49 protein-coding genes are annotated in these 45,767 nt (G+C 70.4%); 22 read left to right on the top strand and 27 right to left on the bottom strand.

Annotation, left to right across the window (positions count from 1 at the left end; translation table 11 throughout):
• From ABZ135_RS33545 to ABZ135_RS33480, 14 genes are all read left to right on the top strand, one after another.
• Window positions 1-186, top strand: a 186-nt coding sequence (locus tag ABZ135_RS33545) for an SH3 domain-containing protein (protein ID WP_356701264.1), incomplete at its 5' end; no start/stop codon positions are given.
• 103 nt (window positions 187-289) lie between these two features.
• Window positions 290-772 carry a hypothetical protein gene (locus tag ABZ135_RS33540; RefSeq protein ID WP_356701262.1) on the top strand — a complete coding sequence of 161 codons (483 nt, stop codon included), beginning with the start codon at window positions 290-292 and terminating at the stop codon, window positions 770-772.
• Window positions 769-1,218, top strand: coding sequence for a hypothetical protein (locus ABZ135_RS33535; protein ID WP_356701260.1), 450 nt, complete (start codon window positions 769-771; stop codon window positions 1,216-1,218). Before ABZ135_RS33540 ends, ABZ135_RS33535 begins: the two co-directional genes overlap by 4 nt.
• 10 nt (window positions 1,219-1,228) lie before the next feature.
• A complete protein-coding gene (locus tag ABZ135_RS33530) occupies window positions 1,229-1,642 on the top strand; it encodes a hypothetical protein (RefSeq protein ID WP_356701258.1) in 414 nt (137 codons plus the stop codon).
• Between the two features lie 41 nt (window positions 1,643-1,683).
• Window positions 1,684-2,481: a helix-turn-helix domain-containing protein gene (locus tag ABZ135_RS33525; RefSeq protein WP_356701256.1), complete on the top strand. Its 798-nt coding sequence runs from the start codon at window positions 1,684-1,686 to the stop codon at window positions 2,479-2,481.
• The gene (locus tag ABZ135_RS33520; RefSeq protein WP_356701254.1) at window positions 2,478-2,999 is read left to right on the top strand and encodes a regulator; all 522 of its coding nucleotides are present in this window, start codon (window positions 2,478-2,480) and stop codon (window positions 2,997-2,999) included. The genes ABZ135_RS33525 and ABZ135_RS33520 overlap by 4 nt, the downstream gene beginning before the upstream one ends.
• The gene (locus ABZ135_RS33515; protein WP_356701252.1) at window positions 2,996-4,231 is read left to right on the top strand and encodes an MFS transporter; all 1,236 of its coding nucleotides are present in this window, start codon (window positions 2,996-2,998) and stop codon (window positions 4,229-4,231) included. The genes ABZ135_RS33520 and ABZ135_RS33515 overlap by 4 nt, the downstream gene beginning before the upstream one ends.
• Window positions 4,232-4,266: 35 nt before the next feature.
• On the top strand, window positions 4,267-4,569 hold the full coding sequence (locus ABZ135_RS33510; protein ID WP_071265904.1) for a hypothetical protein: 303 nt from the start codon (window positions 4,267-4,269) through the stop codon (window positions 4,567-4,569).
• A 39-nt stretch (window positions 4,570-4,608) separates the two neighbouring features.
• Complete coding sequence (locus ABZ135_RS33505; RefSeq protein ID WP_356701250.1) at window positions 4,609-5,838, top strand: ATP-grasp domain-containing protein; 1,230 nt, start codon at window positions 4,609-4,611, stop codon at window positions 5,836-5,838.
• Complete coding sequence (locus tag ABZ135_RS33500) at window positions 5,835-6,704, top strand: DUF317 domain-containing protein (RefSeq protein ID WP_356701248.1); 870 nt, start codon at window positions 5,835-5,837, stop codon at window positions 6,702-6,704. The genes ABZ135_RS33505 and ABZ135_RS33500 overlap by 4 nt, the downstream gene beginning before the upstream one ends.
• A 90-nt stretch (window positions 6,705-6,794) precedes the next feature.
• Window positions 6,795-7,220, top strand: coding sequence for a hypothetical protein (locus tag ABZ135_RS33495; protein WP_356701246.1), 426 nt, complete (start codon window positions 6,795-6,797; stop codon window positions 7,218-7,220).
• A 54-nt stretch (window positions 7,221-7,274) separates the two neighbouring features.
• Window positions 7,275-8,066 (top strand): DUF317 domain-containing protein, encoded by a 792-nt coding sequence (locus ABZ135_RS33490; RefSeq protein ID WP_356701244.1) that lies wholly within the window; start codon window positions 7,275-7,277, stop codon window positions 8,064-8,066.
• 35 nt (window positions 8,067-8,101) lie between these two features.
• Complete coding sequence (locus tag ABZ135_RS33485) at window positions 8,102-9,826, top strand: SpaA isopeptide-forming pilin-related protein (protein ID WP_356701242.1); 1,725 nt, start codon at window positions 8,102-8,104, stop codon at window positions 9,824-9,826.
• Window positions 9,827-9,875: 49 nt separating this feature from the next.
• Window positions 9,876-10,949, top strand: coding sequence for a SpaA isopeptide-forming pilin-related protein (locus ABZ135_RS33480; protein WP_356701240.1), 1,074 nt, complete (start codon window positions 9,876-9,878; stop codon window positions 10,947-10,949).
• A 125-nt stretch (window positions 10,950-11,074) separates the two neighbouring features.
• On the opposite strand, the gene ABZ135_RS33475 is transcribed toward ABZ135_RS33480, so the two are convergent.
• The 3 genes from ABZ135_RS33475 to ABZ135_RS33465 form a co-directional block, all read right to left on the bottom strand.
• Window positions 11,075-12,136 carry a hypothetical protein gene (locus ABZ135_RS33475; protein WP_356701238.1) on the bottom strand — a complete coding sequence of 354 codons (1,062 nt, stop codon included), beginning with the start codon at window positions 12,134-12,136 and terminating at the stop codon, window positions 11,075-11,077.
• A 358-nt stretch (window positions 12,137-12,494) separates the two neighbouring features.
• Entirely contained in the window at window positions 12,495-14,030 is a 1,536-nt protein-coding gene (locus tag ABZ135_RS33470) for a gamma-glutamyltransferase (protein ID WP_356701236.1), read from the bottom strand.
• A 125-nt stretch (window positions 14,031-14,155) separates the two neighbouring features.
• A complete protein-coding gene (locus ABZ135_RS33465) occupies window positions 14,156-15,493 on the bottom strand; it encodes a hypothetical protein (RefSeq protein ID WP_356701235.1) in 1,338 nt (445 codons plus the stop codon).
• A 226-nt stretch (window positions 15,494-15,719) separates the two neighbouring features.
• Between ABZ135_RS33465 and ABZ135_RS33460 the strand changes: the two genes are divergently transcribed.
• From ABZ135_RS33460 to ABZ135_RS33450, 3 genes are all read left to right on the top strand, one after another.
• A complete protein-coding gene (locus ABZ135_RS33460) occupies window positions 15,720-16,073 on the top strand; it encodes a DUF317 domain-containing protein (RefSeq protein ID WP_356701234.1) in 354 nt (117 codons plus the stop codon).
• Between the two features lie 95 nt (window positions 16,074-16,168).
• Window positions 16,169-16,459: a hypothetical protein gene (locus tag ABZ135_RS33455; RefSeq protein ID WP_356701232.1), complete on the top strand. Its 291-nt coding sequence runs from the start codon at window positions 16,169-16,171 to the stop codon at window positions 16,457-16,459.
• Window positions 16,460-16,474: 15 nt separating this feature from the next.
• Window positions 16,475-17,296 carry a DUF317 domain-containing protein gene (locus ABZ135_RS33450; protein WP_356701230.1) on the top strand — a complete coding sequence of 274 codons (822 nt, stop codon included), beginning with the start codon at window positions 16,475-16,477 and terminating at the stop codon, window positions 17,294-17,296.
• 226 nt (window positions 17,297-17,522) lie between these two features.
• Here the strand turns inward: ABZ135_RS33450 and ABZ135_RS33445 are convergent, their stop codons facing one another.
• Both ABZ135_RS33445 and ABZ135_RS33440 read right to left on the bottom strand, forming a co-directional pair.
• A complete protein-coding gene (locus ABZ135_RS33445; RefSeq protein WP_356701229.1) occupies window positions 17,523-18,218 on the bottom strand; it encodes a hypothetical protein in 696 nt (231 codons plus the stop codon).
• A gap of 79 nt (window positions 18,219-18,297) precedes the next feature.
• Window positions 18,298-18,741, bottom strand: coding sequence for a hypothetical protein (locus ABZ135_RS33440; protein ID WP_356701227.1), 444 nt, complete (start codon window positions 18,739-18,741; stop codon window positions 18,298-18,300).
• A gap of 403 nt (window positions 18,742-19,144) precedes the next feature.
• Here ABZ135_RS33440 and ABZ135_RS33435 point away from each other — a divergent pair, with 403 nt between their 5' ends.
• Window positions 19,145-19,714: a hypothetical protein gene (locus ABZ135_RS33435; RefSeq protein WP_356701225.1), complete on the top strand. Its 570-nt coding sequence runs from the start codon at window positions 19,145-19,147 to the stop codon at window positions 19,712-19,714.
• Between the two features lie 18 nt (window positions 19,715-19,732).
• Here ABZ135_RS33435 and ABZ135_RS33430 read toward each other — a convergent pair whose 3' ends face one another.
• The 8 genes from ABZ135_RS33430 to ABZ135_RS33395 all read right to left on the bottom strand — a co-directional run bounded on the left by ABZ135_RS33430 (window position 19,733) and on the right by ABZ135_RS33395 (window position 26,634).
• The gene (locus tag ABZ135_RS33430) at window positions 19,733-21,475 is read right to left on the bottom strand and encodes a relaxase/mobilization nuclease domain-containing protein (protein WP_356701223.1); all 1,743 of its coding nucleotides are present in this window, start codon (window positions 21,473-21,475) and stop codon (window positions 19,733-19,735) included.
• Entirely contained in the window at window positions 21,472-22,098 is a 627-nt protein-coding gene (locus ABZ135_RS33425) for a hypothetical protein (RefSeq protein WP_356701222.1), read from the bottom strand. Before ABZ135_RS33425 ends, ABZ135_RS33430 begins: the two co-directional genes overlap by 4 nt.
• Complete coding sequence (locus tag ABZ135_RS33420) at window positions 22,095-22,328, bottom strand: hypothetical protein (RefSeq protein ID WP_356701266.1); 234 nt, start codon at window positions 22,326-22,328, stop codon at window positions 22,095-22,097. Before ABZ135_RS33420 ends, ABZ135_RS33425 begins: the two co-directional genes overlap by 4 nt.
• 88 nt (window positions 22,329-22,416) lie before the next feature.
• A complete protein-coding gene (locus ABZ135_RS33415) occupies window positions 22,417-22,608 on the bottom strand; it encodes a hypothetical protein (RefSeq protein ID WP_356701220.1) in 192 nt (63 codons plus the stop codon).
• Window positions 22,605-24,257, bottom strand: a complete 1,653-nt coding sequence (locus ABZ135_RS33410; RefSeq protein WP_356701218.1) for a hypothetical protein — start codon at window positions 24,255-24,257, stop codon at window positions 22,605-22,607. Before ABZ135_RS33410 ends, ABZ135_RS33415 begins: the two co-directional genes overlap by 4 nt.
• The gene (locus ABZ135_RS33405) at window positions 24,254-24,895 is read right to left on the bottom strand and encodes a WhiB family transcriptional regulator (protein WP_356701216.1); all 642 of its coding nucleotides are present in this window, start codon (window positions 24,893-24,895) and stop codon (window positions 24,254-24,256) included. The genes ABZ135_RS33410 and ABZ135_RS33405 overlap by 4 nt, the downstream gene beginning before the upstream one ends.
• Window positions 24,896-25,048: 153 nt before the next feature.
• The gene (locus ABZ135_RS33400) at window positions 25,049-25,747 is read right to left on the bottom strand and encodes a hypothetical protein (protein WP_356701215.1); all 699 of its coding nucleotides are present in this window, start codon (window positions 25,745-25,747) and stop codon (window positions 25,049-25,051) included.
• 2 nt (window positions 25,748-25,749) lie between these two features.
• Window positions 25,750-26,634 (bottom strand): helix-turn-helix domain-containing protein, encoded by an 885-nt coding sequence (locus ABZ135_RS33395; RefSeq protein ID WP_356701213.1) that lies wholly within the window; start codon window positions 26,632-26,634, stop codon window positions 25,750-25,752.
• A 934-nt stretch (window positions 26,635-27,568) separates the two neighbouring features.
• On the opposite strand from ABZ135_RS33395, the gene ABZ135_RS33390 reads away from it, so the two are divergent.
• Window positions 27,569-28,441, top strand: coding sequence for a helix-turn-helix domain-containing protein (locus tag ABZ135_RS33390; RefSeq protein WP_356701211.1), 873 nt, complete (start codon window positions 27,569-27,571; stop codon window positions 28,439-28,441).
• A gap of 311 nt (window positions 28,442-28,752) precedes the next feature.
• Here ABZ135_RS33390 and ABZ135_RS33385 read toward each other — a convergent pair whose 3' ends face one another.
• Window positions 28,753-29,187, bottom strand: a complete 435-nt coding sequence (locus ABZ135_RS33385; RefSeq protein WP_356701209.1) for a hypothetical protein — start codon at window positions 29,185-29,187, stop codon at window positions 28,753-28,755.
• Window positions 29,188-29,406: 219 nt separating this feature from the next.
• Here ABZ135_RS33385 and ABZ135_RS33380 point away from each other — a divergent pair, with 219 nt between their 5' ends.
• Window positions 29,407-29,733 carry a DUF6087 family protein gene (locus ABZ135_RS33380; protein ID WP_356701208.1) on the top strand — a complete coding sequence of 109 codons (327 nt, stop codon included), beginning with the start codon at window positions 29,407-29,409 and terminating at the stop codon, window positions 29,731-29,733.
• A gap of 123 nt (window positions 29,734-29,856) precedes the next feature.
• Here ABZ135_RS33380 and ABZ135_RS33375 read toward each other — a convergent pair whose 3' ends face one another.
• The 10 genes from ABZ135_RS33375 to ABZ135_RS33330 form a co-directional block, all read right to left on the bottom strand.
• Window positions 29,857-30,486, bottom strand: a complete 630-nt coding sequence (locus ABZ135_RS33375) for an HAD-IA family hydrolase (protein WP_356701206.1) — start codon at window positions 30,484-30,486, stop codon at window positions 29,857-29,859.
• A gap of 280 nt (window positions 30,487-30,766) precedes the next feature.
• Window positions 30,767-32,002 (bottom strand): MAB_1171c family putative transporter, encoded by a 1,236-nt coding sequence (locus ABZ135_RS33370; protein ID WP_356701204.1) that lies wholly within the window; start codon window positions 32,000-32,002, stop codon window positions 30,767-30,769.
• Between the two features lie 149 nt (window positions 32,003-32,151).
• Window positions 32,152-32,670: a hypothetical protein gene (locus tag ABZ135_RS33365; RefSeq protein WP_356701202.1), complete on the bottom strand. Its 519-nt coding sequence runs from the start codon at window positions 32,668-32,670 to the stop codon at window positions 32,152-32,154.
• A gap of 911 nt (window positions 32,671-33,581) precedes the next feature.
• Entirely contained in the window at window positions 33,582-34,016 is a 435-nt protein-coding gene (locus ABZ135_RS33360) for an NUDIX domain-containing protein (protein ID WP_356701200.1), read from the bottom strand.
• 274 nt (window positions 34,017-34,290) lie between these two features.
• Complete coding sequence (locus ABZ135_RS33355; RefSeq protein ID WP_356701198.1) at window positions 34,291-34,656, bottom strand: MazG-like family protein; 366 nt, start codon at window positions 34,654-34,656, stop codon at window positions 34,291-34,293.
• A gap of 16 nt (window positions 34,657-34,672) precedes the next feature.
• Window positions 34,673-35,449 carry a PIG-L deacetylase family protein gene (locus ABZ135_RS33350; RefSeq protein WP_356701196.1) on the bottom strand — a complete coding sequence of 259 codons (777 nt, stop codon included), beginning with the start codon at window positions 35,447-35,449 and terminating at the stop codon, window positions 34,673-34,675.
• A gap of 170 nt (window positions 35,450-35,619) precedes the next feature.
• On the bottom strand, window positions 35,620-37,272 hold the full coding sequence (locus tag ABZ135_RS33345; protein WP_356701194.1) for a methyltransferase domain-containing protein: 1,653 nt from the start codon (window positions 37,270-37,272) through the stop codon (window positions 35,620-35,622).
• On the bottom strand, window positions 37,269-38,567 hold the full coding sequence (locus tag ABZ135_RS33340; protein WP_356701193.1) for an MFS transporter: 1,299 nt from the start codon (window positions 38,565-38,567) through the stop codon (window positions 37,269-37,271). The genes ABZ135_RS33345 and ABZ135_RS33340 overlap by 4 nt, the downstream gene beginning before the upstream one ends.
• Window positions 38,564-39,076, bottom strand: a complete 513-nt coding sequence (locus tag ABZ135_RS33335) for an NUDIX domain-containing protein (protein WP_356701191.1) — start codon at window positions 39,074-39,076, stop codon at window positions 38,564-38,566. The genes ABZ135_RS33340 and ABZ135_RS33335 overlap by 4 nt, the downstream gene beginning before the upstream one ends.
• Window positions 39,077-39,169: 93 nt before the next feature.
• Window positions 39,170-41,113 carry an ABC transporter ATP-binding protein gene (locus ABZ135_RS33330; RefSeq protein ID WP_356701189.1) on the bottom strand — a complete coding sequence of 648 codons (1,944 nt, stop codon included), beginning with the start codon at window positions 41,111-41,113 and terminating at the stop codon, window positions 39,170-39,172.
• 346 nt (window positions 41,114-41,459) lie between these two features.
• Between ABZ135_RS33330 and ABZ135_RS33325 the strand changes: the two genes are divergently transcribed.
• Complete coding sequence (locus ABZ135_RS33325; protein WP_356701187.1) at window positions 41,460-42,011, top strand: NUDIX domain-containing protein; 552 nt, start codon at window positions 41,460-41,462, stop codon at window positions 42,009-42,011.
• Window positions 42,012-42,080: 69 nt separating this feature from the next.
• Here the strand turns inward: ABZ135_RS33325 and ABZ135_RS33320 are convergent, their stop codons facing one another.
• The 3 genes from ABZ135_RS33320 to ABZ135_RS33310 all read right to left on the bottom strand — a co-directional run bounded on the left by ABZ135_RS33320 (window position 42,081) and on the right by ABZ135_RS33310 (window position 45,051).
• Window positions 42,081-43,208 (bottom strand): hypothetical protein, encoded by a 1,128-nt coding sequence (locus ABZ135_RS33320; RefSeq protein ID WP_356701186.1) that lies wholly within the window; start codon window positions 43,206-43,208, stop codon window positions 42,081-42,083.
• A gap of 80 nt (window positions 43,209-43,288) precedes the next feature.
• Window positions 43,289-44,131, bottom strand: coding sequence for a TauD/TfdA family dioxygenase (locus tag ABZ135_RS33315; protein ID WP_356701184.1), 843 nt, complete (start codon window positions 44,129-44,131; stop codon window positions 43,289-43,291).
• A 26-nt stretch (window positions 44,132-44,157) separates the two neighbouring features.
• The gene (locus ABZ135_RS33310; RefSeq protein WP_356701182.1) at window positions 44,158-45,051 is read right to left on the bottom strand and encodes an amino acid--tRNA ligase-related protein; all 894 of its coding nucleotides are present in this window, start codon (window positions 45,049-45,051) and stop codon (window positions 44,158-44,160) included.
• Between the two features lie 436 nt (window positions 45,052-45,487).
• On the opposite strand from ABZ135_RS33310, the gene ABZ135_RS33305 reads away from it, so the two are divergent.
• Window positions 45,488-45,622: a hypothetical protein gene (locus ABZ135_RS33305; RefSeq protein WP_356701180.1), complete on the top strand. Its 135-nt coding sequence runs from the start codon at window positions 45,488-45,490 to the stop codon at window positions 45,620-45,622.
• The last annotated feature ends 145 nt before the right edge of the window (window positions 45,623-45,767 follow it).

Genomic DNA, 45,767 nt, shown 5'->3' with positions numbered 1-45,767 from the left:
GCCGTCACCATCCGGTCCAAGGCCACTACGAAGTCCACGGCCCTCGGCGTTCTCTACAAGAGCCACAAGTTCACCGTGCACAAGAAGAGCGGCAATTGGCTCTACATCACGAACAAGACGACGGGCGTCAAGGGCTGGGTCTCCGGCACGTACGTCTACCGAGACGTCCGCATGTGCCTCAGCTGACAGGCACGCAGCAGTAACCCGTCCACTCCCTAGCCGGGTTGCCTGACTCCTCGTCAATTCCCTGTCCCAATTTCCAGGTGTCGCCTTCCGGGAGGAGTTCCCCTTGTTCGATGACATATCCGATGGCATTGCGGATGTCGTGGGTGTGCTTACCGAACGGATCGAAGCCCACTTCGGAATGGGCATGGATCAGTTGAGGGCCGCAGTCACGGTCGCGCCGACCGCGAACCCTGATGCCACCGAGGTCGTCAAGTGGCATGGTCACCTCGTCGACGCCCAGGCTGTGCTCGACCGAGCGGAGGACGACCTGCTCGCCGCGTTGGAGACGCAGCCCAGTGAGATCGACGACCCCGCGATGGGCCTCGCCCAGCGCGTCAACGCGGCCGTCACGGCACGCGACGGCCGGGCCCAGGTCGTGCGGTGGCTTCTCGATCCCGACGCTCCGGGGAGGAAGGGCCTAGCTGCCGAACGCCTCGCCCGTCTCGATCGCGGCGCCCGCAAGGGCCCGGCGGTCCAGACCAGCGCTCCGCTCCGCCCCGCGGTTGCGCCGGCGTCGGTGCCGCGAGCGGGAAGGGGCGTGCTGTGAGCGTCCGACTCAAGTCCAGCACCGCAGACGGCCGCCTGCAGGAGGTCTTCGGCGCCCCGGTCGCCGAGCTGTACGCGACGGCTACCGGGCCCGATACCCCTCCCGCGCTGGCCCGTGCCCTGGAGCTGCGCTCCTTCCTCGCCCTCGCCGAGGAGCAGGTCGCCCGCGTCCGCGACCGCGTGCACGAGGCGATGGCACCCGACCGGGACATGGGCGAGCTGTCAGCCGGTGACCTCCGCTTCGACGCGCAGTGGCTGGAGGCGGCGCTTGATGCCCGCAACGGCTACCCCGCCGCCATCGGCCAGCTGCTGCGCACCATGCCACCACCCGATCAGCAGTCCCGCCCCGTCCGTACGGCGCGGCCAGTGGGCGACGCCGCCCTTCCTTCGTCCCTTGCCGCCCCGGTACCCGTGCGTGCCGGGGCGGCAAGGGCCCGCCGACCGTGAAAGCCCCCGCTTGCCCCACTCGACGTCCACCGAGATAGCCGGACGGATCGAGGACCTGTACGGCGCACCGCTCGCCGACCTCGAAGCTCATGCCCGAGACCAGCCGCCCGGCATGCTGGCCGCCCTGCTCGGCATGCACGCCGACCTCGCCCTCGCCGAGCGCAGCATCGAGTACCACCGCGATCAGCTCGCCCGGCTCCTCCACCCGGAACGGCAGATCACCCGGCCCGAGGTCTCCCACCTCCTCGACGGAGCCCGTCGGCTCGCCGAAGCCGTCGCCGCCCGCGACGCCCAGACCAAGTCGGTCTCCGCCGTTCTGCAGAGCCTGACCCGTATTTCGGCCCCGGCACCCTCCCCGCCGGCATCCGCGCCGCCCGTACCGGCTCCGCCCCGACCGGCCCAGAGCACGACGCGAAGCCGCTGACTCGCAGGCGATTTCCCTCTTCCCACCCAGGAGTTCCTACCTTGGCCATCACCGCTCTGCCTCCCGACACCGACGCCGACATCGCCCGGGTCACCGAGGCCCTCGCCATGATCACTCCGCGCTGGAACGTCAGGATCATGCTGGCGCTCTCCGGGCCGCCGCTGCGCTACAGCGAGCTGGCGGCCCGGGTGCCCTGGCTGCAGAGCGGCCAGCTCCACCCCAAGCTCAAGTCGCTGTGCGACGCCGGGCTCGTCGAGCGCACCGAACACACCGCGCGGCACGTCACCTACGGCCACACCGACCGTGGTGCCGCCCTGCTGCCGGTGCTGCCGGTGATCGTCACCTGGGCCGAGGAGCACCTGGAGAAGCCGGATCGCCCGCTGCCCGTGATCGAGCAAGTCGAGGACAGCCTCACCCTGCTCACCCGGCGTCACGCCGCCGCCCTGCTGTGGGTGCTCAAGCAGCGCGGAGAAGTGAGCGGCCGGGCCCTGGCCAGGATCGTCATGCCGAGCAGTGACTGGACCAACGTCTACCCGCCGCTACGGCAGTTGGTAGCCGACGGCTTGGTCGACACCGACGGGATCGGCCGCCCCTACCGGCTGTCCGCAGCGGGCGACGGCCTGGGGCCCGTTCTCGGAGCCGTGTCCGCGTGGTCCGCCGGTCAGCCCCTCAGCAAGGCCGGACAGCACCCGGTCTGGGGGCACCCCCAGACGACGCCCGCTCCGAAGCGATGGGTCAGCAACCAGACCCGGCCGACGTGGCACAACCGCGACCTCTTCTCCCACGCAATGCCCGCCCGCCCGACGGCGGCCCTCCCGGCGGGAGGCCCGCGCCGATGATGACCACCCTCTTCACCGCCGCCGAACTGCACAAGGCCACCGCGCTGCTGGCCTCGCCACCGCTGGTCCGGCTCATCACCGAGATCGACGACAACGGAGCAATACCGCCGCGACGACTGGCCAGCATCATCCCCGACCTCTCCACGCACCACCTGCGCCTTGCTGCCGAGACGGCCCGCGCCCATGGCCTCGTCCGGTCCGTGCCCGGCGTCGGCCTGGAACTCACCGAGACCGGTTCGGCTCTGGCCGACGTCTACGACGCGACCGCCCGATGGGCCCGCCGCCACGCTTACCCGGATCCGGTCTGCGACTTCGGCAGCCGCGTCCGGTACACCTTCGACCTCCTGGCGTCCGCGCTCGGAACCGGGCAGGCCGATGGCTTCCCCTCTCCGGCGACCGAGCCGGTGGTCGGCTCCGAGCCCGACACGGACCTTGATCGTCTTCGCACCCTGCTGCTCCAGTGGCTGACCACCAATCCGCAGGTCACCGCGCTGCCCGAGCCCGAGCCGATCGCGTGAGCACAGCGGTCGCACCCCGGCACGCGCGCCACACCGCCGGGCTGATGCGCGGCATCTACCTGCCGCGCACGGCGGACGCCCTGGCGTTCGCCATGTCCACCTACGGCATCCCCCTCCTTGTCTTGGCCACCACACGCTCCGCCACCCTGACGGGCGCCGCCTTCGCCCTGGAGTGGATCCCGAGGCTGGCGGCGTTCGGGTGGGCCGGCTCGGTCGTCGACCGGCGCGGAGCATCCGTCGTCTTCCACCTCGCCTCCCTGGGTCGAGCGCTGGCCCTCACCACCGGCGCCGTTCTTCTCTACCTGTACCCGTCCGGCATCGTGGCGAGCGTGACCGTGATGGCGCTCGCGGCGACCACCGGCGTGCTCACGGAGTTCAGTTACATCGCGGCCGAGACCGCGGGTGCCGCTGCCGGCCGCCGAGCCGGTGCACGCGCCCACCGCGTCCAGGCCGTTCTGCTCGGGATCGACCAGACCGCGACCTTGGCCGGACCCGCGCTCGCCGGACTGCTCCTGCTCACCGGCCCGCCGCAGATGCTCGCGGTGATCACCGCGCTCTCGCTGCTCGCCGCGCTGCTCGCCCTGCGCACACCCCCTTCGCCTGTCGCCCCGGCCCGACTGCCCAAGGGGCAGACGAACGCCGGCCTGCTCACCGGATGGCGCACCATCCGCTCGCTGCCCGCGCTCGGCTGGCTCGTGACCGGGCTGACCCTGTCCAACCTGGCCACCGGTCTCTTCCAAGCGGCTGGACCCGTGATCGTCGTCCAGCACTACGGGCAGTCGACCACCGCCGTCGGCCTGGTCTGGTCCGCCGCTGCCGGAGCGACGCTCCTGGCCGTCACCATCTGCCGGTTCGCGATCGACCGCCTGGGCCTGTGGCCGGTCGGTGCCGCCTGCGCCTCCCTCGCCTCGCTCGCCTGTCTCGCCGCCGCCCAGGCCCCCGACTACCTCTCCTACCTGATCCTGGTCGCCCTCCTCATGGCGGGCGAAGGCGGCATGACGGTGGTCCTGCGCACCCTGCGCTCCCGCCTCATTCCACCGGAGAAGTTCGGCAGCACCCTGTCGGCGACCATCCTCATCCTCCTGCTGCCCTTCCCCGTCGCCGGCGTGCTGACCGCACTCACCCCACCCGAGGCACTGGGCCACGTCATCACCGCCTGCGCCGCCCTGCAGGCCCTCGGGCTGTTCCTCGCCTTCGCCCGCCTGCGCACCGACCCCGCCCTGCACTCCTGACCCCGCCACGCTTTCCCCAGCCTGTGGAGAACCCCATGCCCGCTGTCGCTCTCGGCCCGAACCCTGCGCGCGGTCGCACCATCACCGAGCAGTTCCACGCCTTCGACGCACACAACCCGCACGTCTACCGAGCCCTGGAACGCCTGGCCGCCCGCCGCCTTGCCGCCGGCGCCACCCGCGTCGGCGTGAAGGACCTCTTCGAAGACCTGCGCCGCCAGCTCCCCCACGGCGTCGCCGGGCTGAACAACAACTACACCGCCCTCTACGCCCGCCGCCTGGTCGACGACCACCCCCGCTGGGCCGGCGCGTTCGAGCTGCGCCGCCGCCGCGCCGCCTGAAACGCGCGCCCTGCCCTCCACCGATACGGAGAACCCTTCTTGCCCGCTCGTCCCCTCGTACTCGTCGTCTCTCCGGGCGATGAGATCTACCGCGGCTACTGCCTCGAGCAGGTGGCCGCCGCGTACGACGTCGTCCTGCTGACCGGTACCGAGCCGTCGTGGGAGAAGCCGTACATCGTCGACCACGCCGTCGTCGCCCTGAACGACTCCGCAGCGCTGCTCGCCGCCGGCCGCGCCCTGGCCGAACGCCACGACCTCGGCGGCGTCGTCACGTGGGACGAGTGGAACCTCGTCCCCACCGCCCGTCTCGCCCGCGCGCTCGGCCTGCCGTCGAACTCCGTCGAGGTGACACGAGGCTGCCGCAACAAGGCCACCGCCCGCACGCTGTTCGCCCGCCACGGGGTGCCGTCGGCATCCTCCATGACGGCGCGCAGTCTGGTGGAGGCAGGACTGGCGACCATGACGCTGGGCTACCCCGCCGTCATCAAGCCGACCGCGTTCGCCGGCAGCATCGGCGTGATTCGCGTCAACCGGCCCGAAGAACTCCCCGCCGCGTTCGAGTTCGCCTCGGCCGGCGCGAGCCGCAGCCGCGAGGACACGGCCGTCCTGGTCGAGGAGTACCTCGACGGCCCCGAGGTCTCCGTCGAGTGCGTCACCCACCGCGGCGAGACCACCGCCGTCGCCGTGACCCGCAAGCAGCTGGGCCCCGCCCCGTACTTCGAGGAGATCGGCCACACCGTCGATGCGGCCGACCCGCTCCTCGCGCAGGTCGCCCCCGTCGCGGCGGCGGCCGTCAAGGCCCTGGGGCTCACCCACGGCGTACAGCACGTCGAGATGCGTCTCGTGGACGGCCGGCCTCGGCTGATCGAGGTGAACGCGCGCATCGGCGGCGACATGATCGGACACCTCGTCCGCCTCGCCACCGGCATCGACCTGCCGAGGGCCGCCGCCGACCTCGCCTGCGGCCGAGAACCAGACCTCACCCAGACCCACCGCGGAGCCGCAGGCATCCGCATGCTCCACCCCGCCGCCTCCGGCACGCTCACCGAACGGCACATCAACCAGCCGTTCGCCGCCCACACCCCGTGGCTGCGGCAGGTGCAGTGGATCCGCGAGATCGGTGACCGGTTCCTCCTGCCGCCCGACGGCGACCTGTTCACCGCCCGGGCCGGGTTCTACATCGTCACCGGCCGCAACACCGCCGAGGTCAACGAGCGTCTCGACACGGCGGGCGACGAGATCACCGTGACCACCCAGGCGGACCGATGAATCCACGGCCCGACCCGTCCTCCGACATCGATGGGGACGTCTACGTCTCCCCCCGCCATCTCGCCGGCTCCATCGGGATCGGTGACCCCGCGCTCGCCCCGCTGCTCAACCTCGGCTGGGACCTGGAGCACGACGACCGCGGCAACGTCTACGTCAACGCACCGGACCGCAAGGTCCGCCTCGGCTTCCTCCCCGAAGGAGAGGACGACGGCCTGTGGCGGATCAACGCCTACAAGGACCCGTTCGGTCCGCCGACCTGGGGCACGTGCTTCAACGACTCCTGCCCCACCGAGTTCGTGACGGCCTTCACCAACGCTCTCGCCGAGGCGTACGAGAACGGCCCGGACGCCTACCTCGCCGCGCCCGACCCGAGGAGCATGGACCGTGACCCGTTCGTCGCGGTCGTCCCGCTCATCCAACGCGGCTGGCAGATCGACCACCCCCGTTGGGGAGTCTTCGCGATCCACTCCGACGACGGGCTCGCCGGACTGGAGTTCACCACCGGGCGCCTCGACCCGCAAGCCGAGCTCACCACGCGCGACGCCCGCTGGAGCCTGTGGGCCGGCACCTCCATCGACCGCCCCGCCTGGTACGCGACCGCCAGCACGGACACCCCTGTCGCCCTGCTCAAGGCCGTCACCGAGTGCGTCTCCGACCCGGCCCCGCTGCCCCGCTGGCGTCAGGACACTCACAGCTACGTCGAGGGCATGGCCCAGCTCACCCCCGTCCTCCCGCCAAGCCCGCCGGCCCCGACCCCGCTCGACGTGCAGCGGGCCGTCTCCCGACGACCGGCCACGCTCCCAGCCTCCAGCGTCCCGCGCTGGAGCACCACCAGCCGCCCGGCCCTGCCCAGCCAGCGCCGCTGACACCGGCTCGATCCCGACCGGAGATCACGTCTTGTCCCTGCCCCCGAGTTCTTCGCCGAACTGTGCCTCCCCTTCCCCGACAGCACCGTCGTGGGCAACACCCACTACGCCACCCCCGCCGCGGGCGCACCGCTGCGGCTGCGGATCAGCTTCACCCGAGCCCTCTACGCGGACACGTACGGCGGCCTGCGTCTGGCAGTCGTCCACGCAGGCCGGGGCGATATCGATGCGGTGGAACTCAGCTTCGTGGACCACGGCACCTTTCACCGTCGCGATGAGGCCCGCAACACCTTGGTGGACAGCAACCAGTACGGCACGTTCAACACGTACCGCCGGGCCGGCAAGCCGCCTTGGGAGGGCGCCGAAACCACGGGCCTGCGTGACGCCATCGAGCAGTACACCGCCGTCTGGTTCCCCGGTGCGTGGGCCACGCCGGCGCCGCGCCGCATCACGGGCCTCACCGCTCACAAGGCTCCCGCCCAGCTGGCCACCCGCAGCGGTGGCCGCGGCCGGTGAGCCGAGCTCCTTCGTCCCTGTGCCGTTTCACTCAGCCTTACCCGGAGCCACTGCGTGTCCACCGACCCGTTCAAGAATCTTGACCCCGCCCAGACCGTGAAGGTCCTTCCCCGCCACCTGGCAGGACCCGGCCCCATCAGCCCCAGCACCGTCTGGCCCTTCCCCTTCGACCACGACTGGTCACTGCACCAGCCCGAGGAAGGAACGGCCTTCGCCACCAGTCCCTGCCTGCGGCTGTGGACCAGCTTCGAGCCCAAGCCTGAAGAGCCTCGCAACGGGACATGGACCATCGCCGCGAACCGTGTCCCGTTCGGCCCAACGGCCTGGCAGATCACCATCGACGCCTCCACGCCGGTCGAGCTCCTGCATGACCTCCACACCGAACTGCTCGACCTCTACCTGGAAGACCGGTACAGCGACCGCGACTGGCTGTACGAGGACGAGACCGCGCCGCACGAGGCGTACGCACCGCTGTTCGCGCGGGGGTGGAGCCACAGCGTCAAGACGGACGGCACCCAGACCTTCCTGGCACCGGACGGGCTCGGGGGCGTACGGCACCGCTACGCCACCACCGGATCCGACGGTCCGACCTGGAGGGCCTGGGGCGGATTCCCGATCGAGCCCCACTGGCAGGCGCGCTTCTCCTTCGGTACGCCCCCCACGCTCGTCGCGGCCTTCACCGCCTCGCTGATCTCCACCGAGCCGGTCCACCGCACCGCCCAGGACGTCCCCTTCCACACTCGCCATCACCTCTACGTTGCCGCACCCGTGTCAGCCAAGCAGATGTCGGGCTCGCTGCCCGTCGTCCCGCCTCACAAGGGCGTCGGCCCCGGCCGATCTCTCTGACTTCCCTTCCTCACTCGAACCAAGGAGTCTTTCTCGTGCACGCCCGTACCGTTCGCGGCGCTCTCCGAACTCTGGCCGTGGCCACCGCCGCCGGCGTGGCCGGGACCCTGGCCTGGTCTCCCGCCCAGGCGGCCCCCGCTCCCGTCTCCCTGGGACCCGGCTACACGATCCCCGACTCCGAAGGCAACGCCGACGCCTCACACATCGGCGCGTATGGCCCGCCCGGCCCGGCCGTCCATGGCGACGCCGAAACCTACTGTGCCGACCCCGAGCGCAAGGGCCCCGCCGACGCCGACGGCTACAGCGCCCCGCTGCCGGTCACCTCTTGGACGTCCTCGGTGACCGGCAAGGCCGTGCCCAAGGAGCGCCTCGCCCAGGCCGCGTACGTGATCGGCAAGTACGGGCAGACCCGCGACAACGCGCAGGCGGCGGCGGTCGACGCCGTCGTGTACGAGTACCTGGCCGGCGGCACGTACGCCCTCCTCGGTGCCCGAGGCAAGCAGCGCCTGGCCTACCCGGTGGTCTCTCCGACCGCCCGCACCCTCGCCCAGGGCTATCTCGCCGAGGCCAAGCGCCTCGCCGGCCCCTACACCCTCAAGATCACCCCCTCGGTGAAGACCACCACCGCCGGAACCAAGGTCACCGTTGACGTGAAGGTCGCCACCAGCGCCGGCGCACCGGTGCCGAAGGTGAGCGTCGCGTTGGCCGAGTCCGGCTCCGGCACTACCTCCGGCCAGGTCGTCACGGACAGCGCCGGCACCGCGAGCTGGTCGTTCACCGCGAAGTCGGCGGGTACCGCGAGCATCAGTGCGACCGCCGACGGTCTGCCGGCCACCAGCCTGCAGGTCCTCACCCCGAAGAACCCCGCGGCCCAGCGCATCCTCCTCGCGGGCGGCACCACGAGCGTCAAGGATGCGGCGAGCGTCACCGTGGACGAGGCGCTCGGTGGCGTCACCATCCGCAAGAAGGACCCCGAGGGCACCCGCATGGTCGGCGCCGCCTTCCAGCTCCTGGACAAGGACGGCAAGCAGGCCGCCGAGGGCAAGACCGACGAGCAGGGCGTCCTCGTCCTCGACGGGCTGCGGGCCGGCACCTACCGGCTGCGCGAGACCTCCTCCGGCAGCCCGCTGCACGACCCGGTCCCAGAGCAGTCCATCACCATCACCGCCGGACACACTGCCCAGGCCAACCCCCTTGATCTGGTCGACCCGTTCAAGAAGGCCGGTCTGCTGGTGAAGAAGATCGACAAGAACACCGGCGAGGCCCTCGCGGGCGCGGTCATCATCATTCGGGCGGACGAGACGGACAAGACTGGCAAGCACACCCCGGGCAAGGTCCTCACCAGCCTGACCACCGGTACGAACGGCACCGCCCACACGGAGCTGGACGTCGTCCTCCGGGCAGGCACCCGCTACTGGGCCGCCGAGACCAAGGCCCCCGACGGATATCAGCTCGACACCAGCCCGGTCGCCTTCACCGCGCAGCCGGGCGCCGATGCCACCGTCACCCTCGCCGACCGTCCCATTCCGCCCCTGCCGCCCACCACCCCGCCGCCGAGCCCGAGCACCCCGCCCACCGCGCCCCCGGCCCCGCCGAGCACGCCTCCGGCCCCGCCGAGCGCCCCGCCGTCCGGCTCCCTCGCCCACACCGGGGCCGACACCACGCCGTGGCTGATCGGCGGCGCGACAGCTCTGCTCGCCGGCGGATCCGGCCTCTACCTGATCAGCCGCCGCCGACGCCCGACCGACACCGCCAGCTGACCGACGAGCGCGCCGTCCTCCTACCTGCCTCCCGCTCGGAGTAATAGTCATGAAGCACCACCACGTCCTGCCCACGCTCGTCCTGACCACCACGGCAGTGCTCGCCGCGGCCTCAGCCGCCTTCGCCGCCCCGCCCTCCGAACCCACTCCCTCGGCCCCCACGGCCCACGCCGGAATACCGCCCTCGGACGCGGGCAGCGTCGAGATCACCAAGAAGGACCCGGCCGGCGACGTGCTCTCCGGTGCCACATTCCTGCTGCTCGACTCCGCCGGCCAGGAGACCGGAGGCGGGAAGACCGACAACCAGGGGAAGCTGACCTTCCCCGACCTCGCGCCGGGCATCTACCGGCTCAAGGAGACGGCCTCCGGCAGTCCGCTCCACGACGTCGTGGCCGATCAGGACGTGATCGTCACACCAGGCGCGACCACCCGGCTGACGATCACCGACCCGTTCAAGGCCGCCCAGGTCGTCCTGCAGTCCAAGGACGACAAGACCGGCAAGCTGCTGCCCGGCGCGACCGTGAACATCGGCACCGGCGACTCGACGCTCCTCACCCTCACCACCGGGACCGGGGGTACGGCTTCCGGGGAGCTGCCGGTGTCGAGCCGGAAGACGGAGTTCTGGGTCAAGCAGATCAAGGCCCCTGACGGCTACGACCTCTACAAGCCGTCGAAGACTTTCACCGCCGGCCCCGGCGCCCCGGTGACCGTGACCGTCACCAACGCCAAGACCGCCGCCACGCCTAAGCCCACGCCCTCGGACAAGCCGACGCCCAAGCCCACCAGCACCCCGTCGGACAAGCCGAGTAGCAGCCCGACCGGCGCTCCGAAGCCCACGCAGACTGACACCAGCACGCCGGGCACCGGCTCCTCGTCCACCGCGGCCGAGAGGGCGCTCGACGCCTCATCGTCCACCGCATCCCCATCAGCCCTCGCAGCCTCGACCGGCGGCTCCGCGCCGGTCACCCCGGCAGGTTCCCTCGCCCACACCGGCGCCGACACCACCCCGTGGATCGCCGGAGGTGCCGGCCTCCTCGTTGTCGTCGGCGCCGTCACACTGGTCGTCACCCGCCGTCGTGGGGGGATCGAGCCGGAGCCGGACGACATCAGCGAGACCGTCTAGCCGAAGATCACCCCCAACAGCAGGCCCCTGGGACGTCGTTCCAGGGGCCCGCTCTCGTCTACCGCCGTGTCAGGCTGGCTCCACTGCGCGCCGCCATATACAGCACGATCTGCCCGGTCCTGGTCTCATGTCAGTACGGGTGCCTTCGAAGCAGGAGATCCACCGCGCTCGAGCCAGCGGTCGACCCAGGCGGGCACGGAGAGGGCAAGCTGCTGCTTGGCAGCGAAGGCCGCCGGCCTGTCCTCCCGGATCCGCTTCAGGCGATCGCCGCGGCGCTGGATGGCGCGAACCTCCAGCACTCCGCGCCGCTCGGCCAGGCCGGCGGCGACGGTGGTGCATTGGTCGCTGTAGCCGGGCGGCAGATGACAGGAGCAGTGTTCGTCCACGGTGGCGAGGGGCAGGCCCCAGCCGGGCGCCGCGAGCAGTGCCATCAGCCGCCGGTGGCCGGTGGCGCCGGAACCTTCCGCGAACGTGGGGTCGATGATCCAGCGTTCGCCACCGCCGCGTTCGTGGTGGCCGAGCCAGCCGGTCACGGCCAGCGGCGCCCCCAGGGTGCGGATCAGGCCGACGCGACGCAGCAGCCCGCTGGTCAGCCAGGCCGACGCCGCGGTGCCCCGGCGGCCCGGCCGCCGGTAGGGACGCTCGGCCGGGTGCCACCGGGCGGGCCGGTCGCGGTGGCAGGGCGTCATGCCGTAGGCACCCAGCCGCCGGTCCTGGACGTCGACGGCGCGCAGCCACTCGTCGCGGTCCAGACCCAGCAGGGTGACGGAGGCGGACGTATCCGGCACGCGCAACACCACCTGGCCGTCCTCGACGTGGGTACGGGCCCCCGGCACCCCCTTGATGTCGCCGTACTCGTCGGCGCGTGGCAGTAGCGCCTCGGCCAGGTCCAGGGCCTGGGACTCCTTCGGGTCACGACGCTCGACCAGGTCGGCCTCGAATCGGATCAGGAGGCGGTCGGAGCGCGGGTCGACGTATTCGATGCCCCATGGGTGCACAGTGGTGATCCGACGCCAGGCCAGTGCGGCCATCACCCGGGCCTCCAGCAGGATCTGGTCGGCATCCGGCTGCGGAATCAGCAAGGAGCCGGGCGCGGCGGCCTCGACCCGGCGCCGGGCGGACTGCCAGGGCATCCCGGTGTACAGACGCAGCAGTTCGGCGCGACGTTCGCCGGCGGTTGTCTTCATAACTCGAAGCCCCTCAACGCCGCGGAGCCGTCCCGACACAGCACACGCGGCAGAGAGCCACGAGGAACACGAGGACCATGCAGCGGCGCCGGCCGAGTTGGCTTCTCCACGGCGTGCTCGATGTCGGGTCGAGCGCGGGGCAGGGACCCCGCCGGGCCCACCGATCCGGATTCGACCACATCGACCGGGGGCAGGTCCTGGTCGCGGGGGTGACACGCCGCCGCACCACCCGAACGACGGCAGTCAGACATTGATCGACTCATCGGGGCATGAAGTGGCTCCAACTCCGCAGGCGGCACATCTGGCCCCTGTGTTGCTCGAAGTGCCCAACTGGCCCCTCTTGGCCACACCTCACGGGTTAGGCGCGGATCGGGAGCACGTCGTAGCGGCTGATAGCCAGGTACGTTTCCGGGGTCGCCGCTTCGAGGAGACTCTCGTCGCCCTCCAGGTCGAGCTTCGGCTCCTGGGGGCGGCGCAGCAGGTCGCTCCAGTCGCTCGCCGCACCCCGCTCGTAGGCTTCACGGAGCAGAGGGCGCAGCCGGGGACGGGCTTCCTCCTGCTGCTCGCGGAAGATCCGCCGCCGGGTGAGTCGCTGTTCCTCCTGAGCATCCTCGCTGAGTCCCTGGTCGACGGCCATCTGGTCCTCAGCGCGCAGCCCCGGGGTACGCCGGGCGATGGCGAGATCCTCCTCGTGGAGGCGCTCGCAGGCGGCGAACAGCTTCCGGGACATGCCGAGGTAGACCTCCGTTCCGGGGATGCGACAGGAGAGGAAGTCGTCGAGCCCCATCGAACGGATCCCGGCACGCAGGTTGTGCTGATCACCGTGGAGCGCCGCTCCACGGGCCTCGGCCCGCATAGCGAGCGTGAGGGTGTCGTCTTCCAGGGGGGTGGTCAGACCGGAGCGCCGGTGACGGGAAGTGCGGTCGGCCGGCACGGGCACCGTGCGCAGCTGGGATGCGGGAGCGGAGCGCAGCGCCAGGTAGGCGAGCATCTGGGCGCGGGCCGTGCCGATGAGCGCGTCGTCGTTGTCGCCGAGGCGGTCTTCGAGGTTTCCCGGACCCGCCGCTGTGTGGTCGTCGGTGTCGGATCCGCCTGGTATGAGCGGCGGCTGGCCGGGGTGCAGGTCGTGGTCGATGGTGAGGAAGAGGTCGTCTCCGGGCCGCACGGAGGCACCGACCAGGATGGTGCGGTGCGCGTACGAGCCGAGGATCTTGCTGCCGGCCGCCAGTTGCGCCCACCCTTTACGGAGTACGTCGACGCCGACGTTGCCGCCCTTGGCCTCGATGAGCCAGTACATCTCCTCCGTCTCGTGCCGTCCCCACAGGTCGGGCAGCTTCTTCTTCGGATCCTTGAAGGTTTCGCTCAGGGCGGGGATGGGGCCGCCGAGTTCGAGGTGCTCGGTCTGTCCGAGGCCGAGCAGCGAGCGGCAGGCCCACTCGGTCATCGTCATGCCCAGCCGGTAGGCGGCGGCGTTCTTCGCGGTGCGCTCGGTGCCGTGCTCGTAGACCGGGTTCAGGGTCAGGCGCCGGCCCTTGGCGCCCGGTACGGGGTGCCGGGGCTCGACGGGGTGCGCGCCGAGGTAGGCGTACAGCGGGGCGACTCGGGCGACGAGTTCCCCGTGCGCGTACTGCGGCTGGTTCTGCAGGTGCGGGGTGACGTCGCGGCCGACCTCGGTGGCGGCCTTGATGATCTCGCGCCACGTGGTGGTCGGGGCGTACCAGCCATCCGTTGCCGGGAGCCCGTCCGACCCGGTCCACGCCTTGTGCTCGGCCGTCCGCCACTGCCTCTTGGGCTTATCCGTGGGCCCGTTACGAAAGAGGACCGGTATGTCGAAGCTGTCGGCGTAGGTGAGCGGCGGCTCGTCGGGGACGTCGGCGGGGATCATAGGGTCCATGGGGATAACCCTGGCACGGGCCTGGACCGTCCCGGGGACCGGGCGGCGGGCTGCCGATCTGGATGGCTCCTGAGGTCATGGCGCAGTCGCGGTCATGATTGATGGCGACTGGTGCGGTTGCCCAGTCACCCGTCTCCTCGTCCTGTACCGCACGGTCGGTCGGGCCAGAAGATCGACAAGGGGAGTCGGACGGAGGGCAGGTGCACCGCCTGGATCGGTCCCAGGGCGGCGGCAGAAGCACGAAGGGCTTCGTCGAAGGTGCCGGAGCCAAGGACCTCAGCCGAGCAGGCAGGACAGTCTCCGGGGCGGCGGGCGTGACCGGCGCTGCGATCCGCGGACCCTCGGACGTGTGCGAAGGCGTCGTCTGGAAAGTCGGCCCGCACAACATGCCAGACACCGACGCGTTCGCCGTCGGGCAGCCCGGCCGCTACCGCCGGCCGCATCGGCGGCAGCAGGCGCCCGTGGTCCTGGACGAGGAACACCCGGTCGGTGAACTCGATGCTGTCCCCCTCGGGGCGCTCCTTCTCCAGCCACGCCCGGGCCTGCTCCCGGGTGCCAGGCCCCCACAGGTAATCCGTTGGGAACCGTGTCGTTTCGTAGCGGGTGTCGAACTCCGCCCAGTGAGCGTCATTCCAGCGACTGCCCGGAATGAAGGGGATGGCCCGTACCACGACGTGTTGGTACTCGTCGCTCTCCTCATCTTCCGCAGGTTCGGAGGCAGTGAGCGCGCCGGCGGGCTCCATCCGTGCCCGCCCGGAACCGTTCCAGCTCAGCACGGTGATCTCCCGGTGCAGAGGTGCCGGGTACAGGCGCCCATCGGGGGTGGCCCGCCCCCACAGCTGGTTGATCAGCTCCGCCAGATCCCGCACCGTTCGGGCCGCCCCGACAGGAGTATCGACATGGTGGCCGGAGGGATGGGCAACGTGGTTACGCAGCTTGGCCAGCGCGTCTTCGACCGCCCTGCTGCGCCGCCCGCGCAGCAGTCCCGCCGTACGCGCCCACAGGCGGAGCCCGTGCAGCATCCCGTTGAACTCGATGGCGTGGGTATCGACGACCAGCTTCGCGCGTTGCCGCGTCATCCTGTCCGCGCGCTTCTTGACGTCGTCGTACGACGTGACGGTGTAGGAGACGTCCGGGGCCTGAGAGAGGCGGAAGGTGATGGTGCCGGAGCACCACTCCATGAAGCGGTCGCGCAACGCCTGCTCGTAGATGAGGAGAGCCTGGTCGCCGACGATGGTGTACACGTCGTCGCACAGCACGCCGTAGGCGAAGACGGTGCGCAGCCGCTCGAAGGAGTCACGTGTTCCTGCCGCGACGCCCTCCGACAGGTTGCAGTCGGCGATCTGCCGCTGCTGGAACTCCGTGGCGTCTTCCGGCCTCATACGGCCGCCGAGTCCGTAGGGGTTGAACGCCAGCGACAGACCGTCTGCGGCGCGCAGCTCCTCAAGCGACCGGATCTCCATGTACTTCTCCTCACGATGGGAAACGGGCCAGCTTGCACCTCCGGGCCTCTAGTTGGCCACCCCTTTCCTTTCAGGTGGCTTCGTGAGATCGACGCGAAGTGAGGTGGAAGGCAACAGTTCGCCGGGGGCAGACAGGAAAGAGTTCAGAAAGACTGGCCAACGCGTGCGAGACCATGTCAACGTAGACGACCTTGCAAGAAACCCCAGGTCAGAGAGGTGATTGCTCGTGACCTTGACTCCCGTTGGCCCTGGATTCTCCACCCCCGTCGAGGCCCTGCGGCTGCGCGAGTGGCAACTGGGTCCTGGCCAGCCCACGCTCGTCATGGACCAATTCTCCGCAGAGGACTTCCACCTCATCGTGGACGACCGCGCGGACGTGCACGTCAGCTCGAAGGACGGCCGGTTCTATCTCGGCTGGTTCCCGCTCGGCCGTCCCGGCACCAACGGAGAGGGATGGAAGATCGCCGTCACCGGCACGGCCAAGGTGCGCGGCTATCACCTGTCGTTCGACACCGAGACGCCGGCTGAGATCGTGGCCGCCGCCGTGGCGCGCGTGCTGGAGACCTCGCGTCGCGTGTGACAGCGCTGCCGTTCCCAGGAGCCCTCGCTCCGAGGCGGCCGGCTGACTGCCGGCCGGTTCCATCGCTCATCGTTTCCGCACCCCAGGAGGCTTTCGTGACGTCCCCGGAGATGACCGTCGGCGACCTCATCACCCTGCTGTCCCGCTGCGATCGGGATGCTCCGGTCCGCAAGGCCATGAACCCGTTCTTCCCGATGTCCCACCGGCTGGCGCAGGTCGTGCAGTCTGTGGACGAGACCGGCCAGACCGTCGTCTACCTCGCCGAGGGACGTGACGAGAACAGCCAACTCGGTCACCTGCCCCCGGAGGTCGCCGTCGCCCTGGCCTGGCAGGAACCCGTTCAGGCACCCCCACGCCGCCCTCGCCGCAGTGCAGGCGACAAGTAGAACCGCATCGAGCCCTTGGAGGCGCCGCTGTACCCCGAATTCCCGCCCGACCCGTCCACACCGCCCGGCGGACAGCCCGCGTTCTGGGTCGGCCCCCGACACCTGGCCGGCGACGACAGGCGCCTCTACGACACCGTCGCCGACACGCTCTCCGGCCTGGGCTGGTCGAGCCTGACGATCGTCCGCGGTCGCCACGAGCCGGACGAAGCAGACGAGGACCGCCAGGTCCTGCGCAGCACCATCCTGCACATCAGCCCCGACACCCTCCGGTGGGCCCAGTGGAGCCTGGCCGACGAGCCGTTCTACCTGGGGGAACTACCGATCGCCTGGCAGGTCTCCGCCCGCGCGGACACGAGCAGTCCGCTCGCTGGGTGGTCGGCCTACTTCACCCCCGACGTCCCCGGCGAGGCCGTGGCCGACTTCCTCGTCGCGCTCGACGCCCGCGACCAGCCCGTCGTGCCGCTCGCCGGCCCGGACGTGGTCCTCGACGCCGTCGCCTCACACGGATGGCTCCGCGACATCGATCAGCCCCAAGGCGCAGCGACGGACCCGACGTTCACCTCGCATCTCAGCCTCGGCGAGGTGCCGCCCCTCATCCAGGACGGCGACCCGCGCGCCCTGACCACCAAGACCGACGAGGCTGGACCGCCTGGGTGGCAGGCGTGGGCCGAGCCCGCGCTCGGCGCACCATGCCTGTGGGTGGCGTCGTTCGGCAGCAGCGTTCCGCACGACCTCGTCGCCGCGTTCGCCGCCTCCCTCAGCTCGACCGCCCCGGTCCTGCGACGGGTCCTGCCCAAGGCCACCCAGGAGCGGCTCCTCCGCGCACCGGCCGTCTAACGCCTGCCGGCCCCCTCTCGCCCGACGCACGTAGCCCGGCCTCTCTCTGGGAGAGCCGGGCTCCTTGCTGTTCGGGCCGGAACCCACCTGCACCCGATGCTGCCCCCCTGGCGTCGAGGCCGACGCAACAGGTCGGTGTCGGCCCGAGCGGCACGCACTGACGGTGGGGTAAACGCGCGGATGCCCCCGACCGTCAGAGTCGGGGGCATCCGCGTATCGGGGCCGGTCAGCTCGCCGCCGTGGCCTTGTCGAGGGCCTTGTCGAGGTGGCGGTCGACCAGGGCCGGCGAGCCAGAGACGATCAACAGCAGACTGCCGGCGCGGATCGCGGTCTGCTTCACCACGGTGCTCCGGCCTCCGGCGGAGAACGTCAGGAGCTGGCTCCACTGCTCGTCACCGAGCCCGTGGGGCACGGGCAGCTTCTGCGACGCCATGTCGATCGGGGCCCCACCCACGACGACCTGATACTGCGGGCAGCCCGTCATGGCATCGAAGATCCGGCCTATGCCGTCGGACAGCTTGTTCGCGCTGTCGCTGTACAGCTCCTCGGAGACCTCGGAGGTGCTGCCGGCGTAGGTGAAGGTGGCCTTCGCCTTGCGCGGGAAGGACAGTGCGCCGCCGGTCGCAGCGTCGCCGCCCAGCTCGCTTAGGGCCGGGCAGCCGACGACGGTGACGTCGTCGTGCTGCGCGGGGCGCTCCGGCTTGCGCACGTAGTCGCCGCCGAGGTCGCCCTCGTCGAGCAGACGCGTCTCCAGGACGGCCGAAGACAGTAGAGCGGCATTCCGGTCGGAGCGGGCCGGCTTCCCGGCAGGGGCGGAGGAGGCGATGTCGGACTTCGTGCCGGCGGCGCCGCTGGAGCACGCGGGCACGGCGAGAAGAGCGGCGGTGATGCCGAGGGCGGTGGTGGCGACGCGAACGCGCATGACGGAACTGACCCCTTGGTGCTAGGCGGCGGGTGGTCAGTGCGGGCCCGCGGGCCCGGTGGGGTTGTAGGGGTGGGGGTCAGTGGCCGAGGTGGCGCAGGCAGTCCTCGAACGTGGCGTGCGTCGCGTCCGCGGGCCCGGCGCTCCGGTTGTACCAGGCGGTGTCGAGACGCGTCTCCTGCTGCTGGTGGCCCGCCTGGCAGCGTAGCCAGATCTGGTCGCGGGTGGAGAGGACGAGCCAGTCCCGGTACGCGCCGCACTCGGCGCAGGTGACCATCTCGTCGTCGAGGACCAGCGGCTGCTTCCAGGGCATCATCCTGCCGTCGAGCTGATCGTGGCTGGGCACCCGCAGTTCCGGCGGAAGGAAGTCGTCCACCACGACGGTCGGTTCACCGCGCTCGGCCTCGGCCGGCTGCCCCCCGATGCCTGGCGGCGTCTGGTCCCGCAGCCGCGCCGACAGCTCAAAGAACCGGCGCTGAGCCTCGCTGGGCTCCGCCGCCCGGCGGCGTATCCGGTGAAACACTCTGACGTCCTCCCTCGCCTCGTCCTGCTCGCGTCATGATCGTGCCCCACGCTCCCGGGAGCTTCAATTCACGAAGTCCACAGTCACCTTCGAGGAGGTCAGGACGCTGGCGGTGTCCCAGCCCTAGCGATGTGCTGACTGTCCCGTCCCGGCGCATCTTGCCGCCGCCCCATCGCGCTCTGCCGCGTTCGTTGTTCCGTCCCACGGTGTCTTAACGCTCGCGAGGTGGGTCGGGCTGCTTCCAGCGATGTCCGTGCAGATCAGAAGCTGTGTCACATGCCCTTTCCACTGGTCACCACGCTGGACGGAGGATTACCGCTCACGGGTGAGGCCACGAAGGCTCGACACGACCGTCTGGGCGTCTCGGGCAGCAGCATCAGCCTGAAGAGGCTTGGCTGCCTCCATGAGACTAGATAAGAGCCGGAGGGCGCTCACGCTGGCGGAGAAGTACTTGGAGATCCTGGAGGAGCTCACCGACGACGACCCGGAGGCATTCCGAGATTCCTTTGTCGGCGCCATCGCCGTGATCCGCAGGGTTGGTCACGCGGTCGACTTCGAGTCGAAGCAGTTGGGGCGTACGTCTCAGTTCAGCCAGTGGTGGAAGAAGAGCGAAGAGGATCGTCGACATCTGTGCGTCAAGGATGTGAGGGATCTGGTCCTCCATGAGGCGACGGAGGAGGCGCAGGTCCGGCATGAGGTCCTGGGGACCGGCACCGCGATCTCCAACGTGACGGCGTACAACCCGGCAGTGATAACCGCCACGGCGCACATCGACGTTGTCAGGGACGGAGGGCAGCCGGAACGGTACACCTTCAGCGCCATGCCAACACCGCCCGAGGCAGAGCAGGCAGGTCCCACGTTCCGCCGAACCTGGGTATTCGCGAACGGAAGTTGCGCCGGTGACGCTCTGCTTCCCGCCCTGCGCGAGTATCTGAAGTGGATGAGGGACGACGTCATCCCGAGAGCCGAATGAGGCGATTCTCCGAAGGATCTACCGGGTCTTTCCGACGGCGCCCTCCCCGCCGCGACGTCGGCCAGGCGCAGAGGGCCGGGATGCCGCATCGCGGGGCGTGGGCAGGCCACCTGTTGTGCTGTATGCGGGTAGTGCTGAGGCATCGGCGGGCAGGTCGGCCATCCTTCGCATTCGCCACACCAGCACGTTGCTGACCGACTCCGCGGTGTCGAGTTCACGGCGCTCGACCGCGTCGGAGAGGAGGGCGGCGGGGTCGTGGCCGGCGGCTTCGGCGTCCGCGATGGTCGCCGCCAGGGCGTACCAGCCGGGCTCGGCGAGGATCTGCTCGGCCAGAGCGGGCAGCGCCTCGCGCAGCACCACCGTCTGCCGATGGAGCAGGGGCAGATTCAGGCGCCGGCCTCTCTGATAGAGCACGCCGAGGGGCCCTGCGGCGGCCTCCTGGTAGGCGGAGCGCAGGTGCTCGGCGGCCCGCGCGGCGGCGGCGGCCTGCTGCGCGTGGCCTTTCCTTGCGTGCCAGTGCGCGGCGGCGGTGATCAGGAAGAACAGCATGTCGATCGCCATCGCGGTGCTCGCCCCGTCCTCGCCGCGGCCGAGGGCCGGCCCGCCGTGGACGAGGTCGCGGGCGGCTTGGCGCAGGGCGCGGTCGTGTCCGCGTACGGCGCGGACGTGGGAGCGCGAGGCCCGTTCGAAGGCCGTTGCGGCGTCGCGTAGTTCCCGGCGGGTGTGAGCGGCGGAGGTCTTCGCGAGGGCGTCCAGGATCTCGCCGGCCGCGGCGATGTGTGCGGCGGCGACCCCGTCGTCGCCGTGCTCGATCACGAGCACGGCCTGCCACGCTGCCGATGCCGTCTTGCGGCGAGCAGCGGCCGGTGTGCCCGGCCCCGTACGGATTGCATCCTCCTGCCGAGCCGCCGTGTTCCCCTGGGTATCGCCGGACCAGCGCTCACGGATGCGGGGCAGCGAGAGGTCGGGAGCGAGGCGCGCGCCGGGGTAGAACACCGGCTCGCCGTCCTTGTTCCGGTCGTCGGGCAGGGCGACCTTGTATCCGAGGAGGTCCCCGGAGGGCGCGACGCGCTTACGGATCAGGAGGCCGTCACCGGCGAGCCGGTCGAAGAACTCCTCCTCGCTGGTCGCGCCGGCCACCGCGCGCCGTACCGTCTCGCGCAGTTCTTCGCGGGCGGTGCGCTCGCGGCCTTGCCGCTCGGCCTTGTGGCGTTCGGCGCTGGTGGGCCGCTGGGCAGCCGTGCCGTCGCCGGGCGCGACCTCGTGGAGACCGAGTTCCTTTTCGATGAGCCGGGCTTCGGCCTGGGCGCGGGCGCCGGAGCGGTAGTCGTCGGGGCGATGGCCGTCTTCGGTCACGAGGGTGGCGACGATGTGGATGTGGTCGTCCGCGTGCCGTACGGCGGCCCAGCGGCAGCCGGACTGCCCGTCGCCGGGGTCGATGCCGGTGGCGGCGACGATGCGGCGGGCGATGTCGGCCCACTCCTCGTCGGACAGGATCCGGTCGCGCGGGTCTGCGCGGACGGAGGTGTGCCACACGTGCTTGGCCGGTCGGGCGTGCTCGGCGAGGGCCATCACGGGCTGGTCGAGGAGCTGCTGGAGGTCCTTGAGGGTGGCGTTCGGGTCGCGGCCGGGGTCGGGGGACATGCCGTCGAAGGAGGCCACGAGATGGGGGTCGGTGTGTTCCTCGTGCTTACCCGGGCCGTAGAGGTATGCCAGGAGCCCGATGGTCCGGGAGCCCGAGGAGTTGACGCTGGGGATCACGAGCTGCGGCGTTCGATCAGTCGCGTGGCGGCTTCGTGCGAGGTGTCTGCGGCACGGCGTACAGCGGCGATGGCCGCTTCGAGCTGAGGAGCGCCCGCACCGGAGTTGAGCGCCTTGACTGCCTGGTTGAGATTGCTGCCGGCCCAGCCGAGCCGACGTCGGCTGTCGAACAGGGCTGTGAGCACTTCGCGCTCGTCGGCGATCTCGGCGCGGGTGCGGTCGAGGTCGCGGGCGGCGGTGAGCGCGGAACGGGCGAGGAATCCGGCGACGGACAGGCTGCACCGGGCGGCGGCGGACTTGATCAGGGCGAACTCTTCTTCGTTGAAGCGTGTGTTGGGCTGGTGCAGACGCTTCTTCTCGGGCGGCTGGCGCGGGCGCTGACGGGCGCGGGCGGCGCGCTCTCGGCGTGTGCGGCGATCGGTCGGCTTCTCCTCCTGCCCCGACTTCGACCCGCCCTCGGTCGAAGTCGGAAGGACCTGCGCCCCCCGGTGCAGGTCCTCTCCCGCCCCCTCGGGGGCGGGTTCGGCGGAAGCTACGCTTCCGCCCCAACTTGCTCGCCCTGAGATCGAGTTGAGGTCGGGAGCAGGTTCCGGGGTGGTGTCGTACTGGGTCGGGTGCGTCATCGGGATTCGGGCCTCGTAGAACGGATGCGGAGCTGGATGGCGGCGGCCAGTTCGACGACGTCGGCCGGTCCCGACAGGACGCGGACCGGGCCGTCGGGACGGCCCTGGACGAGCCACTGGCCAGTGGGCGCGAGGACAGCGGCGTGCACGAGCCGCCGGCGGACCAGGACGTCCGCCCAGGCGCCGGCCTCGATGACCGTGGGCTCGGATGACCGAGGAGAAGGCGAAATCACGGCATACCTCCTTGAGCGGGGCGGTGGCCCGGCACGAAGCCGGGCCACCATGGTGGATAGGGGCTTGAGCTGGGGTTTTGCACGCTCAACCGCACTCGGGACAGCGCCCGACATGGCTGCTGAGCGCGCGAGCCATCCGCTGTTTCGTCGAGTCAGCCTGCTTCGCGCTGGACTTCGCCGCCGGCTTGCCCTCGTACCGCTTTGAGTGGGCGAGCATGAAGCCGATCTCCCGCTCGTACTGCGTACGGACGGTGTCGAACTGGTGGCAGGTCTTCATCGGGCGGTGCTCCTTGTCGTCGTGGTGTCGATGCTCCGCAGCTCCTGGAGGACGAGGCTCAGCCGGTCGTTCCGGCCACCCTTCAGCCCCTCGCGGCGGAGGATCTCTCGTAGCTGGACGCGTGTGACGGCTGGGTTGCCGTCCCGTTCGAGCAGGGCGGGGACGTGAGGGAGGACCTGCTGGACGAGCTGGTCCACCGACTGCTCCGCCTCGCGTGACGGGCGCTGTGCCTGCGGGGTGTGGGGGCGGCTCCCCCGCTGCCCCTTGCCGTTGGTCCTCGTCTTCGAGTTCGTCTTCCGTCGGAGGGGGACCTTGTGTCCCCGGTCCCCGGTGGGCTGGGTCCCCGTGTCGGTGGGGGTCGGTCCCCGGTCCCCGGTGGGTTCGGTCCCCGTGTCGGTGGGGGTCGGTCCCCGGTCCCCGGTGGGTTCGGTCCCCGACTCGGTACTGGCCGGTCCCCGATACGGATCAGGGCTCTGAGCTGGGGTTTTTTGGGTATGAAGGCCGGTCCCCGAGCTTCCGGTGTCCCCTGCCGAGGCTTCCGTATCGGCGGGACCGGTCCCCAGGACCGTGTCCACTTCCGGGGTCTCGGTCTTCACGACGGTCCCCGTGTCGCCGCCTCCGGTCCCCGCGTTCGAGGGCAACTTCGAGTCCGCGATTTCGGGGACCGGGCCCGGCTCTCTCCGGTTGCGTGGCCCCCGGTCCCCGACCGGACCATCGGCTTCGTAGGGACCGTCTACGGGGACCGCCGCTTGCGAGGTCGGTTGAGCGGGGACCATGGCTGCCGGTGTCGTGCTGTGTGCCGGGGACCAGGGAGAGGGCAACGGGACCGTGGCGAGCGCGAGGGCGTGCCGACGGGCGGCGAGCTGGTCGAGCAGCTGTGCGCGCTGGAGGGGGTCGGTACCCACCGAGGCCCTGCCGACCGCCTTCGACAGGCGCCGTGTGAGCCGTCGGCCGCGCCAGCTCTGCTGCTGCTCGGGGGTGCGCTCGGCGAGACGCGCGGCCAGGGTGACCGCCCGGGCGGTGGCCCGGTCCCGGGTGATTTGCGCGGCGTCTCGGTCGCGCGCGGCGATACCCAGGCGGGACAGGAGCCGTTCGCGTGCCTCCCGCCCCAGGACGGCGAGCAGGCCGTGGGAGGCGGCGTCCGGGGTGCGCAGGCGCAGCTCGATGCCCATGGCGAGGTGCCACAGCATCGCCGCCATGACCGGTCCGACGAAGGCGCGGACGGTGCCGCCGACAGGACCGCTCTCGGCGTAGGCGGGGATCACCTGCACTCCGGTGATCACCCAGACCAGGGTGCCTGGCAGGCCGGGGGCGCCCTGCGTGGCCAGGTTCTGCCGTGCCATCAGCGCGGTGGCGAAGAGCGCGAGCTCGGCGGCGGCGAACATGCCGGCGCGCTCGGCGGTGCCGGCCATGTCGAGGTAGTCGGCCGCGAAGCGCCACGAGGTATCGGCGCTGTAGGCGGTGCAACCGAGGGCAGCGAGGGCGGCGACCTTGACCGCCGGGCCGCCGCCGAGAGGCTTCTGCGGGCGAGCTCCCCGGCGCCGCATAGTCCAGGCGGCCAGCACCAGGGCGAAGGCGGCGGCGACGCTGGCGGCGAGGAGGAGAGGGAGGTCTGGAGCGGCACCAAGGGACAGGACGGGGTGGGTCATGCGGCCTTTCCGAAAGAGGCGGGCGCCACGGTCGACGCTGCCTGGCGGGACACCGGCTGCCGGGTGCCGGGCTTGGTGGATACGGGGCTGCTTATTGCCGGGGCGGTCTTCTGCCGCTTCTTCTTGGGCCGGGGCACGCCGTAGGTGCGGTCGCGGTCGAGCACCTTGTTGGCCGCCTGACGGAGGAGATCACGGGCGTGCTTGTGGCTGATCTGCAGGCCGGCGGCCAGTCGGGCGGGCCGCCAGCCCCGGACATAGGCGTGGTCGACGACGACCTGGCGCTCGGCCTCGGTCAGATGTACGTCGCGTCCCTGGAAGAACGCGGTCACGCGCCGGTAGTCGAGACGCTGGGGCAGCCCGTCGTGCCAGGAGCGCCGTTCGGCTTCGGTGAGGCCGCCCCAGATGCCCTCCTTCAGGACGTTCTCCAGCGCGTAGTTAAGGCAGTCGCTGCGCACCGGGCACCAGCCGCACAGCTCCTTCGCCTCGGCGATGGCTTCGTGGTCTCGGGGGAGTGGGAAAAAGACGGCGTCGGCGTCCTCGACGTCCATGCCATGGCACGCTCCGCGGGCGTGCCAGCTGGTGTCTGCGATGCCGCGCAAACCAGTGGCCGGCGCGTTGTGGGTGGTGATGTAGCGCAAGGGGTTCTCCGATGTGCTGCCGTGTCGGCCGGCGAGGGCGGTGCTCGGCGGGTGCGGCGTCAGGTGCCGGCTGCGGTGCGAGAGCGTGCGTCGCAGCTGGGCGGACGGTGGTGGCGGCGGGCCGGGCAGGGGCGCGCCGGCTGTGTACGCCGGTCAGGCCACGGCTGGCTGCTGGGCCTGCTGGGTGGCGGCGAGGTCGAGGCGGCCGGGGTGTGGGGTGGCGCGCGGGGCGGTTCCGCGCGCTCCGCCGTCGGGGCCGACCCTTCGGCGGCGGCACGGCTCACCGGGCTGGGCCAGGCACCACTCGCACCGGACACTCAGGGCGTCGGGCTGCCCCTGCGCGACAGCGGCCTCACGGGCTGCGCGGGCGGGCCGGTAGGGCGCGAGGGCGGCTCGGGCTGCGGGCGGTATGCAGGAGCCGATCGCCCGCAGCCGCGCCTCCAGCCTCGGATCGATGCCGTCGCGACCGCTGGTGATCGCCCGAGCCTGCGCAGGCTGCGCGATGCCGGCGGCGACGGCGCGGCGGGCGCCGACCAGCTCAGCGGTCCAGGCGGCCTGGTCGTCCGGGTCGACGGACGGCGTGGGGTCGGAGTGCCGGGCCAGGCGGTCGCGCCGGTAGCTCTCCCAAGGACGGGCCACGTCCGCGGGCAGGATCTGGTACGGCGAGGTGCGGATGTGCTGCCGGGCGGCGACGCGGGCGTCCCAGCCGTGCGGCGTGGCCATCGGCACGTCGCCGAGCAGATCGTGCCACTGGGCGAGCTGGTCGCGTGTTTCGCCCGGGTTGGTGCGGATGGTGCGGGGGTCGAGTCGGCCGATGTAGGCCAGCAGGGCGGCGATTTCGCGGCGGTCCACGGTCAGCCCTCCGTTCCGGTCGGCTCGTCGAGGGCGGCGAGGAGGGCAGCGGTTTGGGCCTCGACCCGCGTCATGCCGCCCGGCGCAGCGGAGCCTCCGCCGGGCAGGGCGTAGAGGCTCGGGCGGCTGGGGGCGTGCTCTCGGGCGATCCAGGAGCGCCAGTCGGCCGCCCAGGCCCCCGCTGTCCGCGGCTCGAAGGCGGCACGGTGGGCGCGCCACTTCGCATCGGCTGCGTGCAGGCCCTGTTCGCCGAGGCGGTCGAGGTGTCCCTGCTGGCGGGCCCAGGCGTGGGTGGCTGGGTCGACCTGCCACTCGGCAGCCGGGATGACGGCGGCACCACTGCTGTACCTACGGTTCAAATCCGGTTCACTACGGTTCTGTGTGCCGGTTTCCGGTACACCGCTGTGCCGGTTTCCGGTACGTCGGGGTGCCGGTTTCCGCCGGGACCTGCCGGTATCCGGCACTGCCGGTTTCCGGTCCCTCGCGGGGGATTCCGGTACCTCGCGCGGCCGGATTCCGTACCGCCGCAGGACCGAGATCCGGAGGGTGGGGGCGGCCTCGTGCTTGCCCGCCGACTCCTGGTCGGGGTTCTCGTCCTCCGCGGTCTCTGCCACGGCCTGGGCGGCGAGGGGCAGGCGGTAGACCGTGCTGCGCTGTGGGCCGGTGAGGTCATCGAGCTGCTCCAGCTCGCCGGCGTGGACCAGGCGGTCGATGGCCTCGCGAACCGTGGACACGGAGGCGCGTGTGCGCTTGGCGAGGCTGGACAGCGAAGCCCAGGAGACGCACTGCTCGTCGGCCACCCGGTCGGCGATCGACAGCAGGACCAGGCGCGCGGTCCCCCGGCTGGAGCTGTGCTCCCACACCCATTCGCGGGCTTCGCTGCTCATCGGCCGCTCCCGGTCACGGGGCGGTTCTGCAGGCTCGCCGAGGCCGGCGTGAGGTGCTCCAGCCCGGGGCGCTGAGGCGCCGAGGTGGAGATGGCTGCCGCGCAGGCCAGGCGGAAGGGCCTTTTGCGCAGGGCAGGAGGCATGCGATACTCCTCGTTGCAGTGTTGCCACGCTGATGCGCCCCTAGGAAGGACTCAGCGTGGTGATGGTGGGCAACATCCGCCCTTGCCGGGGCGGACATGCCATTTAGCGTTCGGCGTCTGGGAGTTACCGCTCCCGGACGCCGTCGCTGTATGCGGGCCTACACGATCTGCCATGCTCCTTACGTCCAACGTGCCGGGCAGCGTGCCCGGGGGACGACGAACATACGCACCGGCCCGTGTCAAGATCCAGACTTGGTTCTTAAACTCTGTACTGGTTGCAGAGAGTTACGGGAAAGCGCACTCTTGAGCTCGCTCGGAAGCGCCGGCTCATGCCGTGTCCGCCTGAGAGTTGCCGCTCTCGGCCGGGCTGAGTCCTCTCGTTCCCTCGGACGCACCGTCCGTCGGCTGACCGTGAGTGCGCCCGCGCGTCGTGAACCGTACCGCTCGTGTGCGCGCATCGCCCCCCCAGCCTCTCGCTTGCGATCGAATTGGACATTTGGTGTAAGTGTGAAGTCTCGTGTTCGCCCTGCCGGCGTTCGACGCCGGACGGGACGGCTGCGGGCCGTCGGGCGGCACCCCCATCGTGGGCGGGGCTGATCCGGTGGCGCGCTGCGCAAGCGGCGTCGACGACGCAACGCACGCGAAGGAGCCCTTTTGGGGCTGGTGTCGCAGAGAGCCGGAGTTCGGCCAGCAGGTGCGATACGAGAACGTACGCCAATTGCGCAGACGTATCAACCCTGGGTACAGTTGCGGAAGACGCCGCCCCCCATCGCCACCCCGCAGGAGTTCATGTGCCACGTCAGTTCGACGGCAGCCGCGTTCGCGCTGTCCGGCGAGGCAAGGACCTCCACCAGAAGGAGCTGGCTGAGATGGTGGGCGTCAGCGCCCCCTCGGTCGCGCGATGGGAGAGCGGCCAGGACTTCCCCAAGGGCGAGAAGCTCCCGGCGATTGCGGCCGCGCTCGGTCAGCCGCTCGACGTCCTCTTCCCCCACGACGGCTCACCGGACCTGCAGCTCCTGCGTTGCGACGCCGGCCTCAGCGTGGCGCAGGCCGCCGCGATCATCGGCACGAGCCGCGTGCCGGTGAGCAACGCCGAATCCGGCCGGCGTCGGCTCAACGATGCTTACGTGCAGCCGCTCGCGCAGGCGTACGGGGTGACCGAAGACGAATTGCTGGCCGCCCAGGACTGCTCGTTCGGGCTTCGCCCCCGGACCTCGCGCGACCAGCAGGCGTCTGCACCTCGCACGGTCGGAGAAAAGATCAACTATCTCCTGGAGTACGGGTACGCCGGCCAGGAAGCGCCCTCCGATGAGGAAATCGCACGCCTCGTCAACGAGCATGCGGGTATGGCGGCCGTCACCGCCGACGACATCGCTGCTCTTCGCAGGGGTGCCACGACGAACGCTTCAGACGTGGTGCGAGCCGGCCTCGCCCATGCCCTCCAGGTCGACGCGGCCCTCCTCCAGGACGACGCCCAGGTCGATCCTAAAGCCCGCGAATTCATGGAGGGGCTCCGCTTCCTCAGCTCGATCGACCGAGGGCAGATCATCGGCCTGGCGGCCCGCGGCAACAGCAGCGGCCTGTCCGTCGAGATGATGGCCCACATCAATGAGCTCGTCGGAGAGCTCAAGCACAAGCTGCCCGAGGCGCACGGCGGGGAGTGACGCCGTCGGCAGGTGCTCCCTGCGGGTCCGGATGCCCGGGCGTTTCCGCTCCGCCGGCTAACGTCCGCCGCGGACCGCCGACCGTGCGTGGCCAGAACCGGTACGAGCTGCTTTGCAGCCGTGGCGGTGGTGACAACAGCGAAGGGATACGGCAACGCCCCGGCAGGGGAGTCGCCGTATCCCTTCGCTGTTCCTGTTCCCGGCGCTGCAACGCCGGGACGGAGACGGATCTGCGGCTTGCTTGCTCAGTACGCCCGCCCGCACCCACCCGCTGGACCCCAGCCTGTGGCGGGAGACCCCGTGACGGAGACCTACTCCGGGCGCCGCCCGCAGTTCGGGCAGGGCAGTTCGAGGCCAGGGCTGTAGACGGCCTCGCAGTCCCGGCAGACCGCCAGGTGGATGTAGTTGCAGGCGCAGCAGTCGTCTGTGCACGAGGACGGCCCCGGGCACACATACGGCTCGCGCTCGGGTACGGGGCGCGGCAGCCGAGCCTTCGGTGGCAGGGTCTCCAGGTACGCGATGTAATCCGGGCGCTCCCGGGTCGGGCACCCCTCCGGGCAGGGACCCGAGAGCCACGGGTCGTGCCCCGGGATCGGGTCGCCCTCCTCGCAGCGGGGAGCCACCCACGGGTCCCAGATGGCGAGGCCGTTCGAGCGGCGCAGGGCCTTGGCGGCTTCGGTGTACGACTCTCCGGTGGCCGCCTGACGGCGGCGTACGGGGCCCTTGCGGGCGTGGTCAGTGGGCATGGCAGCTCCATGGGCATCCAGAGGGGATCTGAATGCGCTGGCGCCGAGCACCTTGTCCAAGCGCGTCAGCGAAGCCGACCACGCGGGCCTGCGCGCGGCCCACCCCACGAACCCGCAGGGCGCACCGAGCCTAGCAGCGCCAGAGCGCCGCGCCAGGGGGCATCACCCGAACGAGGGAAGGGGTAGCGGCCCGGACCGCCCCTCGGCCACGATGCCCGAATGCAGGCAGACGAACCGCTGGAGGAGTGGGCGCGCCGACGTGCCGAGCGCCAGGCCGCCTCGACGGGCAAGCAGCGCGCCGTGCCGCTCGGAGACGGCCCTCACCGCGGGGCCCACGTCGGCCCCAGCGCGCCGAGAGCGATCGAGGAGTGGACCGGCACGGAGTGGGCGGTGGTCGGCGTCGCCGAGGACCTCGCCGCCGCCAAAGCCCTGCTGTACCCGCCACCGCCCGCGCAGGAGAAGCCGGCCGAGTGGGACCGTCCCGTACTCGGTAAGCGCCGAGGCCGGCATCGAAAACCGACCTCGGCGGAGGAACAGGACCGCTAGTCCCGTCTGCGTGAGGTCGGATTCCGGGTCTTCATCGCTACAGCAGCGCCACGACCGATCAGATGTCAGCCTGCGGATGGCACGGAACTCGCCCCCGGTCTGACCGTTGCGCGGGGCGCAGCCCTACGACGTGGCGAGCTCCACGCCGAGCAGCTGGGAGAGGGTGGCTACCGTCTGCTTGGGATCCTGGTTGTGTACGCCAGTGAGGCCGAGCTGCTGTGCTGCCTGGACGTACGCTTCGGTGTCATCGACGAAGATGCACTCCTCGGCCGGCAGATCCATGAGCTTGAGCGTGATCTCGAAGAGCTCGGGGTCGGGCTTGCGCAGCAGGTGCTGCTCGGAGATCACGACAACGTCGTACAGCCGCTCCAGCTCGTAGCCCTCGTACAGGTCCCAAGGGGCGAGCCCCACGCTGTTGGAGAGGATCCCCACCTTGATCCCGGCCCGCCGCGCCGCGGCAGCCGCATTGATCATCAGCGGCTCGGGGCGAAGGTCGCCGAAGATGCGGCCCATCAAGTTGTCAGCCGGCACGCCCAGCATCTTGCCGGCGAACTCGTTCCACTCAGCCTGGGAGACCGCTCCGCGCTCGAGGTCACTGGTGATCCGGACGCCCTCCTCGTGCTTGTACAGGGCCGTGAGGCAGGCACCCTGCGGGAGGCCCTCGCGCTGCTCGAAGGCAAGCACTGCGGGCAGCAGCGGAGTGGTGAGAACGCCTCCGAAATCGAGGATGAGGCCGGTGCGGCGGTTGGACATGCGGGAACTCCAGATTGCTGAGATTTCGGACGCCCATCCAGACCGGACAGCGTCACGGCCCGGCTACGTGTGGCGACGGCAGCAGCTGCGCGTCGCAGGCCGGGGGTGCACTTACGGGGCGGAGCAAGAGCTATCAGTCCGCATGACCCACGGTACCAGCCCACTTCATGCGGCGGACGGTGCCAAATCTCACGCACTGGCATTCAAGATCGATATGCCGCTGGGTTCACGGGGCTGGAGAAGGTCGAACCGGGAAGGCAGCCCGTGCAGCTCATTGCACCTATTGAACTGCTTCGGATTCCAACCCTGCCGAGCGCAGGAGAAGATCCTGAGTCTCCCCCTCAGTGACGCGCGAGTAGGCCGTGCTGACTCGCGCTAGCCATACGGCTTCACTCTGGGAGTCAACGAACGGCTTCTCTCTCAGAGGGGTACTGGCGCGCGGATTGGCTGGCCTGGTGTCAGCTGACAGGAGTGCGGCCTTAAACCAGTATGCTTCCGCGGCCGGCTCGGGGTCGGGGTGCGAGGCGGTAGTGTCCTCTGCGGCGAACATCAAGTCTCGTGGAGTGTAATAGCGCAGTTTTTCGCTGGCATCAGCGATGTCCTGAGTCCAGCGGTCCAGTCGGACATCGATGGGGACGCGTATGCGCGTGAGTTCTGCGAGGCGCCGTCCAGGTGGATATAGGCTCGTCCCGGGAAAAGCCTTCACCAGGTCAAACCAGAGTGGATAAATCTGGTACAGAGTGCGCCAGATTCTCCACCGGGCCACCGCCGCGCGGGTGGTCGGAATGCTCGCGCCGACCGCAACGATCAGAAAGAGCAGGTTCATCCAGACCGCTGTGGCATCTACCAGTAGCTGCACTGTGGAGCGGCTCAAGGGGGATATGACCGCAGTCCAGAGGATGGCGACGCGGGCCAATGTGTGAGTTAGACCCATCCACATCGAAATTCCCATCAAGCGCAGACCTATACGCATGCTTCTGCCCTCGGCCTGTCGCGCAGCTCTAGTCCACTGGTAGCCGCATACCGCGGTTGTGATGAGCGGGAAGAAGTAGAAGACGGTCATGTAGACCGCGACTCCCCATTGGCCGGCGTGGTCAATGAGGAAATTTTGGCTCGGTGTGCTGCGGTCCACCACGGTAAAGAACAGGACCGTGAGAAGCGTGACGCCTATCGCGCCCGCCGTGTAAGAGGCGCGGGCGATCCGACGCGAGACCGCTACGTGCCGGGGCACGACCGCCTCCGAGCTCCTCCCGTAGCTGGTGGCGACGTAGGTCAGGGCGGCGATGATCGCTGCGGTACTGGCGAAGTGCCTGAGCAGGGCGCTCAGATCCACCACAGGAATGAGAGTTGCCGCATGCATGGCTGCTGGCGTGTAGAGCCACAGAGCCACAGCGAATCCCGCGTAGCCACCCCAGAGTGCACGACGGTGGGCATCGGCGTAGCGGACTGCAGGGAATCGCCATACGGCGATGACGGTCATTACGATCGCAGTCAGGTATTTAAAATAGTCGAACACGTAACCAGTGGGTGTCTATGCGGGCTGCACATTGTGCCGTCCCGGGAGGTCAGCCGAGTGTAGCCCTAATTGCCAGAAGGTGGACTATGTGATGGTCCGGAATTCGCGCCCCCGGAAACCGTTCCTTAGTGACTGACGGCCGATTACGTTTAATGTCGGCGCCGCAGTGGAGCGACTGGATGGGAAAGTGAAGCCTCCAGGAGGCTAATCATGTCGTCTCCCGCGATTGACTGGCGGCGCGCCAACCGCTTTATCAAGGAGGCGGAAAGCTCGGCCTGCCTCTCCTCGGGGCTGCCAAAGTCCACGCGCCCTTGAATCAGAGCCGAAGGGAAGCGGCGAAGTACTTCCTGCCGAATCCGTTCGGGGACGTATCGCTCGATCTCGGCAGCCGTCAGCGAGGTCCCATGGTTCAGCCATTCGTGCGCGAGTTCATGAAGGATGATGTGCTCGGTCTGATTGCGACTCGAACGGCGCCGATAGAGAATGATCGTGAACTCCGGCGTCTTTACTCGAAGGCCGCATGCCGAACCCAAGCCCCCGTCGGGATCATCCAGTGGCACCAGCTGGATCTGGCGACCCAGCACGCTCTCCATGTTCTGCACCAGCGCCTCGACGCTGAAAGGAGCGGGGATAGGGAGATCAGCGAGCAGCCTCTCACATTCCTTCACGAGGGTGCGCCGTGACGTGTCCCTGCGCCAACGCATGTCGCTCCAGTGAGATTCCGCTGAGGTGTTTAACTGGCCCCGTCCCGATACCCGTACGCGAGACTAGCGGTCAGGAGCTTGTGCTTGAGGCGTGCGGGTGGTTAGCCGGCAAGCCGTGCCCACTGATCGTACAAGGCGGAAAACGCGATCTTTACGGGGCCGCGTGTTGTGAAGGTCACCCAAATCACCTTCCGACCTCGATTTCAAGATCGAAATTGAGTGGTGACACCTAAATGGATCTTTGAATGCTGCTGAGGTGAGGTCGGTGGAGGGGTTCGATTCCCGAGGCGTAAAGCGAGGGGTGCCTCCTTGTGGTCGCTTTCTCTCGCCCGGTGCACGCGGTTGGTGCCCACCCAGCTGCCGGCCGCCCGCTGGCGACGAGGGCGGTGGGGCAGGGCCGGGCGGTCGATCCGCGGGTGCCGCTGCCATTCTCGTGCCCAGTGAGGGCTCGGGGCCTGGGCGGCGACACCGGCCTCGATTTCGGGGTGAAGCCCGGGCTGGCGTCCCGGCAGCTACTGGTCGTAGGCCCATGCTCGGCCGGTCTGGCGGCACTCCTCGACGGGGAATGGGTGCGATGCTGGCCCGCATCCGCGCGGGAACGAGTCGGGCGAGCCCGCGCTCGTAGACGGTGGTCCCCACCTGGCCCTCGGGGTCGAGGGCTGGACCATGGCGGCGGCCCGGCCGATCGTGACCTGAGGCGCCGAGAGTCCACTCCCTTGGCGAACGGGCGGACCTGCCCGATCCGCTCCGAGGCCGGCCGGTTCTACCTTGGCAGGGCCCGGAATCTTCATTCCAAACGGTACTCGCTGTGCCAACTGGGCGGGCTGTGCATCGGCTGCCCGCTGCCTTGATGGGGCGAGGCGAATACGTGTGGGTCAGTTCTGTAGGCGCCCGAGCAGCGAGCCCTGGCCGGACTGGAGCACGTGGGCGGTCTCCAGCGGGATCCAGAAGCACTCGAACCGGGTCGGCTCCTGCTCGCCGTCGTGGTCCTCCTGGCTCGGCCAGCGCTCCGGGCTCGGCTCGGCCAGCTTCAGGTGGAAGACGTGCCGTTCCTGGATTTCGGCCCGGTACGGGCCCATGTCGTACTCGGTCACGCCGAGCTTGCGCACGATCTCGAAGTTCTGCAGGCCGGTCTCCTCGCGGGCCTCGCGCAGCGCAGCCGCCTCGGGTGTCTCGCCGTCTCGGATGCTGCCGGCCGGGACCTGGACGCCGACCTCCTCCCAGGAGAAGTCGACGTGGCGGTGGACCAGCAGCTTCCCGTCGCGCACGATGTAGCACAGCGCCTTGGCCTTGATGGCCTTCTCGGGCACGAGGTTCTCCTCAGGAGTCGTCGGATCGCGCACGCCGGTCACACCCGAAGTCGGGCGACGAGGACCGGTCGGGACGGAGGCGCTGAGTCTAGGTCTCGCGAGGAGCTCCGGACGGAGTCCGCAGCGGCCGAAGAGACCTGCACTGTGGGGCTGTCGCCGCACTCGTGCGGCTCTTTGAGGATGAGCGCCCTGGCCGCCGGCTGAGGAACGCTGGAGAACACGCCTCCTGGTAGGTCCTCTGTCGTGTGGCCTCCCGGCGGCCCTCATGCGCTGGTCATGCCCCTTCGAGGGGTGGCGCGCCGGCGTCCTCGTCCAGAGTGAGGAATTTCGCGGCCCTCTGGGCGAGCAGGGTGTTGAAGAAGGCAGGTGCCTCGTCACCGAGCATCCGGTGGAGTGAGACCAGGCCGGTGATGGCGGTATCGGCGACCTCCTCCTGGACGTGCTCCCAGGTGTGGCTCTGCCCCTTCCGGGGGTTGGTGGCCCAGGTGCCAATCACGGCCTGGGCCGACTCGCCGACCTCCTCGGTGAGTTTGAGGACCTGCAGGGTCCACTGCTGCTCTGCGGGGATCCCCCGCGCGGTGTCGAGGGTGGTGAAGAGCTCGGCCAGTCGGCCGATGGTCTCCCACGGAACGGTGCTCAAATCCGGGCTCCTTGGTCTAAGCGGTCAGTGCTGACAACGGAATCGCCGCAGGTCCGGCGGACAGGCGGGTGAAGTACTCGGTCCTGATGATCGACTCCCGCGCTGCGGCCGGCAGGCGGGCGAGGATGCCGGGCAAGGGCCGTTCCTTGGCGGCTTCGCTCTTGTGGGCGAGGATGGCGCGCTCCTTCTGGTCGAGCCAGGGGCTGACGTCGACCGCGGCGGTGATGTGTTCGTCCGGAACGCTCAGCGTCGTCTTGCCGACGCGTTTCATGAGCGTGCCGAGCAGGCCGACCCCCGAGTGTGGGTGCGTGGCTGCGTAGAGGGCCTGGGGGCGCCAGGGTGGTCCCGCGTCGGGGAAGCGGTGTTCGAGGCCGGCGGCGTGGAACGCGAGGACGGTGGCCTGGTGGGTACGGATGTGATCGGGGTGGCCGGTCAGCTGACCGTAGGCGTCGTGGGTCACGACGACGGCTGGACGTACGGAGCGGATTTGCTCGACGATCCGCTGGACCACCTCCTCCATCGGGGCGTCGCACAGCCGCGGCCGGCCGGGTGCGGAGTCGGGGATGCGGTGGTCGGCGAAGCTGAGCATCCGTGGCTTTCCGGCGCCCAGGATCGCGAGCGCGTCGGCGAGTTCGCTGGCTCTGTGGCTGTCGGCGGCCCAGGTGGCGGTGACCACGGCGGTCGTCGCGCCGGCGGCGGCGTGTTGCGCGAGGACGCCACCGGCCAGCAGCGCCTCGTCGTCGGGGTGACCGAAGACTCCGAGCAGGGACGGAAGGGAAGGGGATGGGGGCACGGCGAGGGGCGCCTTCCTGCGAGGTCTGGCAAATGGACGGCTTAGTCGCGGCCAGGGGAGGCGAAGGGCTGGAAGTGGGCGGGCGGATGGTCGAGGGGAAGGCCCGGCTGCCAGGCCGTCAGGCACTGGCTCGATGGGACGAACAACGGCTGAGGAAGGGCGCCTTGGGGTCAGAAGCGCCAGTCGCCGATGGCGTCTTCGCGCTGCCCAGGGACGCCGGACCAGCGGGTGACGAGGACAGGAACCGTCACCCGCACGACGCCGCCGACACGGTCGAGGAGCGTGCCGAGGACCTGTACACCGGTGGGGTCGGCGACGAGGCCGGCTTCCTCGGCGAGTTCGCGTACGGCGGCCTCCGTGAACGTCTCGCCCGGCTCTACGGAGCCGCCCGGGAGTTCCCACGTGCCCCGTCGGTGCTTCCCCAGCAGGAGGCCGTCGGGTCCTTGAACGATCACGCCCACCCCGACAGCGGCGTTCGGTGGGGGAGGGGTAGCCGAGCGGGCGCGGCTCGGCACCCGCTCGGGGCGGCGGGCCGTGTACAGCCGGTACGACAGCGGCTGGCCGTTGGGGGAGTCGATCGTCGTGACCGCCTCCATGATGAGGCCGTGGTCCACGAGGAGGTCCTCCCACAGCCGCGGTTCGAGGACCCACATGTGCATCTGGTGCTCGGTATCCGTGCCGGGCAGCCGCAGCACTTCGAGGCGCGCGGTGACGGAGTCGGACGGGCCGTCGCCGTGTGAGTTGGTGTGCAGCGCGCTGAACACAAGCCGCCCGCCGGGCTTGAGGCTGTTGGCCAGGGCGGGCAGAAGGCGGTGCGGGTCCAGGAAGGGGACGCCGCTGATGGAGTAGATCAGATCGTAACGGTCGGCTTCTCGCAGGTGGTCGACGGCGTCGGCGCACACCAGGTGCAGGCGGGGGGTGTCGGGGTAGCGGGCGAGGGCGCGCTGGTGCTGGGTGGGGGAGGCGTCGACGGCGGTGACGTGGGCGCCGAGGGCGGCGAGCCGGGCGGCGTGCCGGCCGACTCCGGCTCCCAGGTCGAGGACGCGCAGGCCGGTGACCTCGCCGAGCACGTCGGTGCCGGGTCCGGCCTGCGGGATGTCCCAGGCCCATTCGTCCAGCTCGGGCAGGTCGAAGGTCCGGCCGAGCTGGTGACGGCCGTAGAGGGCCCAGATCTCGGCGATGTGCTTCTCGATGTCCAGCACGGGTGTCTCCTCCGGTCGCGGGTGGCGTTCAGGGCTCAGGGGCCGCAGGGCGTAGCAGCGCAGGACGTCGAGGTCGGCGGTGCGCACGACGGACCAGCCGGTCGTGAGCAGCTCGGCGTCCGCGGGCGGGATGCCGAGTCCGAGGAGAGCTGGGTCGGTGGTTGTGCGGCAGCCGGCGATCTCGGTGACGACCCAGAGGGTGCCGCCGGGCGCGAGGAGCTGGCGGACGCGGTCGAGGAAGCCGGGCTTGTCGTCCATCCACCGGTAGACCAGGCGGCAGGTGATGAGGGCGTAGGCCGGTTCCGGGAGAATCGTGAGGTCGTCGGTGGTGATGTCCGTGCACTGCCAGGTGGGCCCGGGTCCGGTGTCCTGGGCGGCGGCGAGCGCGAGTGCGCTGGGGGAGCAGTCGACGCCGGTCGTGAGGTAGCCGAGCTCGTGGTGGAGGTGGCGGGCGAGGCTGCCGTCGCCGGTGCCGATGTCGAGGGCGGGACGGCCCTTGCCGGGGCCGAGGTGCTCGGCCATCAGCTGCTTCTCGGCCTCGCTCAGCTGCCGGCAGCGTCGGCCGTCGGCCCAGAGCGGCTCCCAGTAGGCGGGGCTCGCGGTGGAGGCGGTGGTGGTCATGAGGCTCCTTCTCGGGCGGGCGGCACGGCCGCGGGTGCGGGCGGGGTGGGCATGGTCCGCAGAGTGCGTACGGATGAGGCCAAAAGCAGGAGGACCGGCACGACCTGGAGGAGGGCGCCGACGGCGAGGACGGTCGGCACGTCCACGACGAGCACGAGCGCGCCGGCGGTCGCGGCGGCCAGGGGGCGGCTTCCAGCGGTCACCGTGGTGCTGACCGCCTGCATCCGGCCCTGAAAGGCCGGGTCGCACAGGATCTGGCGCAGGGTTCGCTGCGTGACTCCGGCCGCAGTCGCCCAGAACAACTGCACGAAGAGCGTCGCGGCCAGGGCGATCTGCCAGCCGCGGCCGGGCCCGGCCAGCAGGAGCGGCACCTGGGCGAGAGGACTGACCGCGAACCCGGAGACGATCACCGGTCCGACGCCGAACCGGTCCGTGATCCGTGAGGTGAGCAGCGCGCCGGCCAGACTGCCCATGCCTCCGACGCCCATGATCACCCCGAACGCTGTCGGGGAGGCGCCGAGCGTGGTGAGCAGGTAGTACGCCCAGAAGGTGTTCATCAGCGCGAGGCCGAAGGACAGCACGGAAAGTGCCGCGATCACCGTACGGATCGTCGGCTGCCCGATCACGTACCGCACGCCTGCGGCGATGTCCCGGCTGAGCCCGTGCCGCTTCTTGGCCTCGGCGGGGACCGGGTGCGGCTTGGGCACGCGGATGTGCCGGACCAGCACGGCTGAGGCGAGGAAGGAGGCGGCGTCGACGAGGAGCGACTGCGCGGCCCCGACGGCGCCCACGAGTGCGGCGCCCGCGTTGCTGCCCGCGCTGTCGGCCACCGAGGACGTCGCGCCCAGCCGGGAGTTGGCGTCGTGTAGCAGGTGCGGAGCGACGATGGCCGGCAGGAGGCTGATCGCCGCAGCATCACGGACTACCTTCGCCGCGCCGACGGCGAGCGTCACCCCGTACAGCTGGCCGATGGTGAGTACCTCGGCGAGGGCGGCGGCCGGGACCGTGGTGAGCGCCGCGGCGGCCACCAGGTCCGAGACGAGGAGCTGGAAGCGCTTGGCGTGGCGGTCCGACAGGGCGCCGGCCCACAGTGCGAGCGTGCTGGGAAGCTGGCCGAGGAACGCGAGCGTTGCCACCTGTCCGGCGGTGGCGCGCAGTTCCAGGACCGCGAGCGCGGGCAGAGCGATGGCGCTCACCCCCGAGCCGGTTAGGCTCACGGCCTCGCTCCCGAGCAGGTACCGATAGGCCGGGATCGTCCAGGCAGAGGTTTTCCGGGTGTCGGCGACGTCCGTCACAGGGGCCCACCGCCGGCGGTCAGTTCGGGGGCGGTGACGTTGGCGTACTGGTGCCCGGCGGTGAATTGGCGCAGGACCTCGTGGGTGAAGGGGTGACAGTCCTTCGGCGGGCTGGCGGGATCCACCCAGACCAGCTCGGTGTGCGTGTCCGGCTCCCGGTTGTATGGCTCGCCCTCCCACTCCCGCACCAGGAACACGACGCCGGCCACCCGTTCTCCATCCGAGGCGTGCAGGTGGACCAGCTGGCACAACTCGAGCCGGTCCGGGACAACACGGATGCCGGTCTCCTCGGCGAGCTCGCGTGCCGCGCCCTCGTCGAAGAACTCCCCGGCTTCGAGACGGCCGCCGACGACGGTGAGCAAGCCGGGCGAGTGCCAGGAGCCGGGCTGGTGGCGGACGGTGAGCACCCGGTCGTCACTGGGGTGCTGGAGCAGGACCATGACGTGGCTGATGCTCCGGTACACCGCGTGAGGGGCGGAGCTGTGGGCGGCGGTGGGGTCTTCGGCCATCGGGAGCCCTTTCGGTGAGGACGGGATCGGCGGCGACGGGGCAGCCGCCCCGGCCGTTGCCGACTGGGGCGGGCCCAGGGTTAAGGCCCTGGGTCAGGCGGGGCGGTTCACGTCATGGCCGGTGCGCTGCTCCAGTTCCCACAGGGTCCGGAACAGGCCGGGTTCCTGGGTGAGCTGTTCGTACGTTCCCTCCTGTACGAGGCGGCCCCGGTCGAGGACGACGATCCGGTCGGCGACGGCGACGTTGGCGAGCCGGTGGGTGATCAGGAGGATGGCCCGGTCCTTGGCCAATTGCCGTAGCCCGGTGAAGACGTGGTGCTCGGCACGGGCGTCGAGGGCGGCCGTAGGCTCGTCCATCACGAGCAGGGCGGCCTGCCGGTGGAAAGCCCGGGTCAGGACGACGCGCTGCCACTGCCCGCCGGACAGCTGGTGGCCTCCGAACCACTCAGACGTCAGCAGGGTGTCGAGCCCGGACCGCAGCTCGGGCAGCATGTCCGAGGCCCCGGACGCCTCGCAGGCCGCCAGGAGGGCGGCGTCACTGGTGTCGCCCTGCCCAAGGGTGACGTTGTCGCGGAGGCTGAGCGGAAGGTAGGTGAACCGCTGCGGGGCGAGCGCGACGTGCTTCCACGCAGCCCACGGCTCCAGCCGCGCCGTGGTCGCATGGTCCCAGGCGACCTCTCCGGAGGTCGGCAGCAGCAGGCCGCAGATCAGCCGGGACAGAGTCGTCTTCCCCGACCCGTTCTCCCCGACCAGCGCCACGATCTCACCACGCCGCACCTGCAGCGACACCCCGGTGAGGCTGTTCTTCTGCGCACCGTCGTACCGGTAGGTGACGTCGCGGACCTCGAACCGCTCCGGCGCCGCCGGCAGCAGCTCCGAACCGCGCGAGGCCGTCATCGCCTGTCCATGGGCGTTGTCGAGGAAGTCCTGCCAGTCCTGCACGTACCAGCCGGTGCGCACCAGCCGGGCCCCGCCGTTGATGATGCCCCGCACGGAGCTGGTCGCCGTCTGCAGAGCGAAGACCGCGCCGCCCCCAGCGGCCAGGTCCATCCGGCCGGAGACCAGGAGCCACAGCAGCGTCGCCCAGACCGCCGCCGACGCCACTCCGCCGGCCGCCGCCCCGACCAGGCCCATCCAGGCCCCGGTGCCGGCCGCCTTGCGCTCGGCGGCGTTGACCGACGCGGCGAGACGCCGGTAGCGGCCCAGGAGAAACGGGCCGGCCAGGCAGGCCCGCATCTCCTCGCTGGACTCCATGTAGGACATGTGCCACCGCAGCTTGTGCAGCATCCGGCGGCGCCCCGACGTCTCCAGGCCCGCCAGGTACACCACCCGCGCCGCCCGCACGTACGCGGCGGCCTGCGGCAGGCACGCCAGGAGCAGCAGAGGAAGGAGAAGGGGGTGGATCACGGCGAGGACGGTCGCGCCGGCGGCGAGGCTCGCGGTGGCGGCCAGCACGTCCTGGGCCTCCTCCACGAGGTCCGGGGTGACCGTGGCACCGCGGTCGGCGATGTCATACGAGTCGTTGTAGCCGGGCTTGTTGTTCGCCGCGGCCTCCGCGCCGAGCGCTGCCTCGACCATGCTCACCTCCGCGGCCCGGGCGAGCACCGGCCGCAGCCGGCCGGTCAGCCACGTCACGATGATCCCCAGCAGGGCACGCAGACCGGTGGCCGCGGCGATCACGCCCAGCTGCGGAGCCGCCTCCCGCAACCGCTCCGTGATGTCACCGGAGGCGATCAGCGCGGTGAGCGTCCCGGTGACGGCGAACAGGCCCAGAGCGGCCAGCACGCCAGACCCGATCTGGCACGCCAGCAGCCCGGCCGTCGCACCCCGGTCCACCTGCCAGGCCATGGCCAACGACCGCCCTACCAACAAGGGCAGACGCCGGGCCATCGTGGCGGTCGTCATCTGCTCGCCGGCCCGCAGCCGGGACTCGTCCCGGAACCGGAACTCCTCCTCCTGCACCGTGCTCGCGTTCTCCGGATGAGGGCCTTCGCCTTCGTCTGCGCTCGCCTGCTTGGATGTGCTTTCCACGGTCAAGCTGTCCCCCTGTCTCGTGGGCGGGTCCGGTTCGCGAGGCTCAACGAGCCAGCCGGAATATCGAACGTGTGTATTTCGGTCGAGCGGGAAACCCCGGGATGGCGCGGGCGCAGGAGCGTGAAGAATGCATCGACCCGCTTCCCGCAACAGGAGTGCATAGGAAGGTGATTGGCCGAAACGCCGACGGAGCCGCTGCGGGTGCCGCGACCTCGACCCGCCTTATAGAGTGCGGACTTCCCCGTACGCCGCGCACCTTCACTGGATCTGACTGTGCACGTGCTCGTCGCCCGTATCCGGGCAGCTGTTCATCGGGAGCGTTCCTCCCAGGCCGGCGTGGAGGTGACCCATGGCGATCACTGATTCCGATATCTCGGACGCCCTTCGTAGCTATTTGGAGCGTTACCCGGACGAGGTCGAGCAGCTGTCCGAGCCCCTGCGACTTCTGGCGCAAGGACGGGACTTCGCTTCTCGGCGCAGGTTCCCCATGCACGTCACCATCGGCGCCCTGCTCGTCCGCGACGACGCCGAGATCCTGCTCATCGAACACCTCGACTACGGGATCACCCTGCAGCCTGGCGGCCACCTTGAGCCGACCGACACCACGCTGGTCGAGGCGGCCGTGCGCGAGCTGACGGAGGAGACCGGCGTCGATCCCCGACAGGTCTCCGTGGTCTCGCAGGCTCCTGTCTACGTCGAGTACGGCAGGGTGCCGGCCCGGCCCCAGAAGGCGGAGCCGGAGCACTATCACCTGGACATTGGATACGCCTTCACCACAGTCCGCGGTGAGGTCGGACGCATCCAGGAGTCCGAGGTGACCGGCGCTGGCTGGTACCCGCTGGAGGTGGCCGAGCGTCGTGTCGGGCACCGCATCAAGCGGGCAACCGCCGCGCCGGCCTAGACCGACTGCCTCCCTCGCTACCAAAGGACGGGCGTCGGGGGGGCGGGGATCCGGGTGGGACTAACGGAGTCAAGGGCTGAGGACGGTGAAGGGGACGGCAGGGAAGCGGCGGCCGTTGATCTGTAGGGCGAGGGAGTAGGAGCCCGGTGGCACAGGCCATCGTGCGGTCGAGCGCAGCCGGTGGCTCTTGGCCAGGTGCAGTGGCTTGCCAGCCTCGACTCTGGCGCGGCGCAGGAAGGACACTTTCTCCCGTGGCTGGCCGTTCTGCCCGGTCGTGGTGATCACGATCATCACGTGGACCGGCGCGCTGACGGAGGCGGTGAGCGCGGCCGAGAAGTTCAGCGCGTCGCCGTCGCGTAGCTCGGTGCGTTCCAGGGTGAGAGGGGTGAGTTCGATGGGTGCGTCGTGGGCGTAGCCGAGGATGCCGTAGGCGGGCGGCCAGCCTTCTTTGAGCCGGCTGCGCAGGGCGCCCCGGGCGATGAAGGTGAAGTGCTTGTCGCTGACGCGGCCCGACCGCTGCCATCGTTGAAGAGTGGCCAGCACGAGGTCGGGGTGGGTGGTGGCGACGTCGTTGAGGTGGTTGGCGACCGAGGTGCGCACGTACAGGTGGGTGTCGTCGTAGAGCTGTTCCAGGACGGGCAGCGCGAGGTCGGCGGGCGGCGCGATCCGCGGGGCCCAGGGCAACAGCGGACGGGGAGCCTCGCTCGCCAGTCTGCGTACCCGGAAGTCGTTATCGACGGCCCAGGCGCCGATGGCCTTCATCGTCTCGTCGGGGAAGGCGGCGAGAAAATGCCGCACGGGCAGCTCCGCCGAGAAGTACCTGGTCATGCGTGCAAGGGCAGGAAGCGCACGGTCCAGATGGTCGGCGGCCCGCATGTAGCGGGCGACGTAGTCGGAGTGGGGCGCGTAGACGTGCAGACCGAAGTCGTTGGTCACGCCGGCTGCCTCGGGTGTCGGCGGCAAGGAGCGCAGCAGAATGTCGAGGGCGTCGGGGCCGGTGACCGGAAGGTGGGCGTGCAGTCCCTCACTCGTGCGGGCGATCCTGGCGCTCAGCTCCAGTCGGGGAAGGTCCGCCATCACTGAGTGCACGAAGCCGGCGGAGTCGAACTCGGGACAGACTGCATGGACTTCGTGGCCGATGCGGGCGATGCGCTCGGCGTTGAGAGCAGTCTCTTTCAGGGGAACCTTCACGGTCATGGGCAAACCCTAGGGTCGGCGGTGGAAGCGGGGCTCGCGTTCCCGTCCCGAGTCACGCGCGGTGTGACGCCGGGCTTCGGCTATCGGACGGTGGCGCGATACAGCAGCCGACGGTGGCGGGAACTGTCACAGGGGGAGGCGGTGTGGAGGGTGGCGAGGTTGTCCCAGACGACCAGGTCGCCCTGCTTCCAGCGGTGGCTGTAGACGTACGGGGCGCTGGTCGTGTGCTGCAGCAGCTCGTCGAGCAGGGCCCGGCTCTCGTTCTCGGCAAGCCCGGTGATACCGCTGATCACCATGGACCCGAGCAGCAGCGAGCGTGCGCCGGTGACCGGGTGCGTCAGGACGAGCGGGTGCTCCACCTCCGCGTGGCCGACCAGGCTGCCGGCCGCGATCGACGACTGGCCGCCGCCGGACTGGGTCTGCCGGACGCCGAGCTGCTCGATGGAGTGCACCGCACGCATCCCAGCGGTGCGCTGCCGCATCGCCGGAGGAAGGTCGGCGTAGGCCCGGGTGGCGTCGGCGAAGCGGGTCTCACCACCCTCGCCGGGGGTGATGACCGAGTACAGCAGGGTGGCGGCGGTCAGCTGGGGCTTGAAGGAGTTGTCGGCGTGCCATTCCTCCTCTTGGTCGCCGTCGTAGATGCCGATCGGCGTGCCGCCCTGGTGGACGTTGGAGACGACGGTGAGGCCGGGGAATCCGGGGACCGTGTAGCGGCGGTCGGTGGCGGTATCCACGGTGCCGAACAGGGAGGCGGCGGCGAGCAGGTCGGCGTGGTTGAGGTGCTGGCCCGGCAGGACCAGTACGCGGTGGCGGTTCAGGGCGTCGGTGAGTGCGCGCGCTGCGCCGGATCCGGACGTGCGGGCGAGGTCGGTTTCGACGCGGGCGCCGAGTCCGCCGGGCAGCGGGGTGATCGCGAGGTCCATCCTGCCTCCAGGGTGGGAGTCGGCTGTCAGAACTGGGGGGACTGGAGGAACGGGGTGATGTCGCGCAGCCCGGCGGAGGCAGCGCACAGCCGCTCGATGCCGATGCCGAGGCCCGCGGTGTCAGCGGGCACGAGTCCGGCCTCGACGGCTTCCTGGGCGAGCCGCTGCTCGTCGTCGTAGAGCCCTACGGCCTTGGCCCGTTCGGTGAAGGCCGTCGGGTCCGTCTCGTCGGTGTAGCCATGGACGAGCTCGATGCCGTCGACGATCAGCTCGAACCGCTCCAGGACGGCGGTGGTCCCGGAGGCCCGGCGGGCGCACGGTTCGTCGCCGCCGGTCGGGTAGTCGGTCAGGAACACCGCGCGGCCTGTGGTGCCGGCCTCCAGTTCGCGGGAGATGTAGCGGCCGAGGACGTCGCGGAACGGCTCGCCCGGATCGGCGCCGATGCGGGCGGCCATGAGCGGGTGCAGGCCGCTGATGGGCTCGGTGCGTAGGTCGATGTCGAACTCGGTGTGGACGTGGTCGGCGATCGAGAGCCGCTCGGGGGTGTAGGAGGGCAGGTGCGGGCCGACCATGCGCCAGGCGAGGTCGATCAGGTCCTCGAAGCCGAGGTGCGCGGCGTACAGGTCGAGCATCGTGAACTCGGTGGCGTGGAGGGCGTCCGGGGGCTCGGGCCGGAAGCACGGGCCGATCTCGTACACCCGTGGGAGGTCGGTGTTCACGTTGACGCGCAGAGCCGGGCCGATCATCGCGCGCAGGTACCGGCCTTCGTGGAGGCCGACGGGTGCGCGGCGGCCGGACCCGAGGTCGGCGCGGCGGGCGACGGGGGTGACGACCTCGGTGAAACCTTCGTCGTGCAGCAGGGCCCGCAGGCTGCTCAGCACGCGAGCCTTGGCGCGGATGGGACCGGGTAGCACAGACATACGTCTTCCTCTCAACTCGACCTTAATTAAAGGAGGTTGGGGATCCGAGAGCGGCTGGACGGTGCGGCCCTCTCGGAGCGCCTCAAAGTAGCCGTACGCCGCCGAAGCGCAGAAGGCCGCGCACACCGGCCGAGCGGTCCGCTGCGCGGAAGGTGGCCACGATTCCAGCAGCTCGCATGGGTGTTGTCCCAGGTCAGCGGCAAGGTAGGCGCAACGGGCATGCAACGCCCCGGCGCACCTGGCGCAACGCCGTGACCCGTTGCCGGTGCCCCTGGCGGAGCCCTAGCGTGATGGCACGGCCAGCCCGGCGCGACGGCTCCACCAGCGCCCTCGGCGCAGCGCCCGGCCGGCTCCTTCGAGCCGCGCTCATCTCTGGCTCGACCATCCGATTCACCACGCGTGGCCGCGGCATGCCCGCGGCCCGAGAGGAGTGCACATGGACAACAACCTGAAGCTGGGGATGCGCCCGGGCGAGGGCGTCAAGCTCGGCATGCGTCCGGGCGCGGTCGCCGTGAAGCTCGGCATGCGCCCGGGCGTCAAGCTCGGCATGCGCCCCGGCATCGCCGCCTGACCCCGATCGGCCGGATCGGCTGACGTGCAGCTGCTGGCGGTGGGGCGGGGCAACCTGTGGGGCGTGCGGGCGGCCGCCCGGGTCGGCTTCGCGGTACTCGCCATGGAGATCGCGGTGCTGATGGTCTTCGTGGTGTCGGCGATCG

The organism is Streptomyces sp. NPDC006339, assembly GCF_040612775.1.
Lineage (GTDB): Bacteria > Actinomycetota > Actinomycetes > Streptomycetales > Streptomycetaceae > Streptomyces.
The sequence above is the reverse complement of the archived record's forward strand: the minus strand, read 5'-3'. Positions and strand labels throughout refer to the sequence as shown.

Bases quoted from the DNA above. Each gene is read 5' to 3' on its own strand.
- ABZ135_RS33500 (WP_356701248.1), top strand. From the start codon at position 5,835: ATGAATCCACGGCCCGACCCGTCCTCCGACATCGATGGGGACGTCTAC.
- ABZ135_RS33415 (WP_356701220.1), bottom strand. From the start codon at position 22,608: ATGAAGACCTGCCACCAGTTCGACACCGTCCGTACGCAGTACGAGCGG.
- ABZ135_RS33315 (WP_356701184.1), bottom strand. From the start codon at position 44,131: ATGGACCTCGCGATCACCCCGCTGCCCGGCGGACTCGGCGCCCGCGTC.
- ABZ135_RS33375 (WP_356701206.1), bottom strand. From the start codon at position 30,486: ATGTCCAACCGCCGCACCGGCCTCATCCTCGATTTCGGAGGCGTTCTC.
- ABZ135_RS33410 (WP_356701218.1), bottom strand. From the start codon at position 24,257: ATGACCCACCCCGTCCTGTCCCTTGGTGCCGCTCCAGACCTCCCTCTC.
- ABZ135_RS33480 (WP_356701240.1), top strand. From the start codon at position 9,876: ATGAAGCACCACCACGTCCTGCCCACGCTCGTCCTGACCACCACGGCA.
- ABZ135_RS33305 (WP_356701180.1), top strand. From the start codon at position 45,488: ATGGACAACAACCTGAAGCTGGGGATGCGCCCGGGCGAGGGCGTCAAG.
- ABZ135_RS33385 (WP_356701209.1), bottom strand. From the start codon at position 29,187: ATGCCCACTGACCACGCCCGCAAGGGCCCCGTACGCCGCCGTCAGGCG.
- ABZ135_RS33335 (WP_356701191.1), bottom strand. From the start codon at position 39,076: ATGGCCGAAGACCCCACCGCCGCCCACAGCTCCGCCCCTCACGCGGTG.
- ABZ135_RS33310 (WP_356701182.1), bottom strand. From the start codon at position 45,051: ATGTCTGTGCTACCCGGTCCCATCCGCGCCAAGGCTCGCGTGCTGAGC.
- ABZ135_RS33510 (WP_071265904.1), top strand. From the start codon at position 4,267: ATGCCCGCTGTCGCTCTCGGCCCGAACCCTGCGCGCGGTCGCACCATC.
- ABZ135_RS33325 (WP_356701187.1), top strand. From the start codon at position 41,460: ATGGCGATCACTGATTCCGATATCTCGGACGCCCTTCGTAGCTATTTG.
- ABZ135_RS33425 (WP_356701222.1), bottom strand. From the start codon at position 22,098: ATGACGCACCCGACCCAGTACGACACCACCCCGGAACCTGCTCCCGAC.
- ABZ135_RS33445 (WP_356701229.1), bottom strand. From the start codon at position 18,218: ATGCGCGTTCGCGTCGCCACCACCGCCCTCGGCATCACCGCCGCTCTT.
- ABZ135_RS33345 (WP_356701194.1), bottom strand. From the start codon at position 37,272: ATGACCACCACCGCCTCCACCGCGAGCCCCGCCTACTGGGAGCCGCTC.
- ABZ135_RS33470 (WP_356701236.1), bottom strand. From the start codon at position 14,030: ATGGACCCTATGATCCCCGCCGACGTCCCCGACGAGCCGCCGCTCACC.
- ABZ135_RS33520 (WP_356701254.1), top strand. From the start codon at position 2,478: ATGATGACCACCCTCTTCACCGCCGCCGAACTGCACAAGGCCACCGCG.
- ABZ135_RS33435 (WP_356701225.1), top strand. From the start codon at position 19,145: ATGAGACTAGATAAGAGCCGGAGGGCGCTCACGCTGGCGGAGAAGTAC.
- ABZ135_RS33380 (WP_356701208.1), top strand. From the start codon at position 29,407: ATGCAGGCAGACGAACCGCTGGAGGAGTGGGCGCGCCGACGTGCCGAG.
- ABZ135_RS33475 (WP_356701238.1), bottom strand. From the start codon at position 12,136: ATGAAGACAACCGCCGGCGAACGTCGCGCCGAACTGCTGCGTCTGTAC.
- ABZ135_RS33395 (WP_356701213.1), bottom strand. From the start codon at position 26,634: ATGAGCAGCGAAGCCCGCGAATGGGTGTGGGAGCACAGCTCCAGCCGG.
- ABZ135_RS33320 (WP_356701186.1), bottom strand. From the start codon at position 43,208: ATGACCGTGAAGGTTCCCCTGAAAGAGACTGCTCTCAACGCCGAGCGC.
- ABZ135_RS33465 (WP_356701235.1), bottom strand. From the start codon at position 15,493: ATGGAGATCCGGTCGCTTGAGGAGCTGCGCGCCGCAGACGGTCTGTCG.